Here is a 56,202-nt window from a genome sequence, read left to right as displayed (position 1 = left end):
GAAAGTCTCAACAATTCGTAAGGATTGGATTACAAAGAGGACTATTACCTTTCGGAACTGCAGTAAAAATGAGTTCCATGTGGACCTATTATATATCACCTAAGCAGTTTCATGAGTATGTAGGTGATGACGAACAAGCAACAACCAAAGAAGCGATGTAGAGGAGTCGGAATGGATGATAGGTGATGTGTACGATTACAACAGTCAAAGAGTTTATATTATGTCCGGAGAAAAGAGAATCATCATACCTTTTGTAGGCTCACAAGAGTACCAAGAAGCCTTAAAAAATGGTATGAGGATTGGTGCAACTGTAGTATTTGATAATCAAAAAAATAGAATAATAAGGTTTTTATAGGAGGTGGGGAAGATTGGAAAAAACATTAGAGCAAAGAATAGGGGAGCTAGAAAAAAAGGTAGCTGTTCTTGAAAGGCAAGTTCAAGAGCAGCCTGTGGAAAAAATTATTGATAAGTTATATGAAAGCCTAGCACTTGTAACAAAGGATTCTATTTAGATTTATTAATCTCTTTATGATATTTTTCAATCATAATTGTGCAAACTTCAGAAGCTATTCCAATATAAAGCTCAATTGTTTTTTGACTACTTGAACCATCGTTAACCTTGATTAATGACTTGTTACATTCTTCTATAGTATTTAGCTTTAACTTTTCAAAATTCAATCAAATCACCTCCTTCCTACTACAAAATTCTGCAGGAAGAGAGGGAAACCTTTATAAATAAATCGACAAAACACTACAAATGAAAGGGGAGCAAGCCATGAAAGATATAACAGTAATGAATCAAAATGGGAGATTATTAGTGGATAGTAGAGATGTATCAGCAATGGTAGAAAAAGAACATCGACATCTACTAAGAGACATAAGAAATTACATTGAAGTTTTAGCTGAGTCCAAAATTGGGCTGAGTGATTTCTTCTTAGGAGGAACCTATGAGGACAGCACTGGAAGAAAATTACCTCGTTATTTACTTACAAAACAAGGTTGTGAAATGGTAGGAAACAAAATGACCGGAGAAAAAGGCATCGTATTCACCGCGAAATATGTACAAGCCTTTAACAGGATGGAACTAGAACTAAAACCTACCTGTATAGAGGACCTAATCATAATGCAAGCTCAGGCCATGAAAGATGTGAAACTACAATTAGAGCAAGTAACAACCAAAGCAACTGAAGCAGAGAATAAAGCTGTAGAGGTCCAACAAGAAGTGCAGGCTATGAGAGATATTGTCGCTCTTAATCCTAACAGCTGGAGAAATGAAGTGAACTCTCTAATCAATAAGATTGCAAGAGTAAGAGGTGCCACAGCACAAGCCTATAGAGAAGTAAGGGAAGAGAGCTATAAGCTCCTGGACCAAAGAGCAGGAGCGAAGCTAAATATTAGACTTACAAACAGAAGACGAAAAGTACTAGAGGAAACAGGTAGCAAATCAAGGGTTGATAAGCTCACAAAAGTAGATGTAATTGCTGATGATAAGAGGCTCACAGAGGTTTACATAGCTATCGTAAAAGAGATGGCCATAAAATATAAGGTCGCATAAATAAATGAAAAGCATAGTACAACCCAGTTATTTAATAGGTCGTAGTGGAGGTGATTGATGTGAAAGAAATAGAAAAAGGTAATAAAGTTGCAGAATGGATGCAAGGCAATGTAAAAGTAGAGGTTTACGATGGTGCCTATGCAGGTAAAAGCAAAGAAGAAATAGACAAAGTACTTGAGAGGATATCAGAAACCATCTCCAAGATTGCACATGCTGCAGCTAATGAGGAGATAGACATAGGAGATTAATCAACGTCTTTGTCTTAACATAAAGTAGGACAAGCATATAAAAGAAAGCGGAGGTGTGAAAATTGAAATCAGAAACATGGGAAAGAATCGATAAGCTAACAGAGGCTCAGACAGCTAGGGTAGAAGAGATTGTCGTAGAGGACACCCGCCTAAGTATTGAATTCTTGGATACTAGAATCACCTGTGAAAGAAAAAAAGAAATAACAGCACAAATAGAGGCTCTGAGAACTGAAAGACTAGAGTTAATAGGAGAATAGCGGAGGGGGATTATTTGAAGCATGGTAAGAGGCTAACTAGAAAGCAAAAGGAATTTTTAACATCAAAGAGGCTGGACCATAAAAATTGGTTAAATGTAAAAAATACCTCAACAGAAATGATATTTGTACATAGGATCAGTGGTAAAACTAGTGCATTTTATAAGGAGGTGTAAATAACAATGACTGTTGAATTAGCGGACAAGCTGTACAGAGAACATGGATTAATAAGTATTTGTAATGATGGGAAATTTATAGACTTTGCAAATTATCTAGAAAAAGAAAAACCCTTACCGCCGGCAAGCAAATAAGGGATTTAGAAATATTATTACTTAGAGTATAACAATTTACAGGAGGGGAGTCAATTGGAAAAGCATTGGATCATTCGAGAAGCTGAAAAAGAAAAAACACAGTCAGGAGACTTAGATCTCATGTATATAGGAGCCATTGATACAATTTTGAATATGGGATTAAAGAAATCAGAACAGCTAGAAACGATTAGAAAAATAAGTAAAGCTTATAAAGAAGCCTTGGAGATAGTTAAGAATCATGTTGTTTAGAGGAAGAGAAAAAGGGGGAATAAGCTTGAAAATAAAAAAGAGAACAGCTGTTAACCTGGCATACATATTAGTTTTTATGATGGTAGTAGCGGGATTTAGAGGTACCATTAATGACAAAAACAGAGACATTGTCATACTGAACGAAAAAAATAGCATGCTATTGAATGACATTAAAGAGATGAAGAATAAGGAAGAAGTTTTAAAAGAAATAGCACTTAGAGATAAGAGAAAGATTCAACAACTCCTGGAAGAAAATGAAAAGCTTAGAATCATAAGGGCACGGGTTACAGCTTACGCTCCATCAGAAAACATTAGTGGTATCTGTGCGGATGATAATCCAGAAGTAACTGCCACAGGTACCAAGCCCAGAGTGGGGATAGCTGCAGCAGATCCTGAAAAACTTGAGTATGGGACAAAGCTATATATCCCAGGCTATGGAGATGCAATTATAGAGGACACTGGAGCTGCACTTAGAAGAAGCAGCGGTGCAAGGTTAGATGTAGTAATGAATACGCATGAAGAGGCTATGAAATGGGGAGTAAAAGAATTAGACATAGTTCTACAGATGTAATTATCCAGAGGAGGACAAAGTGAAAAGAGGTAGCAAAGATATGAATAAACTACCGAAAAAGATTAGAATCGTTAAAGCCTCATTTGAAACCTACTGGTATGCAGATTGTATAGGAATGGTACTTGGAGTAGTCGGAACATCTAGAGGAAGATATTCAACAGATTACAAAAATAAGAATGGCTTATACATGGTAGTACCAAAGGATTGTGAAGTGGTTGAAGAGTAAAGGTTTAAATGAAAAAACACATAAAAGAAAACACATTACTCTCACTTAGACATGCAGTGTAATGTGTTTTCCATCAAAAGTTTTCATTTAAATCTTTAATTTAATTCTAAAGCAAATCCATTGAAAAGTCAACAAAAAGGACATTCTACATAGGTGTTTTCGGACTCGTAATAGGTATTATTTTATCGACTATAGTAATAGTTAATCAATATTATCAAGTGAAAACACAATCTAATAATTTAATAGTAATCAAAAATATTATTTCTATTTTCTCCTATATCTATAAAAAAAGATTAAGGGGGCCAGGGAGGAAAAAAGAAATGCCATACAGAGAGAAAAAAATATATTCTGGAGGAATGCTCGAGGTAGAAATATATCCTATAAGCAAAAATCAAAAAAAACAGCCAAGAGCAAAAAAAGAAAAACTATCATTACCAAAGCAAAAAAAGCTGAATGACAAAAATGCAAAAAAACATTTAATCAGATTAATCAATACAAATTTTACAGATAAGGATCTAGCGGTCCATCTTACATATATAGATAAAGAATTACCCAAAAGTGAAGAAGAGGCAAGAAAAGATGTAACAAACTATATCAGGCGAGTAAAACATTATAGAAAGAAAAATGGACTAGAAACTCTAAAGTATATAGCGGTAATTGAGTACAAAGAAAAAGAGGAAGAAGGAAAAGAAGTAAGGCTTCATCATCACATAGTAATGAGTGGTATGGATAGAGATATAGTAGAGGAACTCTGGACAAAAGGTAGAGCAAATGCAGACAGACTAAAAGCGGATGAGTTTGGATATGAAGGACTGGCCAGATATATTACTAAGGATCCTAGAGGATCTAAGAGATGGACCCAATCAAAAAATCTAAAGCAGCCAAAGGTAAAGGTGAACGATAGCAAATACAGCCGGAAGAAAATAGAAAAAATAGTAACATCACAAGAGGATAAAGAATTTTTCACTAAGTTATATCCAGGATATTTCTTGAACTCCTGCAAGGTAGATATAAATGAAATTACAGCTGGTACTCACATCTATATAAAAATGAGGAAGCTGCAAATATAAAATAAGGGGAAGCGTGGATTAAATTTTATACCTGTAGAAAGAATGGTAGAGATTATGTCCAGGAATGGGATTATACTAAATTATTTAGCTGCATTGTATGAGATGTAGTATTTGAATTATGAGTAATAAAGGGGTGAAAAAATGATAGTAAGCTGGTTTAGTGCTGGGGTTAGTAGTTTTATATCTGCATATCTAGAAAAAGATAACTTAGATAAAATGCTATATATTCACATAAACGACCAGCACGAAGATAGTATAAGATTTTTAAAAGACTGTGAGAAAGCACTAGGTTTTGAAATAAAAATATTGCAATCAAGGTACAAGTCAGTAAGAGAGGTTATCCAGCAATTTAGATACATCAACGGAGCCTATGGTGCAAAGTGTACTGAAATATTAAAAAAGAGAGTTCGCAAGGAATGGGAGCATGATAAAAAGGATTTAACTTATATTTGGGGCTATGATGTAGGGGAAAGACATAGAGCAGAAAGGCTACTTGAAACAATGCCACAGTTTCAACATAAATTTCCACTCATAGAAAGGAATCTCACGAAAGAAGATTGTCATGGAATGCTTAGAGAGTTAGGTATTAAAAGACCTATCATGTATGATTTAGGCTACAGAAATAATAACTGTATAGGTTGTGTGAAGGGTGGCATGGGTTACTGGAATAACATTCGGAAAGATTTTTCGGAAGTATTTGAGGAAAGAGCAAAGCAGGAAAGAGTAATAGGACATAGTTGTATAAAAGGCATATTTTTAGACGAACTAGACCCATACCGAGGAAAATTAGAAGATGAAGTTATGGAGGAATGTAGCATTTTATGCCAGCTTAATATATGACGCACTTCAATATTTTGATGAAGCAAAGGGGGTGTTTAGGTTGGACCTTTTACAAGATAATTACAGTACACTACTAATTGCTATATTTTGCAACTGTAGTATAGAAACTGCTTTTAGAAAGTTGGATAATCCTAACTCAAAAAAACCAGCCCAATTAACCCAAAATGATGTAGAGGATATGTATAAATTGAAACTGCAAGGCCTGACATACAAAGAAATAGGAGAAATCTATTATATTGATCAACATGTAGTGTTTAAGAGAATAAAAAGGTATAAAGAAAAAAACAAAGGTGGGATGATATGAAAGATAGATTTAAACTAGTAGAGGTAAACTTTGCCTATGGGGAAAATATAGATCTTTTCTTCATAGACAGCAAAACAGGTACATGGTATTTAGCTTATGTTTCAAATGCCGGTATATTACATGACATAGTAGACTATACCAATGGATTAGCAGGAAAAGGTATAAATCCAGAAATTAAAACTACAATACGTCTTAAAATTAAAAGCATTAGTTTGGAGGATATTAAAAACAGGAAAATCGAAGGTGTATACTATAGGGATTGTTAGTTTATTAAAAGAAAGTGAGGATAAAATAATGGGTGATTTAGGCCACTGTAAATATTGCGGAGAAGTAATTATGTTAGATTATTCAGAAGAGGCTACAAAAGAAGAAAAAATAAAAATGGCAACTAAATTTTGCAAATGTCCTCAGGCAAGTATGGAAGCTGACAAGAACTTGAGATTGAAAGGGCAAAACAGAGAATAGCACAACTATTTGGAGAAGATGCAACAGACATGGGAATTGATCCTATTCCTAAAGAGGAAATTCATAATTTGATGAATATAATCGTTGAGTTAATATCAAAACAATTGATTAGAGGAACTATGATTGAGATTGATGGTGTAACAAAAGCAAAAATATCAACTTCTGCAAAGGGAAAATTAATATTGAGAGGGCTCAAGCTATAAAGTATAAGCTTGAAGCCTAAGTAATCAGAAGGGGGATATATATTTTGTGGAAATAAAAGAATTAAAACTAAGTGAAGCTTTAATAATTATAGAGGATAGACAACCATTAGGAAAATTTTATTCCTTTGATGGAGCAAAGGATATATATGTGGGAATAGACACCAGCAGAGGTGATATAAGAACCAAGAAATTTAGAAGTATTACAGAATGCATGCAATGGTTAAATGGAAAAGAGCAGCAATATAAAATAGGAGAAGAATATGAGTTGATAGAAGGAAAAAAGACAAAAGAGTGCATCATTGTCCAGGAATGCCAGGAGTACATAACAATGCGAGCAAAAGATAAGAGTTATCGCATAAGCATTGAAAAATACAAGCTTGCAAATGGCCATATAAAGTTAATTTTAAAGGGAGGTAGTAAGAAAATGGGAATAAAAAAGAATGATAGAGATTATGACAAAGCTAAAGAGCTAGCTACGTCTACAGAATATACAGCTGGAAAAATAAAGAAAAAAACTGGAATAACTTGGGGTACAGCTCAAAGCTATATTGAAAAATATAGAAAAAAACAAGAGGAAATCAAAAAGGAAGAGGTTCAAGAGGATAGAGAAAAAACAGGTCAAAATACTAAAGAATTAAACAAAGAAAGAACAACAGTTTTAGCTCTAAAGAAGGTGTTAGTGGGGAAGCTTACAGGGACACATTATGAGATTAAGAAAAATGGTGTCATCATAGAAGAAGGTTTTCAGAATGCGTTAATTTGTAGAGAGACATTAGGAGCTATTATTCAAGAATTGGAAGAATTGAAAATGATGATAAATTAGGTAGAGGAGGATCAAGATGAGTATACTAAAGTGCTCATGCTGTAAAAGATCTTCCAAAAGCATTACAGAATTAATCGTCATAGGGAATAGATCCTACTGCAGCAGGTGCATAAAAAATATAAGGGTTAGAAAAACGGGGTTAAAAGTTAATTTCTATACAAATTTAGGAGCAAGGTGTTTCGTAGAAACAAGAAATAGAGGCTATGCAGTAGAGGAATATAATATAAAAGAATTATGCATTGGTTAGGGAAGGCACAAAGGGGGAAAAATATATGACTAAGAAGGACTTACAAGAATATTATTGGCTACAGCGTAATATCCAAAAGCTAGAAGATAAATTGTTAGAATTAGAGACAAAGGCTACAAAAATAACAACTTACATCACTGATGAACCTAAAAGTACTAATAATAATTCTGATAAAATATCAAATGTTGTAATGAAGATAATAGAGGTACAACAAAGAATAAATAAGCAACTAGAAAAGTCTTATGAGATATTAAGGAAAATAGAAGAGGCTATAGAGATATTACCAGAGAGGGAGCGGTATCTAATTAGGTTAAGGTATATAGATTGCAAAAGCTGGGAGCAGATAGCCGTGGATATGAATTATAGCTGGCAGCATATACATAAAATACATTCAGATGCTTTAAAATTATTAGCTAGAAAAAGATGCGAGTAAATGCGATAGTATTTAGTGGTAATATGATATTAGTAGATAATTATAAAAAAGGCGGTTAGGATTCTGGCTGCCTTTTTCTTATACCCTTTTGGAGGTGGTCATCATAGAAAAGCATAAAACTAAAGTAAAATTTGATAACAGAAAGATAGTTTGTGCATCTGAGATTTTATGTACAGATTGCCCAGAGAGGGATAACTGTGAAGACATAGATATCTACATAGAGGAAAAGTTTGAAGGTGTAAAAGACTGTATGACACACAATTCTTATGAGAAAAAGAAAGGGAAAATCAAACAGAAAAGGCGGGAGAGATAAAAAAGTAGCTGAAATAATTCAACTACTTTTTTTATTTATTATTTAAAGTGGGGCTGGAGATTAGCCCTTAGTTTTCTAATTCAATTATTATTCGAATGACTAAAATAAGAATTAAAAATTCAAAATGAACTTTTCTCCAACGACACTTTTCTCTCATATGATGACCTCCAAAGTATGGGTTATAAATATTTTAAAGTATCTCTAAAAAGTATACATATTAATTATGATATATATGTCGAAATTTGCTATCAAAAGATAGAGGAAATCTTTTTTCTATGTAGAATGATGACTTAGATAGGAGGTATAAGCATGCAGAGAATAGGTCCATATTATGAGTACAATGATATAGAAATGTTTATTAAGAAATATAAAATTAATAAACTTCCTGAAGAATGTCCCATGTGCCATAATAGTATTCAACCAAAAATTGTGTCAGTTTATGAATATGGAGAGAATAAATATTACACCTATAATATATTGCAGGTAGCATTTATATGTACTAGCTTAAAATGCAGGGAATTATTTATAGCTTATTATAGAAAAGAATCGTATCCGATAGGAAGCATTATAGGATATGAGCTGTATAAATCTGCACCAAGTAAGCATCGAACAATTGATTTCAATGATATAATTGATAATATATCAAAAAAATTTTCTGAGATATATAATGAAGCTCATATAGCTGAGATGTTGAATCTAAATCAAATATGTGGGCCTGGATACAGGAAAGCTTTAGAGTACTTAGTTAAAGACTATGCAATTTATAAAAATCCTGATAGAGAAAGTGATATTAAAGATCCTAAAAAATTATTAAGTCATTGCATAAGAGAATATATTGAGGATGTTAGGATCAAGGAACTTGCTAATAGAGCTGCTTGGATTGGGAACGATGAGACGCATTATTCAAAATTATGGGTAGATAAAGATATTAATGATTTGAAGAATCTTATGAAAGTCACGCTTAATTGGATCGAAAATGATGTAATAACTAAAAAATACTTGGAAAGCATGCCTAAAAAATAATAGATATTGAATAACTTAGAGTCAACATACCCTTTATGTCGAAATTTGCTATCGAAAGATAGAGGATTAATAAACCTTTTGACGAATTTGTGGGTGAAAGGGGTGATTGCTTTGAGTAAAACAATAAACTTTTATAATGTTGCAATATTTAAGGATAATCAAAAAACTGATTTGGAATTTTTAAGATTTATCGATGAAGTAGCAATGTTTCCTTGGGACCATAGAGTAAGAAGGATTGGAGAAAATATTGCAGCAATGTTTCCTTTGCACTTTAATGATTCTCATAGAGAAAAAAGAATTATACCTTTTGGTAAATTTAGGAGAAACTATAAACCTTTTTTAGGCAGTGTGGGTACTTCTGATTTAAGAGCTATTCAGAATAACATTGATATTGTAGAGCTTGTTACGATGGTTTATGATCAACGATATAGAACTGCAGTATTAGACTATAATATGCAAGGATTAAAGTCAAAGAATATTGAAGAATACTTCACCTCTTTTATTCATAGAATAGAAGGATCGGAGTGGGAAATAAAACTTATACCTATTATATCGAGAAGAGGCCAAGAGGATATAGAGAGAACAATGCAAATCCGTTATCTAGAAATAAAATTGAAACTTGATAGGTATAATCAGAATATTATCGATCAAGGGGTGCGTATTAATAATCCAGGACATCAGTTAATATTAGATGTACTCGATAGATTTGGAACTGCTAATACTAGCATTGATGCAAAAAATTTAAAATTAGAATTTAATGTTGGACAAGGTAGAGAAGCAACTATGAATCTTGAAACAATTAAGCAATTAATAAATATACTAAATTTAGACAATGATTATATAGATAGTGTTAAAGTGAAATATAGGGATACAAATACAAGAAAATTAGATACAATAGATTTAAAAGATATAGGTAAACAATTTAAAGATAAAATATTAGAAAATGATGATAATAATAATCCAGCTTCAGAATACATAGGTAATACAGTTGTTGGATTATACCAAGGATATGAAGGAACATTATCCCAAAGCTATAGGGAATTTATAGCTGATATGGTAACTAGTGATTTTCCAAGGTTAGTTAGTGAGCCAAGGGAGGCAAATAGAATTCCGCCAGAAAGGGAATAGGTGATAAAATGGAAAATCAAAAGCCTAACTCAATTAGTAAAGTTCATAATTTGATAATTGAAAAAGGTTTGCGATTTATTCCTTTAGGTTTTATTTTAGTAGCAGTTATTATAAAGTTTTTTTCATTCCAGATCGGATCTGTCGAGCTGTTCTATATTGGTGTGCATAAGTTTTTATCAGAAATAATATTTACTCAAACAAGGCTAGAAATGTTAAGTACTATTTCAGTGGTGTTAATAGGTTTTAATGTTACAATTATGTCTGTATTTGGGTCTAGCTATTCCCAAGCTATCATTAGAATTTCTGAAGAAAATCTCAGTGCTAATTTTATCACTTATTCAAAGAACTCATTGGTAGCATCATTTGTTTTTTTCATTATAACAATGTTTTTTGATGCAATCCCATTGGAGTTTTTTATATTTATATATACAACTTCTTTTTTAACTATTATTGTAGAATTTATTAGATTTACAGCAGTTGTATTAAAAATGTATGAAGTAAATATAGATAGTGCATCAGATGCTGTTAAAATTCAAGAAGAAGAAAGAAAAGAATTGATAGGATTATTACGAGAAATAAAGGATATTTATAGCATACAAAATATACAATCAAATACTGATCACTATGACAAGATGAAAGAAGCAATGAAAAAGGAAAAAAAGACAGCAAAAAAAATCTAGTATTGATACTTAACAGAGCCAATAGGCTCTTTTTCTTTTGGAGTAAAACATATGAAAAAAGAATTGCTAAAAGCAATCATAGAGGGTAATGTAAGAAAATTTTACAAAAGTATAGAATGGATAAAGAAAAGAGCAGAAATACTCTTAAGGGATAACAATGAATGTCAGAAATGTAAAAAGAAAGGATTGTTTTCATTAGCTGAATGCGTTCATCATATTAAGCATCTAAAGTCGCATCCAGAGCTTGCATTAACAGATAGCAACTTAATAAGCTTATGCAATGCATGTCATAATGAAGAGCATCCTGAAAAATTAAAAAAGATTGAACCTAAAAAGAAATTTAGCAATGAAGAACGTTGGGAATAGGCATACCCCCGGGTCAATAAAATCGATTTACCTCAAAAAGCCCAGGACCGGATGCCATACATGGTTCTGGAAATTTTTTAAAATTTCTCGCATATAGGGGGGTGGTGGTGAGTTGACAGAATTAGAAAAATTAAGAAAAAAAATTGAACGAGCTATAAACAAACAAATGAAAGAGAAAAAAATAGATAAGCATGCTCACTACAAGGACCTAGTTAAGGATTACCTATCTCTGTGGGATATAAAAAACAAATTAATTCAAGATATAGAATTTAGAGGAGTATCTATTAAGTGGTCCAATGGCGACAGCCAAGGAGGGTATAAGAAAAACGAAAGCATATCAGAGCTGCTAAAAGTAAATAAGCAAATGCTGACTATCCTTCATGACTTAGGCATAAGAGCATCTGATTTGAAAGTAGTTGAGGAAGATGAGGAATTATAAATATCATGAATTTATAGATACTTGGATCGATGCAGTAGAGAAGAAAAAAGTTCATAGCTGTAAAGAACAAAAGTTATTAATGAAATTTGTTAAAAAAGTTTTAAAAGATAAAAATGTAGTAATAGATAAAGATAAAATTTATGAAGCAGTAGAGGTTGTAGAAAAGTATTTTCCTTTCAAACTAGAAGACTTTCAGAAATTCTTTTTTTCTTTTGTAGCTGGAGTATTTTACAAAGATACTGGCGACATAGTATTTGATGATTTCTTTGTGTATATGGGTAGAGGTGGTGGAAAAAATGGATTGATCTCTTGTACATCCTTTTACCTGCAAAGTGATAAACATAACATAAAAAATTATGATATTGATATAGTAGCAACATCTGAAAAACAAGCAAAAACAAGTTTTGAAGAAGTCTATCAGGTAATAGAGGATATTCCTAAACTACAAAAATTATTTTACAGAACTAAAGAAGAAATAACTTATAAGAAAACTAATTCAACACTAAGATATTGTACATCTAATGCGAAAACTAAAGATGGAGGTAGACCAGGAGCAGTAATATTTGATGAAGTTCACCAATATGAAAATTACGATAATATAAAGGTTCATATTGGAGGATTAGGGAAAGTTGAAAATCCAAGAAGGTTTTCGATAACTACTGATGGTGAAGTAAGGGAATCTGTGCTAGATGATTTAAAAGAGAAAGCTAAAAGAGTATTACTGGGGGAAGATCCACACAATGGATTTTTCCCTTTTATATTTAAAATGGATAATGAAAAAGAAGTAGAGGATCCAGAACTATGGGAGAAATCTATTCCTAGAATTAATCATAATAGGACATTAAAAAGAACTGTCATGAAAGAATACAATGATATGCATCAAAGTTCAGAGTTGAAAGTAGCTTTTTTAACCAAAAGGATGAATTTACCCACGCAAAATGAAGCTAAAGCTGTTGCAGAATGGGTAGAAATAAAAGCAACAAATCAACCTATACCAGATTTAATAGGACAAGAATGTATAGGAGCAGTAGATTACGCTGATTTAAAAGATTTCTGCTCTGTTGGATTACTCTTTAAAAAAGATGGTAAAAGGATATTTAAGCAGCACACATTTATACATGAGAAAAGCATTAAATTTACCAAGTTTAATATTGATATAAAAGAAGCTGTAGACTTAGGGTTGGCAACTATAGTACGTGGAGAGCCGATTATACCTCCTAAATTAATAGTTGATTGGTTTAAAGAACAAGCTATCTCCTATGTAATAAAAATGGTTGTTGCTGATAGATATAGATACGCAGGATTAAAAGAAGCCTTTGAAGCTGAGGGAATAGAATTTCATGGAATACCCAGTGGTTATATAACACATAACAAATTACATCCTCTAATAACTCAATTGTTTGCCGGTGGGTTATTAATATTTGGGGATGACAAATTAATGAGATGGTATGTAAACAACTGTTATGTTCAAACAGATAGCAAAGGAAATAAATCATACCACAAGATAGAGCCTATCAAAAGAAAAACTGATGGGTTTTTCTGTTTTCTACATGCTATGAGCAAAGATGAGGAACTTGTTGAAGTGGGAGAATTTACTTCCTATGACGTTATTACATTTTAAATACTAGGAGGTGAATTAATGGCAGTATGGGATTGGTTTTTAGGATTATTCAAAGATGATGGTACGTTAAAGTTAGATGCTTATTGCGGGGAACTTGCTGGAGAAATATTTTATAAAGAATTAGCTGTCCAAGCATGTGTAAATTTAATAGCTAATGCAGTTGCAAGAAGTGAATTTCTTACTTATGAAAAAGGAAAAGAGAAAAAGGGTGAGAACTACTACTTATTTAATGTGGAGCCTAATCAAAATAAATCCTCTAGTAAGTTCTGGAGAGATGTAATCCATAAACTTGTATATCACAATGAATGCTTAGTGATACAACAGGATGAAAAATTTTATGTAGCAGACAGCTTTGATCCTGTGAAATTTGCTTTTAAAGAAAACATCTATAAAAACATAGTCATAGAAGACTACAAACTAAAAGATACTTATAAAGAATCACAAGTATTTCATTTTGAGCTACACGATGAGAAAATTAGAACAGTAATAGATGGATTATATGCATCTTACTCAAAATTAATTATAGTTAGCAGTGCTAATTATAAAAAGAATAATGCTAGAAGAGGAACTTTAGAAATACCCACAAGTTATCCTCAAACCGATAAAGCACAAAAAGATCTAAATGAGCTGCTAACATCTAAATTCAAAAGATTTTTTGAAGCTGAGGGTGGAGCTGTTTTACCGTTAACCAACAACATGAAGTATGATGAATTAGAAAGCAATATAGGGAAAAAAAGTGGAGCTGATGGAAAGGATATAAGAGCTTTTATAGATGACATATTTGACTTTGTAGCCATAGCTTTACAGGTGCCCCCGCAGTTATTAAAAGGGAATGTGTCTGATACAGATAAGGCAGTAAACAATTTTTTAACCTTTTGTGTAAACCCTATAGCTGAATTATTGACTGATGAAATTAACAGGAAGCTATATGGCAAAAAGTTATATTTAGAGAGGACCTATGTCAAGCTAGACACTTCCAGGATTAAAGCAGTAGATATTAAGGATATAGCTAATGCATTAGATATACTAACCAGAATAGGTGCTTATTCTGTAGATGATAGTCTTAGAGCCTTAGGCATGGAACCACTTGAAACTGAATGGAGTAAAGCTAAGTGGATGACCAAGAATTATGAAAGAATTGAACAGAGGTATAAAGGAGCTGGTTAAGTTGGAAAAAGGTAAAAAGATGATTTGTGAATGTTTAGAATGGGGGAATGAAAAAATTAGATATAGTGCTGCACTAGATGGAAGTTTATGAAAGGGGGTGAGGAATTGGACAAAATAGAAATACCTAAAATTCAAACTAGATTAGAAGTTAAGAATGAAGTAGATAGTCAAGTAGCTGAATTATATCTATATGGCACTATCAGAAAAGCTTATTGGTGGGATGACGAAGATGATTGCATATCAGCTAAAGGTGTAAGAACAAAGCTTGAAGGGTTAAAAGGTAAAGGCATTAATGTTCATATAAACTCTGGTGGTGGTGATGTATTTGAGTCTATAGCAATATGTAATCTACTTAAGCAACATGATGGAGACATAAACGTTTATGTTGATGCTATGGCTGGTAGTGGAGCAAGTATAATTGCTACAGCAGGTAAGAATGTATATATGTTTTCTAACAGTATGCAGATGATTCATAAGGCCTGGACTATAGTTTTAGGTAATGCTGATGAGCTGAGAGAAGAAGCTAATAAGTTAGATAAAATTGATACTTCTGTTAAAGCCAGTTACATGAGTAAGTTTGCAGGGACTGAGGAAGAACTAGAAAAACTAATAGCAGATGAAACCTATTTAACTGCAGAGGAATGCCTAGCATTTGGATTATGCACTAAAATATTGGAAGAAGAAAAGGAAGAGGATCCACCAGAAAACAGTATCAAAGAAACATTGTTCAATAAGTACAACAAAAAAATATCAGTTGATAAAGAGAAAGTAGGTAATGAAAAACCTACTCTTTTTAATGCCTTTAAAAAACAAAATTCAGGAGGTAGTGAATAATGACGAAGAAAAATAAATTTTTTAAAAAAGGTATAGACTTACAATTATTTGCATCAAAAGGAATGGAAAATCTAGATTTAATAGTTAAAAGTGAATTAGAATTACAAGAAGAAATTAAAAATGCTATTGAAAGTGGAGATAGTGAAGCCTTTGCTAAGGTGCAAATTGAGCTTGCAAAAGGTATCGAGGCTAGAATATTGCAAGAAGCTAAGCAATCGATGAATGAAGATCTAAATGATCAAGCTGTAATGGTTAAAAGAGGATTAAATCCATTAACCACCGAGGAAAAAGCATACTACAATGAGGTTATTAGTGGGGCAGGATTTGCTGGAACTGAAAAATTGATGCCAGCCACAATATTTGATAGAGTATTTGAGGATCTAAGACAGAATCACCCATTACTTAGTGAGATTAACTTTGTAAATACCACAGCTACAACAGAATGGATTACTAGAAACAATGATGTAGAGGCTGCATGGTGGGGAATACTTACTGCTTCAATTACCAAAAAGCTAGAAATGGCATTCAAGAAAGAAAAAACAGAACTCTATAAGTTATCTGCATTTGTACCAGTGGCTAAGGCTATGTTAGATTTAGGGCCACAATGGTTAGATCGGTTTGTGAGAGAAATCTTATTTGAATCTCTAGCTATAGCTTTAGAACTTGCTATTGTTGCAGGTACGGGAAAAGATCAACCAATAGGCATGATAAAAAATTTAGTTGGTGCTGTTGTAGATGGAGTATATCCTGATAAAACAGCTGTAGTAATGACTGATTTAAAACCAGGCACCTTGGGAACAAAGATTATGGCACCATTAACAAAAGGTGGCAAAAGAGCAGTTTCAAGTGTGCTCTTGGTAGTAAATCCAATTACTTATTGGAAAAAAATATTCCCACAAACAACCTATTTAACAGCTGATAAAACTTATGTTTATGGAGTATTACCAATTCCAGCTAAAGTAGTTCAATCAGTAGCAGTTGTAGAAGATAAAATGATTGCTGGTATGGCTAAGGATTATTTCATGGGAGTTGGATCTACTCAAAAAGTAGAATACTCAGATCACTATAAGTTTTTGGAAGATGAAAGAACTTACATTGCTAAACAGTATGCAAATGGGAAGCCTTTAGACAATGAAGGTTTCTTAGTATTTGATATTTCTGATATGGAAGTTGAAATTCCAGAAGTATAGGAGGGTAAGTAATGAAAGCGAAGGTGTTAAAAACATTTAGAGATAAAACCACCAAAGTTCTATACACAAAAGGCAAGGAAATATCCATAAATGAAAAGCGGTATGAGGAAATAAACGCTACCGCTCTTGGTATTTTTCTTGAAAAAATGGTAGAGGAGCAAAAAAGATCAGAGGAGCCTAACAAAACAGAAAATGAAGTGGAAAAAGAAAAGCTAGAGGAGAAAGCGGGTACTAAGGATAAAAAGAAATCAGGAGGAGCAGAGGGAAAGAAAAAGAAGTCAGATGAGAAGTAGGTGAGTAGATGATACAAGAAATTAAAGACTATCTAAGAATTGATGATGATGCGGATATGGGTTTAGAGGGAATAATACAAAGAGGGAAAAAGTACCTGTCAAGACTGACAGGTACTACCCTTAATTTTGAAGAAGAAGATTTGCCTCAACAATTACTTTTTGATTATTGTAGATATACAATCAATAATTCCTTAGAATATTTCGAGACAAACTTTGCTACTGATATTTTAATGCTTCAATTACAGGAAGGTGTGAAGGCTTGTGAAAACGAAAGTGAAGCATAAACAACCTGTACTGGATAAGAGAATAGAAATATGGGGTAAAATCAAGGAAACAAATGAGCTTAATCAAACTGTATACAAAGATGATTCCATTAAAAAAGTATGGGCTAGCATAGTACCTCAAACTGGTAAGCTTATAAACACTCCTGGTGACACTAAATTTGCAAACGTAACACACAAAATTAAAATTAGGTATGCTGCTTTCCCAGAAATTTCTAGGGAAATGTGGCTTAAATATAAAGACAAGAGATTTGATATAAATTTTATTTTAAATCCATATGAAAGAAACGAATTTCATGAAATATTTGCAGAGCAGGTGTTGTGATGTTAACACTACAAGGAATAATGAAGGCTATAAATACAAAGTTAAAAAATAAATTCAATATAGAAATAAACGATAATGATGTAAAAAAAGGTTTTGATAGACCTTCTTTTTTTGTGAAGTTTGATAATCTGTCTAAGACTGATTATCAGTATATGTTTGAAAGAAGATTAACTGTTAGAATATATTTTTTTCCTACCAATCGCCATAAATATCAAATTGAAGTGCTAGAAGTTCAACAGGATATAGAAACTCTTTTCCATTTAGGGTTAAAAGTAGAAGAAAGATTTGTAAAAATAGTTGATGATATTCAATCAGAGGTAATAGATGGAGTTCTGATGATCACATTCGACTTATCATATTCAGATTCTTCATATGAAGAAGATGAGTACGAAAAAATGGAGGAGTTGAACTTAAATGCTGGATATTGAAGATGTAGGCATGGATGAATTTAGAGAAACTCTATCCTATTTTGAAAAAAACTTCCCTAGAGAATCAAAAAAAATGATGAATAGGGTGGGAACTAGAATAAGAGCAATAATAAAAAAGAAGGCAAATCAAGTTGTAGATAAGAAAACAGGTAATTATTACAAAAGCATAAAAAAAGGAAGGGTGTTCGAAAGCGGTTACAAGGAGTTAACTGTTCGTGTGTTTCCTTCTTATAAAATAGCTCCACATGCCCATCTAATTGAAAAAGGCCATAGAAACGTAGGAAAAGATGGAAGCGAAAATGGCTATACACCTGGAAAGTATATATTTGATAAAGCGGGAAGAGAAATAGATTCTCTGTACACCAAAATAGTAGAGAAGGAACTAGATAAGGCGTTTAAAAAATTATAAGGAGTTGATCCGAATGGGTTTACCTGAAATAGATATTAAATTTTCGACATTGGCGGTATCTGCTATCCAAAGAAGCCAGAGGGGCATTGTTGCCCTAATCTTAAGAGATAGCACACAGACAGAAAATTTATATGAGTATAGGACAGTAATAGACGTAGATCCTGCTGATTGGACAGAGGAAAATCTACAGTATATTAAGGATGTATTTTTAGGGGTACCTTCTAGGGTAATTGTTTTGAGGGGAGATACTACAGATCCCAATTACAATAATGAATTAAATATCCTCCAAAATAAGAGATGGAACTCGTTGGCTATTCCTAATATTGCTAGTAGCGATGCTTCAGATGTTGCTTCATGGCTTAAATCTATGAGGAGTATTAAGAAAACATTTAAGGCCGTCCTACCTAACCATACTGGGGACCATGAGGCTATAGTAAACTTCACTACAGAAGGTATCAAAGTAGGAGAAAACACCTATTCAGCGTCTCAGTATACTGCAAGAATTGCTGGTATATTAGCGGGGTTAGGTCTTGATAGATCTGCAACTTATTATGAGTTACCAGAGGTAGAGGACATTACAGAATCAGCTGATCCTAATCAAGATATTGATGATGGTAAGTTAATCCTCATCAAGCAAGATGATAAAGTAAAAATAGGACGTGCTGTAAACAGTCTAACTACCACTACAGTAGCTAAGTCTAAACTTTTCAAGAAAATTAAACTTGTAGAAGGAATGGATTTGATCCAGGAGGATATTTCTACAACCTTTAATAATGAGTATGTTGGAAAAGTAAATAACAGCTATGATAATCAAGTATTATTTATAACTGCTGTAAATGCGTATCTAAGAGGTCTGAGGGGTACAGTTTTAGATCCTTCACACGATAACCTTGTAGAAGTAGATATTGAAGTTCAAAGAGATGCATGGGAAGGTATAGGCACAGATACATCTGAATGGTCCGAACAAGATGTTAAAGAAAAATCCTTTGAATCCAATGTAATTCTAAGTGGAAACTTTAAATTCCTTGATGCCATGGAAGATTTAACTATGGCAATAAGATTAGTGTAAGGGGTGATATTGAATGTATGATGTTAAAAACACTATAAATGGTACCTTCGGAACCCTATGGGTTGACAATGAAATCTGGGCAGAAGTAGAAGCTTTTGAGGCTATCGTCAATATAGATTATGAAGATGTAAATATGGCAGGATCACTAGCAACACATAAAAAACAAATAGGCTGGAATGGTACTGGCAACTTAACGATTAAGAAAGTAAATAGTAGGGTGGCTAGAAAAATGGCAGAAGCTGTAAAGAGAGGTCAAGTGCCTAGAATGAAATTTGTAGGAAAACTAGCAGATCCTGATGCACTTGGATTTGAAAGAGTAGCTTTATATGACGTTACTTTTGATTCATTTACTTTACTGAAGTTTGAACAAAAAACAGTAATGACTCAAGAGACAGCATTTGCCTATAGCGATTATGATTTAATTGATGCAATTTAGGAGGATTAAATATGTCTAAGAAATTAACTATTAAAGAATTGTTAGCACAGAAAGAACAATTGAAGAACAAAAAAGCTAAAGTTGTTGATTTATATATTGAGTCACTAGATGCTGAAATAGCGGTAGTGACTCCTTCTACATCTATAATTTTAGAAGCACAAGCTGAAGGGGAAAGGGATGCTGTAAGAGCAGATACCTATTTAATATTCAATAGTGTAAAAGAGCCTAATCTGAAAGATGTAGAACTCCAGAAAGCATATGGTTGTGTAGAGCCTTTGGATATTGTAGAGAAAATATTTCTACCTGGAGAGATTTCATCCATTGCTTCGGAAATTATGAAATTAGCGGGATATGGTTCAGTTGTTTCAAGAGCAGGAAAAGAAGTAAAAAACTAATTAGTAGTGATGGAGAGTTATACTTTCTTCATCACTACATTCAAAGAGGCCACAGCTTAGAAAATTTACTGAAACTAGATTTGTTTGAAAAAGAGTTTATGAAACAAAGTATGATTCTATACCATGAGGAAGATGCAAAAAGGTGGGGTGGTAAATGAGTAAAGTAATTGAAAGACGTATGACACTAAGAGATCAAGTCACTCCAACAATGAGTAAAATTAATAAAAATACATTAACATATAAAAAACATACCCGAGATTTACGCAGAGATGGCCAGAGAACATGGTTTGGAATTAGAAGAGGTATGTTAGGGGTGGCTGCAGCTGGAGCGGCCCTTATTGGATCTGTTATGGCAATTAATAAAATGGAAGAAGCATACAAAGCGCAATCTCAAGCAGAAGTTAAGTTGCAGGCAGTATTTAAAGCAACAGGTAAGGCTACTAGCGAACAAGTAGAAGGTCTAAAAGATTATGCTAATACGATGCAGAAAGTAGGAGTTGTTGGTGATGAAGTTACTTTAGCAGGAATGCAACAATTATCTACATTTAACGTAACTTCCAACACTGTTGAAACCTTAACAGAAGGTATGTTAGATCTTGTTGCACAGCAAAAAGGACTAAATGCCACACAGCAAGATATGGTGAACATAGGTAATATGGTTGGTAAAGTAATGGATGGGCAGACAGGAGCTTTATCCAGGGTAGGGATTTCTTTTACAGATGCACAGGAACAGGTATTAAAATATGGTACAGAACAAGAAAAAGCTGCTACATTGGCACAAGTTCTTCAACAAAATGTTGGAGGGGTAAATGCTGCTCTAGCTGCAACAGATGAAGGTCAAATTGTACAGGTAAAGAATGCCATAGGTGATGTGCAAGAGGTTATGGGTGGTGTAGTAGTGAAAATTAAAGGGGAATTTGCAAGAGCTTTTAATGATCACTTACCTGCAATTGAAACAAAAATCAATGCTGTATCTTCTGCTATAAACAATTGGGTTGAAGGCGGTGGGATAACTAGGTTTATAGATACTTTGCAAACTGTACATCAAACAACTAAAGACCTATCACCTGTAATTGGAATTCTTGCAGCTGGGTTAGTTGCATACAAACTATATGCTTTAGCTGCTACAGTACAAACTTGGAGTTTGAATGCTGCAATGGCTGCTAATCCTGTAGGATTTGTTATTACTGCAATATTAGGTTTAATTACAGTCATAACTCTACTAAGAAAAAATAAAGACTTGTTACAACTTAAATTTATGGAAACCTGGAATGCTGCAGCTAGCTATACCGAAAGTGGTATGAATAAAATGATAGGTGGGGCAAATACAGTTATCAGTGCATTTGATTTCATGGGTAAAAGTATAAAATATTCTTTCCATTCAATGTGGAATGATGTTGTTGGAATGAGTGAAAATGCTGTATCAAAACTAGCTAAACCTCTTAATGCAGTACTTAGAGCTGTTGGTAAAGAAGAAATTAACGTTAATTTTTCAAGTGGAATGTCAAGTATGGAAAAACCTATGTGGGAAAAAACAGACTATATTGGAGAGATACAGGTTAAAAGATACTCTGATGATACTATAGCACAAATAGAGGAATCTAGAAGAAGAAAGCAACAACAACAGTCTAAGGACAATACTGAAGCTTTAGAAATGCTCGCCAATGCAATGGATGAAAACACAGGTGCAGTATCAGAAAACACAAGTGCACTAGGTAAATCTAGTAGTGATCTTACTGGTGAACAAATAGCTGACAAGTTGTTACCGAGATTGGAGCGTACTGTATATGGTTAAAGTATATTTGTCTATAAATAATAATGAGGAAGTTCTATTATTGCCAGTAACTCCGGCAGAATATGAAGTAAAAGAACCTTGGAATAATCAAGAAGTGGTTGGATTAAGGCAATCAATCAATTTAATACAAAACAAAGGATTAGCAACAATAGAAATAACTTCTTTTTTCCCTATAAGAGATTACCCTTTTATTCTTAATAGAGATATGTGGGGTATGGAATATGTAAATACAATTGAAAGATGGCGTAAAAGAAGAGTGCCAGTAAGGCTTGTTATAACAAAAGAAGATGAAACAGATATAAATATGCCGGTTACAATTGATGATTTTACTTATAAGACAGAGAAAGATGGGGATATATACTATACACTGCATTTGAAAGAGTTTACTTTTGTAAGGGTGGGATAGACATGTTTAGATTACAACTAGTTAAAAATGATGGATCTAAAACATATGACATAACCCCAATTGTAAATCAATTTTCATGGGACTCAACAATGTCATTAGTTTCTGTTATAGATTTTTCTATCATATGGAATGATGCCAGGTTTATCCCAACTAATCCAGTAGAGGTAGGAGATTTAATAATCATATACAAAGATGAGATTGAAGTTAATAGAGGGATAGTAGTTAAAAATAAACAAAGCGGTAGATCTCCAATTGAATATACAGCATATGATTATGCCTGGTACCTCGGCAAGTCTAAAAGCGTTTATCAGTTCAATAATTTAAGTGCAAGGCAAGCTATTTCAAAAATACTGAATGATTTTGGTCTACCAATAGGCAATATAACAGAAATGGCTACAATTATTAATAAAATCTATATTCAGAAATCACCTGCAGAGATAATACAAGATATTATTAAACAGCACGAAAGACAATCAGGAATTAAAATTTTTGCGGAAATGCGTTCAGGACAAATTTATATAGAAAAAATGAGAGATATGATTGTTCTAGGGAGATTTAGATTAGCTTCAAATGTAGCCCGCATCAATGTCCTGGATAATCCTATTGGTGCAGAAAGGACACAGTCAATTGAAGAAATGAGAAATAGAGTGAAAATTATTTTGTCAAAAAATGATAACTATCAAACAATTGCTCTAGAACAAGACACCCCTATGGTTTCTAAATATGGATTGTTAGAAGAAACTTTTAAAATAGATGAAGAAGATGCAGCAAAGGCCAGACAAGCTGCTAAAGTATTATTAAAAAGATTAAGTAGGATTCATGAGACTAACGCATTGAATTTGATGGGAGATGTATCTTTTAAAGCTGGAAGGCTATTTGATGTAGTAGAACCAATAACAGGTATGGAGGGGAGATTTATGATAACTAATTGCAAACATGAAGTTGCAAGTGGATTTCATACAATGAATTTAACTCTAACTCTGCCGGAGGATATAGCATGACAAGTATAGAAAAGTTAGGAAAAATGTTTAAGGAAAGAGATAATCAAGTTTATTTAGGGCCACAACTAGGGACTGTAATTGCATCACCGCCAAATATCAGGGTGAAGATTGGAGATAAAATCATACTGGAAAAAGACAGATTAGTTATAGCAGCACATGTACTATCAGGCTATAAAAGACAATTTCAAGGACAAAGCAGTGGATCAATAATAACTAAAACACCAAGTCCAGTAACATATAGTAGTTATACAGAACTTGAAAACTTAAGTAATACTGGAGAAATCACTTATACTGATACATTGAAAATTGGTGATGAAGTAATTTTAATGCCTAGTACTGACGAACAAAAATATTTTCTTATAGATAAGGCGGTGAGATTATAGTGCTGCCACAAATATCAAAACTAGAATTTAGAAATGAAAAAGTCATTGAATCCCCTGTAACTCATAAGACCTTTTTATGGGACTTTGAAACAGGGGATTTTAAACTTAAAGATGGTAAACTTGTAACTGTTGAGGGAGTAGAATATATAAAGATTTGGATCAGCAAGGTGCTGCGGACTGAATTTGGAACATTAATATATAAAAGCTATGGTTCTGAGCATCATGGTTTGATAGGAAAAGTGCTGGATAGAGATTTTATAAAATCTGAGTTACAGAGAACTATTAGGGAAGCTCTATTACAAAATAAGGCTATTATAAGTGTAACAAACTTTGAATTTCAACTAGAAGAAGCTCTATTAACTATCAAATTAAATGTTGCTACCATATATGGGAATACGGAGGTGGTGATAGTTGCCGAGTAGACAAGAAGTCTTACATGACATGTTCAATAATGTCTCTAATAATTATGATAAAAGAGAAGGTAGTTTTATTTATGATGCTTTAGCTCCTGCAGCAATTAAATTTGAAAAAGCTTATGAAGATTTAAATGATGTAGCTGATAAACTTGATATAGAAAATCTTAAAGGAGAAGAATTAGAAAGGTTTGTGTATCAGAGGACAGGTATTACTAGAAAACAAGCTACTTATTCTATTGGTAGAGTGTTAGTAAAAGGTAATGGTGTTTTTAGTCAAGCAGATCTATCTGAAACTGAAAGTGCTGTCCAATTTGAAGCAACCGAAACAGTAGAAATTAGTGGTGAAGGATATGTAAACATAAAATGTACTGTTGCTGGAAGCATAGGTAATGTACCAGCTAATCAAATTACGCTTATGCCTATAACCATTGAAGGAATAAATGAAGTTACAAACCCTGAGGCCACTACAGATGGTTTTGAAGCTGAAAGTGATACAGCATTATTACAAAGGTATTATGAGCGAAGAAGGACCCCAGCTACAAGCGGAAATAAAGCACATTATAAAAATTGGGCTAAAGAGGTACCAGGGGTTGGTGAAGCTAAAGTTTTACCGCTATGGAATGGCGACAATACAGTAAAGGTAATTATAATTAACGCTGAAAAGCAACCTGCAAGCATTGAGCTTGTTGAAACAGTACAAGAATATATAGACCCTAACGTTAGTGGGCTTGGTGAAGGAGAAGCTCCTATAGGTGCTTTTTGTACTGTTGAATCAGCTATAGGGAAAGAGATTAATATATCATTCACTGTTATCAAGGATCCTTCGGTATCAGATTCATATAGACAACAAAGTGTAGAAGAAAATATAACCAATCATCTTAAAGAAATAGCTTTTGCAGAAAATTATTTAAGTTATGCTATTGTTGGTAGTTTAATATTGCAGAGTGAAGGGATTGAAGACTATAGCAATCTAGTTATTAATGAAGGCACAGGTAATATATCCATAGCAGCTGATGAAGTAGCAATATTAGGGAGCGTGGTAATTAATGAATAATAAAATGATTACCTATCTCCCTATATTTATGCGGAAATCTAAGGTTTATAATGAAATATTTAATGCAGAAGAACATCAATTCCAGTACATTCAAACAGATATTGAAGATGTAAAAAAACAATTGGATATAGATACCGCAACATGGGGATTAGTCATATATGAGAAGGACCTTAAAATTGAAACAGATTTATCTAAGCCATTAGATGAGAGAAGATCGGTAATCAAGTCAAAGGAGAGAGGATCTGGAAAGATAGATGCTGCTTTAATACAGATAGTAGCGGAAGCTTATAGTAATGGCGAAGTTATAGTTAATTTTAATGGTACTATTATTGTTAAATTTATAGGCACTAGAGGAGTCCCCCCCAACTTAGATGATCTAGCTGCAGAGATTGAAAATATAAAGCCAGCTCATTTATCTTTTGAGTTTGAATTTACTTATCTAACCTGGAATGAATTCGATAATTACAATAAAACATGGAATCAATGGGATGAATTAAATCTTACCTGGGATGAATTAGAAACATATAGAGAGGTGATGTAGTATGCCAAGTGAAAATAAAACACCTAATATAGAATTAAATCAATGGCAGGGAAATGAACATCCCAAAAGAGAGGATTTTGTTGAGGATAATTCAAAAATTGATGCTGCAATCAAAGAAACAAATAATAAACGTGTGACTCATGAGGCTGAAACTATGCCTCATAGTTTCATTGGTAGTGATGGTAAAACATATAGATGGGGATTGGGACAACAAGGTGGACTTTATGGATTCTTATATGAAGAGGTGGTGGAATAATGGCAAATTTTTTACCTATTGCGGATAAATTGACTTTAGATGAGATTAAGACACATTTAACAAATAATCTAAATACAACTGTTTCTAGTAGAGCCGACCAAACAACAGTAAATGCTATTAAGACAAAAACTGATTTAGTTGGGGTTGCAAACCCTACTGCTAATACTACCACAGTTATGGGATATTTGAGAAGGAATTATGATGCAATTACTACTGGTGGTGGGATTAAGTTAGTTCAAAGAGGGACAACATCGGTTGCTGGTGTAAGTCAGGTAGATGTTACTTTATCGACAGTAGTTGTTTCAAAAACATTTTGTGTATTATTAACATGGCAAAATGCTGATTATAGTTCTAGTTCGGGGTTTTACATTCAATTATTAAACAGTAATACATTAAGGGTTTCAAAAACTGTTATGAACGCTGTTAATGTAACTTGGGAAGTTGTAGAATTTAGTTAAAAGGAGGATGAAAAAAATGAAAAATATCATACAATTAAATGACTATAATATTGTTACAACGGTTGCACAAGTTGGAGACGATGTTGTATTAAGTGATAGAGTTATAGAAATTGGTAATGAAGTTGAAGATGTTTTAGGAAAAATGTATAGAGGTGGAGATATTGGTTTTACTGAATTAGATTATATTGAAATAATACAAAAAGAAAATAATATTATTTCCTTTTCTATGTTTGATTATGAAGATAAAATTGTTGTATTTAATGATGAAATAATTATAAAAATAAATCAAGAAATATTTACCTATACAATGGAAAATGGAATACTTGAAATTGAAATAGAAAATACAACAGGCGAACCAATAATTATAGAAACTATGAATGAGAACGTTAGAAATGAGGTGCTTGTAATTGAGTAAAGCAATAGCAAAAAAAGAAGGAAAGAAAATTATTATAAGTAAGTCACCTCAACAAATAGAAAAAGAAATCAGAGAAGAAAGAATTAATGAGAACAAAACTAAACAAAGTGAAGTAATCATTGACGATGTTTTTCAATATCTGAATGATACTAATAGTAGATTAGAAGAAATGTATGACTTAATTAAGTCATACAAGGATATTAATGTAACTTAAAACATTTTAGTACCTGCGATTCATGAATTATTTTAATCTAAGTTATTATCTTTACAACCGTCAGGATTAGACCTAATGATACGTTTTTTATTTTTATTCATGACATGATAACCTGGATAATCATCAATATTATCTGCAACATATCCTCGATTCACTACTTCATTAGTTTCAGTATCTAAAAATTTTTGATTTAAGCCAGTTGGACTTTCTTTAATAACTTTTAATCGGGGTTCTTTTTTGCTAGGCAATTTACCACCTCAATTAGTATCGCAGGTACTAATTATGTTATTTCGTTAGTTGGCATACAAAACCTTTAACAAAATATCGCAATAATCGACAAACACCTTGGGGTGTTTTTTATTTTAAATGAAAGTAGGTGTCTATATGGTATGTGAAAGACATGTAGAAGTAACAGATTCGTTAAAAAATCATGAAACTAGGATAGCTGCATTAGAAAGATGCACTGACGTGGAAAAAGAACGCACTGATATGATATTTAAGATACTCAATGAAATCAAAGATAGTATAGGGAAGATAGCAACTAAAATAGAAGAGATCGAGTCAAGGCCCAACAAGCTTTTATGGGGTGCTATGGGAGCTGTACTAGGTGCCATTATCATGTCAGGTATTAAATATTTATAAGTTAGGGGGCTAAAGTATGAGAAGGCAAAGGAAAAGAAGTATTTGGACAGACCCAGAAGGGTTTTCTATTATTGATATGCTAGCTCTATCCTTTTCTATTACTTACCTCTGCTTAGTAGTGTTAGCCGTATGGAAAAGCTCTGAAGTAGCTATACAGATTCAAGGGCAAATGAATATTCCAATGGGTACCATCATAGGTGGGTACTTTGGGGATCAAATCATACAACATTTTTCTAATAGTAGAGTAAATCAAAATAAATCTACTAGAAACACTTACGATGATAACATGTACCCTTAGGAGGTGAGATATAACATGTATGAAATAGAGCAAAGACTAATACCACCAGGACAGGGAATAAGAGCTCCTAAAAAGTATATGGACCTTACACCTATGGGGGCTTGTTGGCATTGGACAGCTAATATTAGAGCTACTGCAGGAGTGGAAAATCATTTAAGCTATTGGTTACGTGCACAATATGGAACGCAATATATAGTAGACAGTACAAAAATAGCCCAAGCCGTACCTGATACAGAAGTACAATGGCACGCTGGACCAGGAAGTGCTTACACTAATTATATTAAAAATAAATATCCTAGAGGAGCTAATCTAAGTCTTATAGGTATAGAGCTATGTGTTAATTCTGATGGAGATTGGAATGAAACTTACAAGAGAGCTGTATGGCTAGGTGTGCAGCTGTGCAAGAAGTACAACTGGGATCCTTACAAAAACTTTGAAAGGCACTTTGATTGCACAGGTAAAGACTGCCCAAGGATGATGACTCGGTTTGTAGCTGGCGGAGAAACTGCTTGGAAAAAGTTCTTAGATGATGTATATGAAGGGCTAGTAGAGGAGGCAGAGGAAATGGCTAAGTTTGTATTACAGAGTTGGATGCGTAATGGAGGACAAAAGGCTGTAGATGAGTTAGCTAAACAAGGCATGTTAAATACCCCTGAAATGTGGAGAACAGATGAAGCGTTATCTGATGTAAATAGACAGTATCTGTTTTGGATGATGATTGAGAAGCTATCTACAAGAGTCAAAGAATTAGAAAGGAAGGTTAAATAGATGGATAGAGAATTAATAATGCTATTTTTAGATTTTGGAGTGAAAGCTGTAGTCATGCTAGTAATTGCCTTAGCTGGTTATTTTCTAAGAAAGTACAATATGGAACGCTGGGCAGTTAAAGCAGTAATGGCAGCTGAACAAATATGGCAACATATCCCTGGATCAGGTGAAGAAAAAAAAGCTTATGTGAAAGACTTTCTAAGTGAAAAATTCAAGTACTTTGGACTCACTAAAAAAGAGGTTGAAACATTAATTGAATCTGTTGTTAAAGAGATAAAAGATAATAAACTACCTCTGCAAGGCATAAGGCTGGATTAATTTCCAGCCTTTTTTATTTTTTTAAAAATAATCATAGTTGATAAAAAAATATAAATACGAAAAACACTTGACAAAAATGGAACAAATATGTAAAATAATTAAGAAGACATTCCACAAGAGAGGTGTAAATAATGATAATGTATAAAACCCCAAAGGATTTAATAAAAAAAGAGTTAAGTTTATCAGCAAGAAATCAATTATATCCAATAATCCAAATGGGAGATTTGGTTTATCGAGATATAATAAGTGGTCAAGAACAACTATTTTCATCAAAGGTTTTTGCACCATTGTTATCTAGGATTAGAACTAGTGCTATACATTGTCAACTTGATTTAAACATGGTGCCAACAAATTTCCCATTTAAATGCCAAATGAAAAAAGTTAACCAATTTAAACTCTATATCCCGGAATTAACTATTGGTAATCTAATTTTACATATTGCACCAGCTTACGATAGGGATAGTCTTCCTTCATTTGCTAAGTATAAACAAAATTATTCGAATTACAATACATTTGATGAAAAACAAATTGTTTTTGACTATCAAGAGGACCCTTTTGGTATCCAAAGTATTAAAGACGATATATATTATGGGATTGTTACATTTGGAGGTAAATATAATTTGGAATTTGTAAACTTAATAATTCCAGCTCCTGGTTTTAGAAGTATACTATACCAAGTTAGCCTGAAATCAGAATTAAAATTAATTAAGATTGATACAGAAAGTACAGAGGTAAAAAGACGACGATTAGAGATAAGAGAACATGTACAAGAAGAAATAGACAGAAAAGAAAAAGTAGGTGAAAAGGATGGCACTGAATAGTCATAATATAATCCCAGCGAGAATTAAAGAAGCAAGAGAATCAAGAGGGTTGTCAATGGCTGAATTATCAGATCTGATTGAAGTCACAAGTCAAGCAATCTCTCAATATGAAAAAGGAATAATTAAGCCTTCAGTATTTACTCTAAAACAACTAAGCAATACTTTAAGATTTCCTTTTAGTTTTTTTTATAAGCCTAAAAGAGAAAAATCTTGTGATAACAGTCCTGTTTTCTTTAGAGCTGTGAAAAGCACACCAAAAAAGTTTAGAAATGCATATAGTTATTATATTGAATGGGCAGATGAAATATATAACTATTTAAATCAATATATTAAGTTTCCAGAGGTAAGTTTACCAGATGTAAGCAGTTATATTAATGGTGAATCGCTTGATTTCGAGACTATTGAAGAGATAGCTCTAAAAGTAAGAAAATATTGGGAACTCGGGGATGAGCCTATAAATAATTTAGTGGAATTGCTAGAAGACAAAGGTATCATCTTATGTAGAATAAAGTTTAAGAATAAGAAAATTGATGCATTCTCGCAATGGTTTAATGGTAAACCATATATATTTCTTGGGAGTGAAAAAGGTTCAGCTGTAAGGTCTAGATTTGATGCTGCACATGAATTAGGACATCTTCTATTACACCCACATCTCAAAATAGATGATGTATATAGAAAAGATGTTTCAGATAGAATCGAAGCCGAAGCTCACTATTTTGCAGGAGCATTGCTAATGCCCATTACTTCCTTTCCGAAAGAAGTAATTCATAATTCAATTGATTATTTACTAATGCTCAAAGAAAAATGGAAAACATCAGTAAGTGCTATGATTATGAGATCTAAACAACTAAATTTATTTAGTGAAAATCAAATAAATTATTTAAATAGACAGATGACTACAAGGCAAATGTGGAGACGTGAACCATTAGATGATATAATTGAACCAGAAGAGCCTAAATTGTTGAATGAAGCTGTCGATTTAGTATTAAAAAATAAAGTAATAACTTCAGATCAATTTTTAAACGACATATCTTTATTTCAAAATGAAATAATAAATATTTGTTGTTTATCAGATGACATATTTGATCCGCCTAAAAAAGAGCATAAAATTGAATTAAAAGTTATAAAGTAAACTATATTTTAACATTTAAAGATAGAGTAGTTATTGCTCTATCTTTTTTTATTTGGTATGCTCTTAATATATAACATCATGGCACAGAAGAGTAAGGACTACAGTCAAGCATCTCAATAAAAGCTTATACAAATGGAATTATAACTATCTCACAACTAACAAAAAAGCCATGAATACCTTAAAAACAATACTAAAAATTCTCAAAGAGATAATAATATTATTATTAGAAAAGACTGTCCCTATACAAATGGACAGTCTTTTATTTATACTCAATAATTGAAAATGCAACATAATCTATAAAACTACTTTTTTCCCGGGAAATATTAGAGGCATTATGCAAAAAGCTGTCGAATTGCATAGATTACTAGGTGTCAATTTTATTTTTTAATGTTTGAATGTTTTTTGAAATAGATGATATGGCATTATTTAATTGTTGAAGCTCATTAGATAGCCCTGTATCCTTCAAACGACCGTTGTTATCATCCACCATTAACATTTCAAGGGCAGACAGATATTCCTTGGATTTATCAACATTTCTTTCAAGCTCATTCAACTGACTTGTAATATTACTCTTATCCTGTATATTATCCATATGACTCCTCCTTTACATAATCTTAAGTTATAGTTCATATATATTTTTACCTTACAAAAAAATATCATGCAAAATAAAAACAAAAAATAGAAAATTATAATTGTATATAGCTATTATTAGTCATATACATAGATAATATAAAGAATACAAATGGTAAACATTCTGTTTTGTAATTAGTAATAGAATAAGGAAATAAAAGTAGGAGGAGTTATGAGTGAAGTTAATCATCATCAAGAAGAAGTGGATACTTATGGCTCTATTGATTCTGATAGCTATAGGTGTTTTTGCATCATGCTTCCATCATTATAGGTATAGAAGCATAACCACCTTAATGCCTAGCCTGACAAAAGTAATCGTAATAGACCCAGGACATGGAGGCATTGACCCTGGTGCAGTAAGCAAAAATGGAGTGATGGAAAAAAATATCAATCTAGCAATCGCTCATCATCTAAGAGAATATCTCCAGCAAAGTGGAGCAGTTGTAATAATGACAAGAACAGAGGACGTTGGTTTATATAGTGATGGAGGTACCATAAGACAAAAGAAAAATGAAGATCTTAGAAAAAGAAAGGAAATTGTAAAAAATAGCAAAGCAGATATTTTTATCACTATACATCTCAACAGCTTTCAACAAACACAATATTATGGAGCTCAAACCTTCTATCCAAAAGATAATCCAGCGGGTAAGCCATTAGCAATAAAAATACAAGAAGCATTCATTGATGCCCTAGATAAAAACAACAAAAGAGTTGCTTTAGCAAAGAATGATGTATATTTAATAAAAGGATTAGATATTCCCACTGTATTAGTAGAATGTGGGTTTTTATCTAATCCTCAAGAAGAAAAATTATTACAAAAATCAGATTATCAAAAAAAAGTTGCGTGGGCTATTTATATAGGAATACAAAATTATTTTTCCTATAGCCCCTAGATAGCAAAAACTAAATGGTCTTACCTGGAATAATCATATCAATAATCCCTATAACAAGTGCACCTATGATTGCTCCAAATAATGTAACCGTCATAGCAGGAACAACAAACTGACTTATGTAAATAACCACTGCTGCTATAATAAACCCTACAATACCTCTGCCAAAAGGAGAAGCATCAATTTTGAAGACCCTTTCTACTAAATAATTAACAATAGAAATCACTAAAGCTGCAAAAACAACACCCCATAAACCTTCGATTCTAAAACCAGGGGTTACAAAAGCGGCCACTGCGATTACAATAGCAGAGATGACAAATCTTATAATTAGTTTGCCCCAACTGGGTGAATCCTGGGTACGATTAGGGTTTCTTTCTTCTGACATAATAAAACCTCCATTTCTTATAATAGATTCTAAACATTGAGGAAAAACCTCAAGCGAATAGCAAATAGTCATATCTATAAGAAAGACCATGTACTAATAGTAGCATTTGTAATAAATTAAGGTTTTATTCATTGAAAGGTAGAGATAAACACAAAAAACAACTTAAAAGGAAGGAGATAAAATGAAAAAAAGGAATAAATCCTTTGTTATTTTTATTCCCAAAAAAATTATATTATATTTTGTACTAACCATAAGCACAATCATCTTAATAGCTATAGGCTTTAATTCTACTAAAGAAAGCTCTGTTAATCCAAATAAAACAACCACAGTGATAAACAGACTATTAGAAAAGGAGACTGTAGAGCCTATAGGGAAAGTAGCCATTATTATCGACGATTTTGGCAATTTTGGAAATGGAACAAAGGAAATGATAGCCATAGATAAACCATTAACCTGTGCTGTTATTCCCTTTCTGCCTTACTCAAAGCACGATGCAGAGCTAGCACACCAAGGAGGGCATGAAGTCATTATACATATCCCTATGGAGCCTCATGTAGGCAATCCAAAATGGCTTGGAGAAAAAGGTATTACTACCAATCTATCCTCAGAAAGCATTATGCTTATTATCAAGGAAGCTATTGAGGAAGTTCCTTATGCCGTTGGGGCAAACAACCATATGGGATCCAAAGCAACAGAGGATAAAAGAATCATGGAGGCAATTATTACTATATTAAAAGAAAATAACATGTATATAGTAGACAGCAAAACAAGTATGAACTCAGTGGTAAAGGAGCTTGCAGAAATGTATGAAGTGGACGTCTTTGAAAGAGCCATATTTTTAGATAATGAAAAAAATATTCCGGCAATAAAAAAACAACTAAAACACTTAGGAGAGATAGCAATAAAGAATGGCACTGCCATAGCCATAGGCCATGTAGGACCAGAGGGAGGAGAAATAACAGCCATAGCTATAAAGGAAATGATTCCTGTATTAGAGAAGATGGGTATTGAAATTGTTCCGGTTAGTCACTTAAGATAGGGACAGGGGACGGTTCTTTGTCCCGCATATAATCATTTTAGCAAGGTAGAGCTTACTGAGAGATAAAAAACTATCTTTTCAGCAGCTCTTTTTTATGAATTTATAACATGATAATCATCACAAAATAACGTGATATAGGTCACAGTAGATGAAGACCGTCTAGTATATAATAATACTTGTAAAAAACAACTTGAAGGGAGAATTATCATGTTTGGACTATTTAAAAATAATAATGAAGAAGTAACCAAGGCAGGAAAAGAAAACAATCCAATGTTTTGCTATCAATGTGAGCAAACACCAGAGGGTGGATGCACAAAATTTGGTGTGTGTGGAAAAAATCCAGATATAGCAAGCTTACAAGATATTATTATATTTGGCTTAAAGGGAGTTGCTGCCTATGCAACCCATGCTAGAGAGCTAGGGTTGGTAGACCCTGAAGTGGATGCTATTGCTCATGAAGCTTTATATACTACATTAACGAATTCTAATTTTAATCTAAATGAACATATAGGTATGGCCATGAAGGTAGGGGAAGCCACAGTCAAAGTGATGGATTTATTAGATAGAGCGCATACCTCTAGATTAGGAATACCACAGCCTGTAACGGTTTCTCAAGATAAAGTAGAAGGTCATGCAATATTAGTAACAGGACATAATTTATATGCACTAGAGGAATTGTTAAAACAAACAGAGGGTAAAGGCATCAATGTGTATACCCATTCAGAAATGCTGCCAGCCCATGGTTATCCAGAACTTAAAAAATATTCTCATTTAAAAGGCAATGTTGGAAAAGCATGGTATGATCAAAGAAAACTATTTGAAGAATTCCCTGGTGCTATCTTAGGAACAACCAATTGTTTAATGCCGATTAAAGGAAGCTACTCAGATAGATTCTGGAGCTATGGTACCTGTGGTTTAGAAGGAACAGAGAAAATCCTAAATAATGACTTTACTCCATTGATTGAGAAGGCTTTAGCCTTACCAAAGGCAAATCTGCAATCAGATAAGGTTTTAACAACAGGTTTCCATCACAACACAGTATTATCGATTGCACCAGAAATCATTGATGCAGTAAAAACAGGAAAGATTAAACGATTCTTTGTAATCGCTGGCTGCGACGCTCCTACTAAAGGTAGAGATTACTATAGAGAATTAGCCGATACATTACCAAAAGAATGTGTTATTCTAACAACCTCTTGTGGTAAGTTCAGATTTAATGATATAGATTTCGGTACTGTGCCAGGTACAGACATACCAAGATATATTGATCTAGGACAGTGTAACAACTCTGGTTCAGCGGCAAAAATAGCTATAGCACTAGCAGAAGCTTTTGACTGCACAGTAAATGATCTACCATTGACAATTGTATTATCATGGTTTGAGCAAAAAGCTGTAGCGATATTATTAGGCTTATTCAGCTTAGGTGTAAAAAATATCTATATAGGGCCAAGTGCACCTGCCTTTGTAACACCAGGAGTACTAAAGGTACTACAAGATACCTTTAACCTGCAGCTAATAAGTGGAGATGCAAAAACTGATTTACAGCAAATGATGTAATTCAAAATAGCAAAGTTACAAGGTTGAAAAACGTCTATTTTCCTTACCATTAGGATAATAGGCGTTTTTTCCTTAATAAATATTGTCCTATCAAATCTTCATAAGAAAAGTCATATGAATAGACACTAATCTTAGCAAGCAAACTATACAGTATAATAGTGATGAACAACAGAAATCAGTATAAGGATTGAGAGGAGAATACAGATGAAGGTAGCAATTATGGGAGCTGGGCTATCTGGACTTGCATGCGGCATCATACTAGAACAAAACGGCATTCATCCTACTATTGTTGAAAATCGTAGAGATGTAGATGACAGATTTGTCAATGGTGAGATATTTTTAAATGCATTAAGTGCACCTATCAATGACTCTATTGCGTACTTTGCAGAAAACTATAATATCTACCTTCAACCAGTGGGCAATATCAAAGAATTGATTATTTATTCAGAGAATGAAAAAGCAAGTATTAAAGGAGACCTAGGATTTAATGTAATCCGTGGCAGGAGAAATGATTCCTTATGCCATCAGATGAAAAAACAATTAAAAAGTAAGATTATTTATAATGCTGAGCATACCTATGAAGAGCTGTTAAAAGAATATACTCACATTGTTCTAGCAACTGGAGATGGAGCCTATAGCGAGAGGCTGGGAAACTATAAGAGAGATCTAACAGTCTCCTTGAAAGGAGCAATTGTGGAGGGCAGATTTGATCCATATACCACTATAGCATGGCTGGACAACACATTTGCCCCTATGGGCTATAGCTATCTGATTCCAATGTCAAATACAGAAGCTAACATTGTCATAGCATATCCTGATTATCCACAAAATAACCAACTAGATATCAATCTTTTGTTCGAGAGGTTTTTTCAGAGGGTACAAGATAATCTACAGCAAACTCTGAAAATTGTTGATGATTTTCAGATTACTAATTATATCATAGGGAGCTGTGATAAACCGAGAATTGGAAACACCTTCTTTGTAGGTAATTGCTTTGGATCTATCATGCCGTTTTTAGGCTTTGGACAGCATACTGCCATTCTATCTGGTGTTTATGCTGCATATGATTTATGTGGGAAGGGTACCTATGAAGAACTCATCAAAACACTGGATCATAGCTATAAAAATTCATTAGCCCTAAGAAGAAGTATGGAAAAGTTAAACAATCAAAAATTTGATGTACTTGTAAAAAGCTTAAATGGTTCTGTTGGGAAAATACTATTAGATTACAATAAGATTGATTATCTAAAAATCATCGGTAATCTACTAAAGCCAATTATAAGTGTTACAGGCAATGATCAAACCCATAATAATTTGCCATAAAGAGCTTCCTCCCCAAAACATAAAAAAATAGCTAATAAAACTTATATTACATCCATAAAATGATAATGTAAGTTTTTTCCTATTTTTCTTAATTTCTATAAAGAATTCTGATATAATGAGATAGGAAAGAAAGCACTGGCTTCAGTAAGCGGGGACAAAGGGAATCTGCTGAAGAGAGTTCTCTACTTGCTTGGTAAAGTCGTACTTAGCTTAAAGTTTGCAGGTAGAGGATTTATTCTCTAAGGGTATCGTCAAGATAATAAGCTATAATAATTTCATGAGCGTTAACTTAAGCCATAATTTGGCATACTGAGCAGAGGAAAGCGGAGTCGAAGGATCCTAGAATTAAGAAAATCTTCATTGTTCCAAGATCCTTAGCTATGCTCAGGATGACAATTGACAAGGGGAATTTAGAAATAGTTGGGTTAGGTTAATGCCTATGATAATGATTTAAAAAGGGAGGAATCAAGTTGGATAGTGTGAAATCGCAGGGAATAAAACCTGTATCCTCGAAAGAAAGAATGATAGAACTAGATATAATAAGAGGATTTGCTTTATTTGGAGTACTTTTAGTAAATATAGTGATGTTCAATACTACGCTTTTTTCTAAGGTGGCTACAACTGCACCATTGTCTGATCCATTACAATTACAAACTTTTTCTGATAAAATATCCGCCTTATTTATACAAATCTTTGCTGAAGGAAAGTTTTATACGATTTTTTCTTTTCTATTTGGGTTGGGTTTCTATGTATTTATGGAAAGAGTGGAAATGAAAGAACTTCCCCCAAACAAATTGTTTAGACGCCGGCTATTATTTTTATTTTTATTTGGAATTTTACACTTTAGTCTTGTATGGTATGGGGATATATTACATGTCTATGGTTTTGTTGGTTTATTTCTAATGCTTTTTAGAAAACGCAGCCTAAAAACAATAAAAATCTGGATTGTTATTTTACTGGTTTTATCAACACTGATTTTCTCTGGCTTCACATTTTTAAATGAATGGTTTACTGCATCCCTTGATGGAGAAAGTCTCATTGCTCAGGAAAAGGCCCTCAATGATTTAATGGAAAAATCAATAGAAGTTTACAAGAACGGTAATTTCTTGCAAGTAGTAAATTATAGACTAACACAAGAGTTGCCTTTTGTAGCCATGAATCTAGTTTTCCTAATACCTAAAATATTGGGGATGTTTTTAATCGGTCTCTATGCAGGAAAAAAAGGAGTATTCAAAGATGTAACAGGCAACCTAGATTTAATCAAAAAAACATGGAGGGCTGGAGGAATAATTGGGGGAGGAGCAACGATTCTTTATGTACTACTACAATTAAATCAGACAACGATAAATCCATTCATGTATGCTTCTGCTGTAACAGCGCTAAAGGAAATGGCGACAGTCTTGCTCTCTCTATTTTATATTACTAGCCTATTACTACTTTTGAGGAAAGAAAAATATAACAGTATTCTGCACCCTCTCAGATATATGGGTCAATTAGCTTTAACCAATTATCTAGTACAATGCATTCTATGCTCTTTGATTTTCTATGGCTATGGACTAGGGCTGTTAAATGAAGCAGGAGTAGCTACTGGGGTATTAATTACCTTCGTGATATATGGAGGACAGCTAGTATTTAGTAAAAAATGGTTGGAGAAATTTAGATATGGTCCATTTGAATGGATTTGGAGAAGGCTTACCTATGGTAGCTCTTTATAAAGAAAACTAGTAATAAACCTACAACTATTTTTGCTTCAGAATATGATACAATGCTTATAGTAATTAGACAGAAGGGATTGATAGATTTGAAGAAAAAAGCAGCCTTATTTATAAAGGATTATGTGGTGCCTATTCTTATAGCATTAGTAATTGTTAACATCGTAGGAATAAGCTTTGTAGTAGGAGAATCGATGCAGCCAACCCTTGAGAATAGAGATGTATTAGTGATTGATAAAATAACGCCTAAATTCGCCAGTATAGATTATGGAGATATAGTGATTTTTAAATCCAGCTTAGAGAGAAATACTTTTTCTAATAAAATTTTAGTAAAAAGAGTAATAGGTATTCCAGGCGATATAGTAGAAATAAGAAATGGCAATGTTTTTGTAAACAATACCTTTTTAGAAGAAGAATACATTGATAACAGTTTTACAGCAGGTGAGTTGATTATATATATCCCAGAGAATAAAGTCTTTGTTCTAGGAGATAATCGTAATCATAGTGAAGATAGTCGTAGTAGTGTAATTGGCTTAGTTGATAAAAAGGATATTATTGGTAAAGCTATACTAAGGGTATTTCCTACAACAGATTTTGAGTTATTAAATACTACCCTATGATGCAGTAAACACCACCATAGACAATTGAAAATCTTCAAACCTCCAAAAATCAGCACCTCAGTGTATGCATTGCATAGACCAAAGTGCTGTTTTTTGTTTCTGAAGCAATTCCTAGATAATAAATCTCATGGCGCCTCTGAAACGACTTTCCCATCGACCAGTTAAGGGGGTTTTTGAAAACCCTACAATAGGACGTGTATGGAGAAACTCTTTAGCATTCATCATGATACCAGTGTGGGTGATAACCTTGCGATTAATAGCAAAATACACTAGATCCAATGGTTGCAATTCATGGATACCAACCTCCATACCTCCTAAACCCTGAATCCCTTTTACCAATCTATCGGGGTCCTTTCTATACCAATTCCTTTCTATCCTCATGCCGTCATCGTCAGGAAGATGAATTCCAAACTCTTTATAAAAGAGGATAACGAAGCCTAAACAATCTACTCCACCTGCAAGGGAACGTCCATTATGAACAAATGGTACATTTGTATACTTATCAATTAAACCCTCTATCTCTTTTTCTAATAAAGCTGCATTCATGTTATAGCACCTCCCTAAAATAGGAAACTAACCAATTACAGTCTATTGGTGATACTAGTTTATGAGGAGTGAATAAAACAGTGATAATTATTTATAATTATCTATAATACAAAAACATTCATAAAGAAAGAATGTTTTTTAATGAATAAGTCATGGAAGGTACGAATATTTATAAAACCCCTGCATATATAAAAATAGGAAACTGAAGATTAGTTTAGGGGGGTGCCTTGTGGAAAAAGAAGAAATAGAAAGAAAAAATGATAATAATCAAGAGGATGATGCCAAAGAAGAAAATAAATCTGAAATAAATAATGCTAAAGAAGAGAAGGTACCTAAAAAAGAAAACAAGGGAACAAAAGAAACCCATACAAATGAAAAAACTAAAATCTCCAAACACACGAAGTTCCTCTTAAAAGCCTTCATTGCTATACTTCTTTTTATTTGCTTTTTAGTTACTTGCACAATTGCAGCGACGATAGGCTTTGTTGTGGAAGTAATCAGAGAAGTCCCATCTATTGAGTTTAGTGAAATAAACACATTGCTAAATCAGCATTCTGTTATCTATGATGCTAAAGGGGAAGCCCTTGAGACAATTCAAACCATCGAGTTTCGTGACATAATTGAGTTTGACAGAATCCCTCCTCAAGTACAAAATGCTTTTATTGCTATTGAGGATGAACGTTTCGAAACTCATAGGGGGATAGATTTCAAAAGAATTGTAGGGGCTTTCCTGATCAATATCAAGGAGAGGTCTCCAGCACAGGGAGCTAGCACCATCACGCAGCAATTAATTAAAAACCTTTATTTAAGTGAAGAAGTGGATAGAGAAAATCTAATGAATGATATTAGAAGGAAAATAAAGGAAGCTTACTTAGCGATACAAGTAGAAAAATATATGACAAAGGATGAAATTCTTCATACGTATTTAAATACTATTAATCTAGGGCAAGGAGCCTATGGGGTTCAAGAAGCAGCCAAAACCTATTTTGACAAGGAGGTTGAGGAGCTTACAATAGGTGAAAGTGCCATCCTTGCAGGCATTACCAAAAATCCCTCTAGAAATGCCCCTTATTTTCTTAGACTAGAAGAAAACATAGAAGAAGAGGAAGAAAACCTAATCGGCTACCTTCATTTAATAGGAAATAGATATGGTGTATTATACAACCCTAACGCTGTAGTAAGACAAAAAATTGTATTACAGAAGATGCAAGAACTAGGTTATATAACAAAGGATGAATATAATTTAGCATTACAGGAGGATATAAAAGCCAAGCTGAAGCCTAGGGAAAAGGAAAATATGGAAATCACCTCTTTTTTATCAGATTTAGCCAAGGACGAAGTAATAGCAATACTAATGAAAGAAGGGTTCAGCAAAAAAGAGGCGGAACGCAAATTATATACAGGGGGTCTAAGGATCTATACCACCATTGATACAGCAATGCAAAAAAGAATAGAGGATGTGTATGAGAACTTTGGAGAAATTTTGGCTGGCAATATAGAAAAGAGGACCACACCTATTTTAACGGAATGGCGATCCTATAATGGAAGTAACGGCAATTTAGATAGAAACAATAATCTAGTCGACAATCGTGGTAAGATCCTATATTATAAACAAGACAATCTATTAACAGAGGAAAATGCCTTAATTATGGATAAATCTGAATATGTGATAAACAATGATGGACTAGAGTTAAAAAGTAATAAATTTAATATTTATAGCAGCTACATTGGGATTAAGAATTATTATAAAATAGATGACAAAAAAAACCTGGTTTTTCATCAGGTAGGAAACTTAAGTATTTCTAAGAATGATTATAGGCTCAATGAAGATAAGACCATTATTATCTCAAATAATTTCTTAGAAGAAAACAGTAATTTTTATGAAATAAACGCTAAAGAAGATTTACTTATATCACCTAAATATTTCACTTTTGATGACAAGGGTGTAGTACAGCCACAGTCTGCTATGGTGATTTTAGAGCACTCTACGGGAAAAATAAAGGCTATGGTAGGAGGCAGAGATGTAACAGGGAGAAGAATTCTAAACCGTGCAACGGTAGGGTATCGACAACCAGGTTCCTCTATGAAACCTTTAGCAGTATACCTTCCTGCCCTAGATAATGGCTACACAGCAGCCTCAGTTATTGACGATATCCCTCATTATGATATAGGAGGAAGGCTGTGGCCACGAAATTGGTACAATGGATATAGAGGCTTAACCTCCTTAAGAAAAATCGCTGTTGATTCTATAAATGTGGCAACAGTAAAATTATTAAAGGAAATAGGAATCGAGACATCTATGGAATATCTGGGAAGAATGGGAATCATCAATGAAAAAGATCCTTCGCTAGATAGTTTTATCAGTAAAGAAGAAAATCCTAATGTAAACGATGAAAACCTAGCAGCCTTAGGGTTAGGGGGCCTTACCAGGGGAGTATCACCCTTGGCCATGACAGCCGCCTATGGGGCTATTGCCAATGATGGTGTATATATAAAGCCAACCACTATTGAGAAGATTTTAGATCCACAGGGAAGTGTCATCTATCAGTATCACCCTGAAAAAAGCTTTGTGGTGGAAGCAGAAATCGCCCACATCATGACGGATATATTACAAGATGCTGTCACCTATGGCACAGGAAATAGAGCAAGCTTATATACAGGAAACCAAAAAATTCCTGTAGCTGGTAAAACAGGAACAACCAATGCCAGAGCTGATGCATGGTTTGCAGGATATACCCCTTATTATAGTGCTGCTCTCTGGATAGGAAACGATATTCCTCAATTAAATTTAACAGAGGGTAGTAGGATAGCATCTATCTTTTGGAGAGAAGTTATGCTGCAAATACATGAAGACCTAGAGGCTAAAGCGTTTGAAATGTCAGAGAATCTCGTTAAAAGAGCTATTGATATAGATACTGGCAAATTGCCCACAAGCTTAACCAAGACAGACCCAAGAGGAAATAGAGCAAGAATAGAAATCTTTGCCCCAGGTACAGTACCAACAGAACATGGTAATACCCGTGTAGAATTAAGGATTGATAAAACCACCAACAAATTGGCAGGGCCCTACTGTCCAGAAGAGTACGTAGTTTCAAAAACCTTTATAAAAACTAACCCTCCCTATGACCCTTCTAAAAACGCAGGGATCCTACCCCATGATTTTTCTTATAGAGCGCCGTTAACAAAATGCTCTACGCATCAGGAAAACACAGGACTACCTTCTATACAGGAGGAAAAAATAGAAGAATTCATAGATGCTGATATAGGTAGATGATAAAAAAGATTGCTAAAAGGGCAATCTTTTTTACATTAAACATAATGCATTTCTATTGCTTTCCTATTAGTATGATTATAAACTAAAATTGATAAAGACAAGAAACTCATGAAGATATTTACATGTTTGAAGATAGTAAGCTTGGGATATTGGTGTTTTACAATAGACCTTTGTGGGAATATGTAGGATAGGCAAGAAATATGAATATTTAATGTAAGCACTGAAAATACCAAGTTTCATATAATGTAAATAGCACACTAACTCCATACTCTCAAGCAAAATATCTAAATTTATGTTAAAATTAGAAAAAGAATCAAATAGGGGGACATACAATGCTAACTGGTGGAGCATCAAGAACAAATAATTATAAGGATATAGGATTATTTACCATAGGGACATTATTTAAGCTTTTTATATTGCACTATTATATTGGTCTTAGTGACGGACTGATCACCATAACCCTTAGAAACTTTTTAATCATTATTGGAATCTATTCCTTAGCAAGCCTTGTAAAGGAACATAGAAGACTTACTGTTTTTTTGACAATTAATATTGTTTTATCAGCGTTATTTTTTATTGATGTCATGTATTACAGCCATTTTTTTACATTAGTACCTGCCCAAAGCATCTATCAAGTAGGTCAATTAGGCCCTGTTTCTGAAAGTATTTTTTTCTTGATAAGGCCATATTATTTTCTATTATTTACAGATACATTATTACTATGGAGGTATTCTAGGAAAAATAATAAAGGTAGATCCAGAGAAATCTTTGTTGCCAGTAGGAAACAAAAGCTGGTCTACTTAACAGTATTTGGACTAGTGCTTTTATTCACAGTAGGTATTACCTACAGAACAGTAAGAAATACTAACGGTAACTATACACCTTATAACTTGGGGGCTATTCATTTCCATTTATTTGATTTAGTAAACCTTTTTGTTAGAAGTCCGTTAGATATAGATAAAGTAGAAGGAATCGTAGAGACGATTAATCAGGATACTGGAGAAAGAAACGGATTTGCAGTGGCCCAAAACAGAAATGTAATTGTAATACAAGCAGAATCAATACAGAGCTTTGTGATAAATAAAGAAATCGAAGGACAGATGATTACACCTGTATTGAATCAATTGATTCATAACGATAGTATCTATTTCAGTCAATTCTATGAACAAGCAGGTTGGGGAAATACCTCAGATGCTGAATTTGTATCCCACAATGGCTTTTATCCTTCTATCAGAACTTTTAGCTATAAAGCCTATGAAGACAACGAATTTGTTACCTTGCCAATGCAGCTAAAAGAAAAAGGCTATAGCACTATAGTTTTTCATGGTAACGAAGCTAGTTTTTGGAATAGAGAAAATATCTACCCTTCTCAAGGGTTGGACACATATATCAGTCAAGAAGATCTACAGGAGGATGAAATTATTGGAATGGGTATAAGCGATGGCTCTCTCTTTAGACAATCTATGGATTTTTTAAAAGAACAGCCTCATCCATTCTATGCCTTTTATATCACCTTGACCTCCCATCATCCATTTATTATGGAGGAGCAATACAAAGATTTAAATATTGAAGGGGAATACAAAGATACATTACTAGAGAATTATCTGCAAACGGTACATTATTTAGATAAAGAAATAGGAAACTTCATTGAGAAGCTGAAGCAAGAAGGACTTTATGATGAGTCGATTATTATTATCTATGGAGACCATCAAGGGCTAGACATGCGGAACGAAGAAGCAAATCAGCTTCTATCCTCTTTTTTAGAAAAACCATACAGAGAAGATGAGATGTTTCGTGTTCCTTTGATTGTACACATTCCCAATAGTGATTTCCATGAAGAAATTACTACAACTGGAGGACAAATTGATTTCTTTCCTACTATTGGAAATTTATTAGGAATAAGACCTCAACCCAATAAAACTCTAGGAAAAGACTTATTAAATATAGAGGAAGGCTTTGTAGCGAAGCAAGTCCATGTAGCTAGAGGTTCTTTTATAGATAATGACAAAATATTTATCATGGCAAATGATGGTGTTTTTGAAAACAGCACCGCATGGAGTATCAAAACAGGAGAACCTATTGATGTGGAAGAATGTAGAGAGGGCTATGAGAGAGCATTAGCAGAGGTCCACTTATCTGAATACATTTTACAAAATAATTTAATCCCTTTAGTGCGAGAAAAAGGACTAGAATATGTCATTCAGCATCAACCACAATAAGACAATCTCTTTTTTCACCTTCCTTAGCATAAAAATCCTTCCCTAAACAAATAATAGATAAGATAAATTCATACAATTTATTTTCATCAAAGGGAAGGGAGGGTGAAAGATGAAGGCTAATAAAAACATTGGATGTACAGTGAATGAATGTAAATATCATGCAAAAAAAGAATCCTACTGCAGCCTAGATCATATCAATGTTGTGAAGCATGAAAGCAGAGCTACAAACCAAGAAGCTACTGATTGTGGAAGCTTTGAAGTTGAATAATACAAAAATAGAGATGGAACCCCTACAAATTCATCAGGAATGTAGGGGTTCTTATTTATAGGGGAGGAAGATTAATATTTAAAACAAATACCTAATGCCTTTGGACCAAGATGAGCACCTATTACAGGACCCAACTCTTCAATGGTAATCCTTGCCGATGGAAAGGTCTGCTGAAGGATAGTTTTTACTTCCAAAGCTTCCTCTATAGCAAAAATATGACAAATACTAATAAGGGTAGCTTCCTTTGGAATAGCCTCTATCATCTTCTCTAAAGCCTTTTTCTTTCCTCTGACCTTGGCGATGCCTTCTAGTTTGCCATCCTTTAATGCGATAATAGGTCGGATATTTAGTAGAGACCCGAAAAATGCAGCAGCACCAGTGAGCCTACCACCTTTTTTTAAATAGTCTAAGGTTCCCACTGTCAAGTAAATACCCATTCGTTTTTTCTGTGCTTCTACTCGGTCTACAATCTCTTGACGGGTAAGTCCTTGATTAATTAATTCCAAGGTGATTTCTACCAAAGCTCTAAGGTTAGCAGCTGAACTCTCAGAATCTATAACAGATACTTTTGTTGCATCCACAAGGGTAGCAGCAGTAGTAGCACTGCTGTAGGTACCACTAAGCTTAGAGGAGATAGTAAGCACAATGATTTCACAGCCCTCCTCTAGTGCTTTGTTATATACAGCTGAAAAGGCGCCTGCTGAAGGCTGAGAGGTGGTGGGAAAATCCTTCGATGTAGCAAGACGATGAAAAAACTCCTCAAATTCTCCAGGAAAGCCTTCTTCTTCAATGGTCCCTCCAAAATTAACAGACAAAGGAACAATCTCTATATTGTTTTTCTTAGCGAAATCTCTGTCTATGTACGCGGTACTATCGGTAATAACTTTTATTTTTGACATGGAACACTCTCCTTTCAATAAATAACCCTAATTATATAATACCAGGTACTAATATCTGATGTAAAGAAGTAATTCATATTTGCCCATTATATATTTTAATCAAATACTGTGAAGGCTATGTATTATACCTAGAAAAACAATTTACAGAAAAATTCAAAGACTAAATTATAAAGCGTTATATGGATATCAATGCCTGTCTAGAGATCTAAACTTTTAATCAACACCAAGTCTGTTCTCACTAGACAATAAAGAAAATGTATTTATACTTGAAAAGCTACTGGTTTTATGATAATATTAAAAAAATTTCTAAGAATGCATTCTTTGGAGGAAACAGAAATGAAGTTAAAAAATAGCATAAAAATCAATCTTCATCATCATCACAGACAGCGCCTGTAGCTAAGGATTTTTCCATAGATGCAAGCGCTAAAAGTGTTTGTGTCTATGATGGTAGAAGGATAAGTAAAGCCATGTAGACAATTGGGTCTAGGTGGCTTTTTTTAATGATTAAAAATAAGGAGGAAAAACCAATGGAATTTCAATTAAAAAATGTAAAAGGCACAAAGGATTTTTTGCCAGAGGAGCAAAAAGGAAGAAACGAAATTATTCAAGTATTACAGGAAAATTTCCAAATTTATGGCTATCAGCCTTTAGAAACTCCTATACTTTGCTATCAAGAGATTCTGGCATCAAAATATGCTGGAGGAGCAGAAATACTAAAGGAAATGTATAAGCTAAAGGATCAAGGAGACAGGGATTTGGCATTACGATATGATCTAACAGTGCCCTTCTCAAAGGTAATAGGCATGAATCCTAATCGAAGAATGCCCTTTAAGCGGTATGAGATTGGCAAGGTCTTCCGAGATGGGCCCGTAAAAACAGGACGAATGAGAGAGTTTATCCAATGCGATGTAGACATGGTAGGAGTAAAGTCAGTGATGGCAGAGGCGGAATTAATGCTTATGGCAACGGAGGTCTTTGATAAATTGGGTCTAGACATTTATATCACCTATAGCAATCGCAAGCTACTATCGGGCATTCTAGAATATCTCCAAATAAGCAAGGATAATACCAATGAAGTGATATTATCCTTAGATAAGCTTGAAAAAATTGGGGCAGCAGGCGTTAAAGCAGAGCTGACAGAGAGGGGAATGCCACAACAAATAATAGAGAACATTATGGTTCTATTAGATAATCCAGAAGCTAAGCTTATAGATTATTATAAAAAAATCACCTCTAACTCACAGATGGAAGAAGGTGTAGAGCAGATAGAAGCATTAAATGACTATCTGGATGCCATGAATATAAGGGATAAAGTAAGATTTAATCCTTTTTTAGCAAGGGGTCTAGAAATCTACACAGGAACTGTCTACGAAATATTTCTAACGGATGGCAGTATTACCTCTAGCTTAGGAGCTGGTGGAAGATATGATGATATCATTGGAGGCTTTCTTCAAGATGGCCTAGAATATCCAGCAGTAGGTATCACCTTTGGTCTTGAAGGAATCTATGCAGCCTTAACCATGAAAGAAGAGTATAAAGAAAAACCTAATATAGACATATATATCATTCCCCTAGGAGTAGAGAAGGAGGCCTTAAAGATGGTCACTACCCTGAGAAGGGAAGGTATAAAAGCAGATATCGATATGACTAAGAGGAAGCTTAAAAAGAGCCTAGATTATGCAAATAAAGAAAAAATTCCCTATGTTATCATTTTAGGAGCAGAAGAGGTACAAAGTCAGATAGTAAAAATAAAAAATATGGAAACTGGACAAGAGGAGACAACGAAAATCACCGAAGTTTTCCAGAAGTTTAAATAGTTTTTATAAATGATTCACAAATATCTCCACATACTGTATACGAAAGTTCACCAAAATTTCACAGCAGCTTTACTAAGGATACCTATAGCATTACTTAGTGCTTTCATAAGGATTTCTTTTAGTTTTTATAGGAAAAAGGAATTATAGCCCTAGAGATTTTTATTATCTATATGCAAATGGTGTTTATAGCTATGAAAATAGAAATATAATGAAGAAAAAGCGTGAAAAGCTGGATGACAGCAAAAGAGATGCAATGAAATGGGGCATCTCTTTTTTGTATTGATTATATGCGAATATAAGAGTAAACTTATAATATACTAAGTTTTTTTAAAATTATAGACTAAGCTTAAATAGAGATGTAGATTCTGTATAAGCGAGGAGCATATATTTTATACATCATCTGCAGGATAGGAACTGTCTACTAAAATACAAAATAACAGAATCTATCTTTGAATAACACTACAAATTATACGTAGCAATAATAAAGCATTTAAGTACCTGAATAAAAAGGGGGATGTACAAATGAAAAAAGCTTCTAAGCTTTGTATGGCTTTTTATGCCCTAATGATATTCCTAAACCTATTACCGTTGATACCAACCTCTCTTAAGGGAATAATGGGATTGTTTTTTATAACAATAAGCGCTGTAAGGATTGGCTACAGAGATGGTTTAATTACTGCCACATTGTGGATTGTTTTAGGATACATTAACGTAGTCTTTAATATAAATGTAGATTACAGGTATACTATGACAAATATGTTTTTAGGTACTGGATTATATTTCTTTATTGCACATTACCTAGGCAAAACTACAGAAGAATTAAAGAAAAAAAATGTGCAGTTAAAAAATGAGATAAAAACAGGAGAAAAAATTCAAACTGATTTAAAAAATAAGGTGACGGTGATACAAAGCTTAATGGACACCATACCAAGCCCCATTTTTTTTAAAGATTTAGACTGCCTATACATAGGATGCAATCAGGCATATGAGGAGGCTATAGGGGTAAAGGAGAAAGACATCATAGGGAAAAGCCCTTATGATATATATGATGTGGAACTGGCAGATATATACAACAAAATAGATCATGAGTTATTGGCGAATGCAGATGTACAAAAGCTAGTCTATGAAACAGTAGTCACCTATGCTGACGGCAGTGTGCGAAACATTATTTTAAACAAAGGAATATTTACAGACGAAAGAGGAAAGCCCATGGGGATAGTGGGTGTTTTTACAGATATTACTGATAAAAAAGAAATAGAGATACTAAAACAGGATGTAGTGGAAAAGAAGCGAATCATTGATGAAATATTAGAGCAGGAAAAGATAAAAACTGAGTTTTTTTCAAACATTTCCCATGAGTTAAGAACACCCTTAAATGTGCTTTTAGGCTCTATACAACTGCTTGAAAGATATTCTGAAGATGATATTTATGGAAGTAGTCAAGGAAAAGTAATGAGGAATGTATCTATAATGAAACAAAATGGATACAGGATGCTTAGACTTGTAAACAATCTTATTGATATTACCAAAATGGATGCCTCCGCCTTTGAAATACACTTAAGAAATTATGATGTAGTAAGTATAGTAGAGGAAATAGCACTATCTGTTTCTAGTTACATGGAAAGCAAAGGATTACAGCTTGTGTTTGATACAGAGGTGGAAGAAAAAATTATTGCTTGTGATGAGGAAAAAATAGAAAGAATCATGCTAAATCTTCTATCAAATGCTGTAAAGTTTACACCAACAGGGGGGACTGTATTTGTGGGGATTTACCAACAGGAGGACAGTCTATTGATTAAGGTGGAGGATGATGGCATAGGAATACCTTCAGAAAAGCAGGAAGAGATATTTAAAAGATTTTGTCAGATTAAAGACCTATTCTCAAGACAGCATGAGGGAAGCGGTATAGGATTAAATATCGTAAAGGCCCTGGTTGAAATGCATGAGGGTACCATCAGTGTAGAAAGTCAGATAAATAAAGGGACCACCTTTACCATTCAATTACCTATAAAAACAGTGGAAGAAGAAGCTGCTGCATGTAAATCTTTATCCAAACAAGATCTTGTAGAAAAAATTAGTGTTGAATTTTCGGATATTTATACCACTAGTTCATTATCTATAGAAAATAAAGCCTTGGAGAAATACATTGATTAAAGACATGAACTAGTTGCAAGGGACAATACAATTTATTGTCTGCAAGATGGTTATAACTACATATTAAGGATGATTTAAAGAAACTTCCACAATGCCTAGAAAAAACTCGTACATAATAGCGGAGTTTTTTTATTGAGACAATAAATAGCTGCCTTTAAATTACTGAATATTTTGAAAAAAATTGGGTAATTAATTAATACTAGCATGTCCAACATATTCCATGATAAAAGGGAGGGATAGGATGGATGATGAAAAAAGGAAGATGATGAAGAAAATACAAGAATTAAAGAAAAAAATGGATAAAATAATACAAGAAAGACCATCATTAATTGATAATGAAGTAGTTAAAATTAGTCAAGAGGTTGATGTTCTATTAAATAAATATCATGAAATGAAGCAATAAATAGCCCTCCTAAAATTACCTTGTATGTCATAAGACCTTCAGGAAGAAAATATATATGAGGTGATTTTATTGAAAAAGAAACCATTAAAAAAAGATATAAATGAAAACTTTTTTAGAGAAATGAACTATGAACTTGCTGGTGATATAGGAGCTATTGATAACGAAGAGATGATTAATAATAAAAAGCTTATGCCGGGAAAAAAGCATAAGGAAAAAAGTGGAGTAAAAAACCAAAACAAAAAATCATAATTAAATTCACTTTGAAAAAATAAGGAACCATAAATGAAGGTTCCTTATTCTATTGGATATTTTTCCTAGTAGTGTCTTCTGTAGCATAGGATAAACATATAAAGAAATAAGGGCAAAAATAATTTCAACCTAAGCTATAGATAAGCAGTTCAAAATTGCTTGCCTATAGCTTGTTCAGTACAAATGTTTTGTAACTGCACCTGCTGTTTATCCCTAAAGTTTCTATAAATATCTCTAAATTCATTATGCACTTGTAGAAAACAGTCAACTATTTCCTCATCAAATTGTGTCCCTCGTCCTGCTTTTATGATTTCCACACATTTTTCATGGGGGATAGGTTTTTTATAAGGACGCTCTGAAGCCAGGGCATCATAAACATCACATACAGCGGTAACCTTAGCTGAAAAAGGAATCTCCTCTCCCCTTAATCCATAAGGATATCCTGTGCCATCAGGTCTTTCATGATGAAAATATACAATTTCCTTTACGATTAGTATCATTTCTTGGATTTCTTTCTCGTCGAGGGGAGTTAATCTTTCAATGTCCTCTATTATTTTTCCCCCTATAATTGTATGTTGTTTAGTGATTTGAAACTCCTCAGCAGTAAGCTTGGCAGGCTTTAAAAGAATAGAGTCTGGGATAGCTACTTTTCCAATGTCATGAAACGGAATATAGGTTATAATATTTTCCTTCAATTTATCGGGAACATTCATTTCTCTTAGCAAAATCTCTGCATAATAGCTTAATCGTTCAAGGTGCTGTGCTGTTGTTTCTAAGTCTCTAGACTCAGCTAAATTCAACATGCCAATAAAGGTTGCCTGCTGCATAGCCATCAGATTTTGAGACTTTTTCATGATGGTTAAGTTTTTTTCGCGAATATTGTCCGTATTCATTTTAATTGCTATGCCTGTAAAGATATACATAGCACCTCTAAATAACCATCCAAAATAGCCTTGCTGTATAGCTAAAGGGATAGACAAAGGCATCACCCAATAGGACATTAAGATAGATGAAAAAACAGAAGTGAATAGTACGATCTTCCAGGTGCCAAATTGAGCGGCGATTATGATAGGAAAATAGAACAGGTGGGGAAAAGCAGATGAAGTTCCCCCTGCTAAATAAACAATAATATAACAAAACAAGCACATACTGCAGGTAATAATAAAAACTTTTCTCTGATTGGGCAACTCTTTTATTAACACTAGGACACCTACTTTAACAATTATTATTATATATAGTACCGATTATCTAAGTATCTAATCTCCTGCCTAAAAAAGTGTTATAAATAACTAATTTATACTTATTTTCCTTCACATAAAATCATTATACAATTTTTTCTTCACATCTTCCTCTAAATATAGACGAATTGCAAAAATAGTCGACAAAACTTCAAAACAGAGTTTGCTATAGGAAGGGTGCAAAGGTAAATTCTAGTAACATGGAATTTACTTTTGCAAATGGAATTTAAAATTTCATTTTAGCACTAAAAACCCGAAAAACATTTTCAATCTTTACACAGAACATATGTTCGAGTATAATAAAGATATGTGAGGTGAAATTTTATGAAAAAAAGGATTATTTTTCATATTGATGTAAATTCAGCATATTTATCCTGGGAGGCTGTACATAGATTACAAAAGGGAGATGATGTTGATCTAAGGGAGATTCCCTCTGTTGTAGGTGGCAATGAAGAAACTAGACATGGAATTGTCCTTGCTAAATCTGTACCAGCTAAAAAATATGATATTAAAACAGGAGAAACATTATTTTCAGCAAGAAATAAGTGTCCTAATTTGGTTGTGGTACCACCTAACTATACTTTATATATGCAATGCAGTTCTGCTATGATGGAGATCCTTAAAGAATATTCACCTGCAATCCAAAGGTATTCTATAGATGAAGTATTTCTAGACTATACCCATATTACAGATCATTTAGGAGCCCCTGTTGAAGTGGCCTATAAGATTAGAAATAGGATAAAAAACCATCTGGGATTTACTGTGAATATTGGGATCGGTTCCAACAAGCTTTTGGCTAAAATGGCATCTGAGTTTGAAAAACCAAATAGAGTACATACCTTATTTGAAGATGAAATACAGGAAAAAATGTGGCCATTACCCGTTGAGGAACTATTTTTTGTAGGCAGAGCAACAGCAAGCAAATTGAAAAGCAGGGGGATTATCACCATCGGAGAATTAGCAAAAACTGATGTTAATTACCTACAGCAGTTTCTTAAAAGCCATGGATTGTTGATATGGAACTATGCCAATGGCAGAGACAATTCCTCCGTCAGGAATGAAAAACCGCCTATGAAGGGTTTAGGGAACTCCAATACCATTGCCTTTGATGTGACAGAAGAAGAAACAGTCTATCAAATTTTATTAGCCTTAAGTGAAACCCTAGGAATGCGTATAAGAAATGTAGAAAAATGTGCTTATGTAGTAGCTATCTCTATTAAAAACCATCATCTTTTTTCTTATAGTCATCAAAAAAAATTAGATGTGCCAATTGATTCAACAAATATGATTTATAAGCATGCCAAGGATTTATTTAATCAAGCATGGAAAGGAGAACCCATCAGGCATCTAGGGATTTATTTATCATCCTTATGTTCCAATGATTTTTGTCAACTTTCACTTTTTACAGCAGATGAGAGTCAAAACAGAAAACTAGATGGTGCTATAGACAAAATTCGGTTGAAATATGGTTCCAATTCTATAATTCGATCCTGTTTCTTAAATGCTGGGATAAATCCCTTGATGGGTGGTGTTATTTCCGAAGAAGAATATCCAATGATGTCCAGTTTATTATAGGAGGGATGCTTTATGAAGCTATTGATGAAGCCGATAGAGATGATTGCCTGGTTTACTAAAGAAGGAGTGCCAACTCCGATAAAATATAGGCTGATGGAGGATGCTGCTAATATCACTATAAAGGTGGATAGGGTTATCATTAGAGATGAAGAAAAGCTAGCTGGAAATAAAATGTTCATTTACCGATGTCAAAGTATCCTAGACAATACAGAAAAAATTTACGAGTTAAAATATGAAATCAATACATGTAAATGGTTTCTTTACAAGTGGTAAAAAAAGGATAATACTAATGAGGAAACATAAAGCAGGAGAAAAACAAGCAAATAAGCCATTCTACATAATGTTACTTCATACAAGAAAAATTGACAAACAGCTATTAAAAAGGTAAAATAAGGTTAAGGAAAGTAATTTAACCAAGGGATATAAAAAGGAAATAAAAAAGGAGTTCTCCAATAAAGCCTAAAACTAAATATTGTATCGATAATAGCACAGCTATCGAAAGATAGCGTCGCAAAGCTATGGGTCTAAGGAAGAAATATTCTATGATTGCCAGGTTACCGAAATACAAAGTAGAGATAATGAAGTTATCATTATTCCATTTACTATGTATTGAAACATCTGTTCTCTAGAGGACATAGGTGTTTTTTTATTTTAATATAGCATTATAGAACTAGACTTTAAAAATGTAGGAGGGACAAAAATGAAAAGTATAAAAACAAAGCTTATTGTATATTTTTCTATTGTAATCTTAGGAATATCTGCCACACTTGGCATTATTACCTTGCAAACTGTCAGCAGGACCATTGTTTCCGAGGCAGAGGAAACATTAGAATTGTTAGTGGAAGATGGAAGAAAGTTGGTTGGAAGTCGTGTGGAAATTCAGATAAGAATGGCAGAAATGGTGGCGGCACTAGAAGATATTGCTAGTATGGATTGGGAAATTCAACAACCAATATTGACTAGAGCAATAGAAAGGTCAGATTTTCTCTCTATGGCAATTGTTTATCCCGATGGCACTACATATGATTATGCTGGAGTAGTTATAAATTTAGGAGATAGAGACTATGTGCAAAAAGCATTTAGCGGTGAAGTAGGCATATCGAATATTATTATTGCTAGAGGAACGGGAGAACTTTCTATGATGTATGGGATCCCTATAGAAAAAGATGGAGAAATCGTAGGGGTATTAGTGGCTAGAGCCAGTGCTGACTTTTTAAGCACTGTTACTGATGATATGGGTTTTGGTAGCAGTGGCTATGCTTACTTGATAAATGGTGAGGGTACAATCATAGCCTATCCCGATAGAGAAAGGGTATTAGACCAATTTAATCCAATAGAAGCGGCGGTGGTTGAAGAAGACTACAGGCCTGTTGCACAACAATTTGAAAGAATGCTGGAGGAGCAGAGGGGAATAAGCACATACTCTTTTGAAGGAAATGATCTTTATTGTGCTTATGCACCTATAGAAAATACTGATTGGATTCTAGTAATTACTGCCAATGAAGGAGACATATTAGACTCTTTACCGATTCTACAGAGAAACATTATGTTGGCAACATTGATTATTTTGATAATAAGTATAATTCTTTGTTACATAATATCTAAGGGAATTGCAGAGCCAATCATTAATTTAACTTTAATTATAGAAAGGATATCCAAATATGATTTAAGCTTTGACCAGAATAGTAAAGCAATGAAATATTTAGAAAAAAAGGATGAGATAGGAAGTATCACCAGAGCACTAGGCACCATGCAGAAAAACTTTATTGCTCTAATTCAAGATATTTCAAGCACCTCTCAACAGGTAGCATCCTCCTCAGAGGAATTAACCGCCACCAGTCAGCAATCCTCCATGGCAGCTGAGGAAGTAGCAAGGACCATAGAGGAAATAGCCAAAAGTGCTAATGAGCAAGCTAAGGATACAGAAGGTGGCGTACTTAAAACAGATGAATTAAGTAAGATTATAGAAGAAGATTTAGAGGATATGGAGCAAATCAGTAAGGCCACCAAGCAATTAGCATTATTAAAAAATGAAGGGATAGAGACTATAAAATCATTGACTGAGAAGACAAAAAATAGTAATAAAGCAATAGAAACCATCTATCAAAGCACTGTAAATACGAATGAGAGTGCAGAAAGAATTGGGGAAGCCAGCAAGCTTATTGAAGGGATTGCAGAACAAACCAATCTATTAGCCCTCAACGCAGCTATTGAAGCTGCAAGGGCAGGGGAAGCCGGTAAAGGATTTGCTGTAGTAGCGGAAGAAATCCGCAAGCTAGCAGAACAATCA

Annotated in this window: 77 protein-coding genes and 1 riboswitch (1 of these 78 only partly in view); of the genes, 70 read left to right on the top strand and 7 right to left on the bottom strand. The window is 33.5% G+C overall.

All coding sequences use genetic code 11. The features are described from left to right. The 3 genes in view from BMX10_RS13515 to BMX10_RS18075 are tightly spaced (at most 14 nt apart) and all read left to right on the top strand, a layout consistent with a single transcriptional unit that may run on beyond the window. Nucleotides 1–161, top strand: partial view of a hypothetical protein gene (locus tag BMX10_RS13515; protein ID WP_090445291.1) — the 3' portion only. Its footprint begins 55 nt before the window's first position; 161 of the gene's 216 nt are visible here — the last part of the coding sequence; its start codon lies beyond the left edge, outside the window; its stop codon occupies nt 159–161. Nucleotides 162–175: 14 nt separating this feature from the next. Beyond that, complete coding sequence (locus BMX10_RS13510; RefSeq protein ID WP_090445288.1) at nt 176–355, top strand: hypothetical protein; 180 nt, start codon at nt 176–178, stop codon at nt 353–355. Between the two features lie 13 nt (nt 356–368). After that, nucleotides 369–512, top strand: a complete 144-nt coding sequence (locus BMX10_RS18075) for a hypothetical protein (protein ID WP_170834827.1) — start codon at nt 369–371, stop codon at nt 510–512. Here the strand turns inward: BMX10_RS18075 and BMX10_RS18070 are convergent. Further along, nucleotides 505–678 (bottom strand): hypothetical protein, encoded by a 174-nt coding sequence (locus BMX10_RS18070; protein WP_170834826.1) that lies wholly within the window; start codon nt 676–678, stop codon nt 505–507. The two genes, BMX10_RS18075 and BMX10_RS18070, sit on opposite strands and share 8 nt — an antisense overlap. 97 nt (nt 679–775) lie before the next feature. Between BMX10_RS18070 and BMX10_RS13505 the strand changes: the two genes are divergently transcribed. The 45 genes from BMX10_RS13505 (at nt 776) to BMX10_RS13295 (ending at nt 27,135) form a co-directional block, all read left to right on the top strand. Continuing rightward, nucleotides 776–1,555 carry a Rha family transcriptional regulator gene (locus BMX10_RS13505; protein WP_090445284.1) on the top strand — a complete coding sequence of 260 codons (780 nt, stop codon included), beginning with the start codon at nt 776–778 and terminating at the stop codon, nt 1,553–1,555. Between the two features lie 59 nt (nt 1,556–1,614). Then, nucleotides 1,615–1,803 carry a hypothetical protein gene (locus BMX10_RS13500; RefSeq protein WP_090445281.1) on the top strand — a complete coding sequence of 63 codons (189 nt, stop codon included), beginning with the start codon at nt 1,615–1,617 and terminating at the stop codon, nt 1,801–1,803. A 62-nt stretch (nt 1,804–1,865) separates the two neighbouring features. Further along, nucleotides 1,866–2,060: a hypothetical protein gene (locus BMX10_RS13495; protein WP_090445277.1), complete on the top strand. Its 195-nt coding sequence runs from the start codon at nt 1,866–1,868 to the stop codon at nt 2,058–2,060. Between the two features lie 14 nt (nt 2,061–2,074). Beyond that, complete coding sequence (locus BMX10_RS18610; RefSeq protein ID WP_408633604.1) at nt 2,075–2,233, top strand: DUF6906 family protein; 159 nt, start codon at nt 2,075–2,077, stop codon at nt 2,231–2,233. Nucleotides 2,234–2,239: 6 nt separating this feature from the next. Beyond that, on the top strand, nt 2,240–2,368 hold the full coding sequence (locus tag BMX10_RS18490; RefSeq protein WP_280140776.1) for a hypothetical protein: 129 nt from the start codon (nt 2,240–2,242) through the stop codon (nt 2,366–2,368). 54 nt (nt 2,369–2,422) lie between these two features. Beyond that, complete coding sequence (locus tag BMX10_RS13490) at nt 2,423–2,617, top strand: hypothetical protein (RefSeq protein WP_090445274.1); 195 nt, start codon at nt 2,423–2,425, stop codon at nt 2,615–2,617. Nucleotides 2,618–2,642: 25 nt separating this feature from the next. After that, complete coding sequence (locus BMX10_RS13485) at nt 2,643–3,188, top strand: 3D domain-containing protein (RefSeq protein WP_170834825.1); 546 nt, start codon at nt 2,643–2,645, stop codon at nt 3,186–3,188. 19 nt (nt 3,189–3,207) lie between these two features. Further along, nucleotides 3,208–3,414 carry a hypothetical protein gene (locus BMX10_RS13480; protein ID WP_090445268.1) on the top strand — a complete coding sequence of 69 codons (207 nt, stop codon included), beginning with the start codon at nt 3,208–3,210 and terminating at the stop codon, nt 3,412–3,414. Nucleotides 3,415–3,734: 320 nt separating this feature from the next. Next, the gene (locus tag BMX10_RS13475; RefSeq protein WP_090445264.1) at nt 3,735–4,484 is read left to right on the top strand and encodes a rolling circle replication-associated protein; all 750 of its coding nucleotides are present in this window, start codon (nt 3,735–3,737) and stop codon (nt 4,482–4,484) included. A 141-nt stretch (nt 4,485–4,625) separates the two neighbouring features. Beyond that, on the top strand, nt 4,626–5,324 hold the full coding sequence (locus BMX10_RS13470) for a phosphoadenosine phosphosulfate reductase domain-containing protein (protein WP_090445261.1): 699 nt from the start codon (nt 4,626–4,628) through the stop codon (nt 5,322–5,324). Between the two features lie 40 nt (nt 5,325–5,364). Then, nucleotides 5,365–5,628 carry a hypothetical protein gene (locus tag BMX10_RS13465; RefSeq protein WP_090445258.1) on the top strand — a complete coding sequence of 88 codons (264 nt, stop codon included), beginning with the start codon at nt 5,365–5,367 and terminating at the stop codon, nt 5,626–5,628. Continuing rightward, nucleotides 5,625–5,894 (top strand): hypothetical protein, encoded by a 270-nt coding sequence (locus BMX10_RS13460; RefSeq protein WP_090445255.1) that lies wholly within the window; start codon nt 5,625–5,627, stop codon nt 5,892–5,894. Before BMX10_RS13465 ends, BMX10_RS13460 begins: the two co-directional genes overlap by 4 nt. Beyond that, nucleotides 5,872–6,093: a hypothetical protein gene (locus BMX10_RS13455; protein WP_090445252.1), complete on the top strand. Its 222-nt coding sequence runs from the start codon at nt 5,872–5,874 to the stop codon at nt 6,091–6,093. The genes BMX10_RS13460 and BMX10_RS13455 overlap by 23 nt, the downstream gene beginning before the upstream one ends. A gap of 29 nt (nt 6,094–6,122) precedes the next feature. After that, nucleotides 6,123–6,296, top strand: a complete 174-nt coding sequence (locus tag BMX10_RS18065) for a hypothetical protein (protein WP_170834824.1) — start codon at nt 6,123–6,125, stop codon at nt 6,294–6,296. Between the two features lie 46 nt (nt 6,297–6,342). Continuing rightward, nucleotides 6,343–7,119, top strand: a complete 777-nt coding sequence (locus BMX10_RS13450) for a hypothetical protein (protein WP_090445249.1) — start codon at nt 6,343–6,345, stop codon at nt 7,117–7,119. Nucleotides 7,120–7,135: 16 nt separating this feature from the next. Then, nucleotides 7,136–7,366, top strand: coding sequence for a hypothetical protein (locus BMX10_RS13445; RefSeq protein ID WP_090445247.1), 231 nt, complete (start codon nt 7,136–7,138; stop codon nt 7,364–7,366). A 25-nt stretch (nt 7,367–7,391) separates the two neighbouring features. Then, the gene (locus tag BMX10_RS13440; RefSeq protein ID WP_090445244.1) at nt 7,392–7,799 is read left to right on the top strand and encodes a sigma factor-like helix-turn-helix DNA-binding protein; all 408 of its coding nucleotides are present in this window, start codon (nt 7,392–7,394) and stop codon (nt 7,797–7,799) included. Nucleotides 7,800–8,421: 622 nt separating this feature from the next. After that, nucleotides 8,422–9,135 carry a DUF4145 domain-containing protein gene (locus BMX10_RS13430; protein WP_090445239.1) on the top strand — a complete coding sequence of 238 codons (714 nt, stop codon included), beginning with the start codon at nt 8,422–8,424 and terminating at the stop codon, nt 9,133–9,135. Between the two features lie 111 nt (nt 9,136–9,246). Then, complete coding sequence (locus BMX10_RS13425; protein WP_090445236.1) at nt 9,247–10,263, top strand: DUF6731 family protein; 1,017 nt, start codon at nt 9,247–9,249, stop codon at nt 10,261–10,263. Nucleotides 10,264–10,271: 8 nt separating this feature from the next. Beyond that, entirely contained in the window at nt 10,272–10,943 is a 672-nt protein-coding gene (locus tag BMX10_RS13420) for a hypothetical protein (protein ID WP_090445233.1), read from the top strand. 51 nt (nt 10,944–10,994) lie between these two features. Beyond that, a complete protein-coding gene (locus BMX10_RS13415; protein WP_090445231.1) occupies nt 10,995–11,309 on the top strand; it encodes an HNH endonuclease in 315 nt (104 codons plus the stop codon). A gap of 112 nt (nt 11,310–11,421) precedes the next feature. Further along, the gene (locus BMX10_RS13410) at nt 11,422–11,748 is read left to right on the top strand and encodes an RNA polymerase subunit sigma-70 (RefSeq protein ID WP_244272724.1); all 327 of its coding nucleotides are present in this window, start codon (nt 11,422–11,424) and stop codon (nt 11,746–11,748) included. Then, complete coding sequence (locus BMX10_RS13405) at nt 11,735–13,369, top strand: terminase large subunit domain-containing protein (RefSeq protein ID WP_090445229.1); 1,635 nt, start codon at nt 11,735–11,737, stop codon at nt 13,367–13,369. Before BMX10_RS13410 ends, BMX10_RS13405 begins: the two co-directional genes overlap by 14 nt. 18 nt (nt 13,370–13,387) lie before the next feature. After that, complete coding sequence (locus tag BMX10_RS13400; protein ID WP_090445226.1) at nt 13,388–14,536, top strand: phage portal protein; 1,149 nt, start codon at nt 13,388–13,390, stop codon at nt 14,534–14,536. Nucleotides 14,537–14,641: 105 nt separating this feature from the next. Beyond that, nucleotides 14,642–15,370 carry a head maturation protease, ClpP-related gene (locus tag BMX10_RS13395; RefSeq protein WP_090445428.1) on the top strand — a complete coding sequence of 243 codons (729 nt, stop codon included), beginning with the start codon at nt 14,642–14,644 and terminating at the stop codon, nt 15,368–15,370. Then, on the top strand, nt 15,370–16,560 hold the full coding sequence (locus BMX10_RS13390) for a phage major capsid protein (RefSeq protein ID WP_244272723.1): 1,191 nt from the start codon (nt 15,370–15,372) through the stop codon (nt 16,558–16,560). Before BMX10_RS13395 ends, BMX10_RS13390 begins: the two co-directional genes overlap by 1 nt. Nucleotides 16,561–16,571: 11 nt before the next feature. Further along, nucleotides 16,572–16,853: a hypothetical protein gene (locus BMX10_RS13385; RefSeq protein WP_090445223.1), complete on the top strand. Its 282-nt coding sequence runs from the start codon at nt 16,572–16,574 to the stop codon at nt 16,851–16,853. Between the two features lie 8 nt (nt 16,854–16,861). Beyond that, entirely contained in the window at nt 16,862–17,137 is a 276-nt protein-coding gene (locus BMX10_RS13380; protein WP_090445221.1) for a head-tail connector protein, read from the top strand. Then, a complete protein-coding gene (locus BMX10_RS13375; protein WP_090445218.1) occupies nt 17,115–17,459 on the top strand; it encodes a phage head closure protein in 345 nt (114 codons plus the stop codon). The genes BMX10_RS13380 and BMX10_RS13375 overlap by 23 nt, the downstream gene beginning before the upstream one ends. Further along, a complete protein-coding gene (locus BMX10_RS13370; RefSeq protein ID WP_090445214.1) occupies nt 17,459–17,887 on the top strand; it encodes a phage tail terminator family protein in 429 nt (142 codons plus the stop codon). Before BMX10_RS13375 ends, BMX10_RS13370 begins: the two co-directional genes overlap by 1 nt. Beyond that, a complete protein-coding gene (locus tag BMX10_RS13365) occupies nt 17,874–18,296 on the top strand; it encodes an HK97 gp10 family phage protein (RefSeq protein ID WP_090445212.1) in 423 nt (140 codons plus the stop codon). Before BMX10_RS13370 ends, BMX10_RS13365 begins: the two co-directional genes overlap by 14 nt. A gap of 13 nt (nt 18,297–18,309) precedes the next feature. Next, on the top strand, nt 18,310–19,365 hold the full coding sequence (locus BMX10_RS13360; RefSeq protein ID WP_090445210.1) for a phage tail sheath C-terminal domain-containing protein: 1,056 nt from the start codon (nt 18,310–18,312) through the stop codon (nt 19,363–19,365). Between the two features lie 13 nt (nt 19,366–19,378). Further along, on the top strand, nt 19,379–19,801 hold the full coding sequence (locus BMX10_RS13355) for a phage tail tube protein (RefSeq protein ID WP_090445206.1): 423 nt from the start codon (nt 19,379–19,381) through the stop codon (nt 19,799–19,801). Between the two features lie 11 nt (nt 19,802–19,812). Further along, entirely contained in the window at nt 19,813–20,196 is a 384-nt protein-coding gene (locus BMX10_RS13350) for a phage tail assembly chaperone (protein WP_090445203.1), read from the top strand. Nucleotides 20,197–20,350: 154 nt separating this feature from the next. Beyond that, a complete protein-coding gene (locus BMX10_RS13345) occupies nt 20,351–21,991 on the top strand; it encodes a phage tail tape measure protein (RefSeq protein WP_090445200.1) in 1,641 nt (546 codons plus the stop codon). Continuing rightward, on the top strand, nt 21,984–22,397 hold the full coding sequence (locus BMX10_RS13340) for a hypothetical protein (RefSeq protein WP_090445197.1): 414 nt from the start codon (nt 21,984–21,986) through the stop codon (nt 22,395–22,397). Before BMX10_RS13345 ends, BMX10_RS13340 begins: the two co-directional genes overlap by 8 nt. Nucleotides 22,398–22,399: 2 nt before the next feature. Beyond that, nucleotides 22,400–23,398, top strand: a complete 999-nt coding sequence (locus tag BMX10_RS13335; RefSeq protein ID WP_090445194.1) for an XkdQ/YqbQ family protein — start codon at nt 22,400–22,402, stop codon at nt 23,396–23,398. Then, nucleotides 23,395–23,781 (top strand): DUF2577 domain-containing protein, encoded by a 387-nt coding sequence (locus BMX10_RS13330; RefSeq protein ID WP_090445190.1) that lies wholly within the window; start codon nt 23,395–23,397, stop codon nt 23,779–23,781. Before BMX10_RS13335 ends, BMX10_RS13330 begins: the two co-directional genes overlap by 4 nt. After that, nucleotides 23,781–24,203 (top strand): DUF2634 domain-containing protein, encoded by a 423-nt coding sequence (locus BMX10_RS13325; protein ID WP_170834823.1) that lies wholly within the window; start codon nt 23,781–23,783, stop codon nt 24,201–24,203. Before BMX10_RS13330 ends, BMX10_RS13325 begins: the two co-directional genes overlap by 1 nt. After that, nucleotides 24,193–25,251: a baseplate J/gp47 family protein gene (locus BMX10_RS13320; RefSeq protein ID WP_244272722.1), complete on the top strand. Its 1,059-nt coding sequence runs from the start codon at nt 24,193–24,195 to the stop codon at nt 25,249–25,251. The genes BMX10_RS13325 and BMX10_RS13320 overlap by 11 nt, the downstream gene beginning before the upstream one ends. After that, nucleotides 25,244–25,792 (top strand): YmfQ family protein, encoded by a 549-nt coding sequence (locus BMX10_RS13315; protein WP_090445184.1) that lies wholly within the window; start codon nt 25,244–25,246, stop codon nt 25,790–25,792. Before BMX10_RS13320 ends, BMX10_RS13315 begins: the two co-directional genes overlap by 8 nt. A 1-nt stretch (nt 25,793) precedes the next feature. After that, nucleotides 25,794–26,048, top strand: a complete 255-nt coding sequence (locus tag BMX10_RS13310) for a hypothetical protein (RefSeq protein ID WP_090445181.1) — start codon at nt 25,794–25,796, stop codon at nt 26,046–26,048. Further along, complete coding sequence (locus BMX10_RS13305) at nt 26,048–26,506, top strand: hypothetical protein (protein ID WP_090445179.1); 459 nt, start codon at nt 26,048–26,050, stop codon at nt 26,504–26,506. Before BMX10_RS13310 ends, BMX10_RS13305 begins: the two co-directional genes overlap by 1 nt. 16 nt (nt 26,507–26,522) lie before the next feature. Beyond that, nucleotides 26,523–26,921, top strand: coding sequence for a hypothetical protein (locus BMX10_RS13300; protein ID WP_090445176.1), 399 nt, complete (start codon nt 26,523–26,525; stop codon nt 26,919–26,921). Further along, nucleotides 26,914–27,135: a hypothetical protein gene (locus tag BMX10_RS13295; RefSeq protein WP_090445173.1), complete on the top strand. Its 222-nt coding sequence runs from the start codon at nt 26,914–26,916 to the stop codon at nt 27,133–27,135. The genes BMX10_RS13300 and BMX10_RS13295 overlap by 8 nt, the downstream gene beginning before the upstream one ends. A 32-nt stretch (nt 27,136–27,167) precedes the next feature. Here the strand turns inward: BMX10_RS13295 and BMX10_RS13290 are convergent, their stop codons facing one another. Further along, nucleotides 27,168–27,383, bottom strand: a complete 216-nt coding sequence (locus BMX10_RS13290; protein WP_090445170.1) for a hypothetical protein — start codon at nt 27,381–27,383, stop codon at nt 27,168–27,170. A 136-nt stretch (nt 27,384–27,519) separates the two neighbouring features. Between BMX10_RS13290 and BMX10_RS13285 the strand changes: the two genes are divergently transcribed. The 6 genes from BMX10_RS13285 to BMX10_RS13260 all read left to right on the top strand — a co-directional run bounded on the left by BMX10_RS13285 (nt 27,520) and on the right by BMX10_RS13260 (nt 31,114). Then, nucleotides 27,520–27,777 carry a hypothetical protein gene (locus BMX10_RS13285; RefSeq protein ID WP_170834822.1) on the top strand — a complete coding sequence of 86 codons (258 nt, stop codon included), beginning with the start codon at nt 27,520–27,522 and terminating at the stop codon, nt 27,775–27,777. 16 nt (nt 27,778–27,793) lie between these two features. Further along, nucleotides 27,794–28,075, top strand: a complete 282-nt coding sequence (locus tag BMX10_RS13280; RefSeq protein ID WP_090445164.1) for a hypothetical protein — start codon at nt 27,794–27,796, stop codon at nt 28,073–28,075. 15 nt (nt 28,076–28,090) lie between these two features. Beyond that, nucleotides 28,091–28,843: a peptidoglycan recognition protein family protein gene (locus BMX10_RS13275; protein ID WP_090445161.1), complete on the top strand. Its 753-nt coding sequence runs from the start codon at nt 28,091–28,093 to the stop codon at nt 28,841–28,843. Further along, nucleotides 28,844–29,161: a phage holin, LLH family gene (locus BMX10_RS13270; RefSeq protein ID WP_090445158.1), complete on the top strand. Its 318-nt coding sequence runs from the start codon at nt 28,844–28,846 to the stop codon at nt 29,159–29,161. It begins immediately after the preceding gene. Between the two features lie 131 nt (nt 29,162–29,292). Beyond that, nucleotides 29,293–29,982, top strand: coding sequence for a hypothetical protein (locus BMX10_RS13265; protein ID WP_090445155.1), 690 nt, complete (start codon nt 29,293–29,295; stop codon nt 29,980–29,982). Further along, nucleotides 29,969–31,114 (top strand): helix-turn-helix domain-containing protein, encoded by a 1,146-nt coding sequence (locus tag BMX10_RS13260; RefSeq protein ID WP_090445152.1) that lies wholly within the window; start codon nt 29,969–29,971, stop codon nt 31,112–31,114. Before BMX10_RS13265 ends, BMX10_RS13260 begins: the two co-directional genes overlap by 14 nt. Nucleotides 31,115–31,478: 364 nt before the next feature. On the opposite strand, the gene BMX10_RS13255 is transcribed toward BMX10_RS13260, so the two are convergent. Then, nucleotides 31,479–31,706, bottom strand: coding sequence for a hypothetical protein (locus tag BMX10_RS13255; protein WP_090445149.1), 228 nt, complete (start codon nt 31,704–31,706; stop codon nt 31,479–31,481). A 214-nt stretch (nt 31,707–31,920) separates the two neighbouring features. Here BMX10_RS13255 and cwlD point away from each other — a divergent pair, with 214 nt between their 5' ends. Beyond that, the gene (gene cwlD, locus BMX10_RS13250) at nt 31,921–32,637 is read left to right on the top strand and encodes an N-acetylmuramoyl-L-alanine amidase CwlD (protein WP_090445146.1); all 717 of its coding nucleotides are present in this window, start codon (nt 31,921–31,923) and stop codon (nt 32,635–32,637) included. Nucleotides 32,638–32,647: 10 nt separating this feature from the next. Here the strand turns inward: cwlD and BMX10_RS13245 are convergent, their stop codons facing one another. Beyond that, nucleotides 32,648–33,019 carry a phage holin family protein gene (locus BMX10_RS13245; protein ID WP_090445143.1) on the bottom strand — a complete coding sequence of 124 codons (372 nt, stop codon included), beginning with the start codon at nt 33,017–33,019 and terminating at the stop codon, nt 32,648–32,650. Nucleotides 33,020–33,200: 181 nt separating this feature from the next. Between BMX10_RS13245 and BMX10_RS13240 the strand changes: the two genes are divergently transcribed. From BMX10_RS13240 to lepB, 5 genes are all read left to right on the top strand, one after another. Next, nucleotides 33,201–34,058 (top strand): divergent polysaccharide deacetylase family protein, encoded by an 858-nt coding sequence (locus BMX10_RS13240; RefSeq protein ID WP_090445140.1) that lies wholly within the window; start codon nt 33,201–33,203, stop codon nt 34,056–34,058. Between the two features lie 207 nt (nt 34,059–34,265). Further along, nucleotides 34,266–35,615: a hydroxylamine reductase gene (hcp, locus tag BMX10_RS13235; protein WP_090445137.1), complete on the top strand. Its 1,350-nt coding sequence runs from the start codon at nt 34,266–34,268 to the stop codon at nt 35,613–35,615. A gap of 204 nt (nt 35,616–35,819) precedes the next feature. After that, nucleotides 35,820–36,938 (top strand): NAD(P)/FAD-dependent oxidoreductase, encoded by a 1,119-nt coding sequence (locus BMX10_RS13230; protein ID WP_090445134.1) that lies wholly within the window; start codon nt 35,820–35,822, stop codon nt 36,936–36,938. Nucleotides 36,939–37,417: 479 nt separating this feature from the next. Continuing rightward, entirely contained in the window at nt 37,418–38,653 is a 1,236-nt protein-coding gene (locus BMX10_RS13225; protein WP_244272725.1) for a DUF418 domain-containing protein, read from the top strand. 86 nt (nt 38,654–38,739) lie between these two features. Continuing rightward, complete coding sequence (gene lepB / locus BMX10_RS13220; RefSeq protein WP_170834821.1) at nt 38,740–39,270, top strand: signal peptidase I; 531 nt, start codon at nt 38,740–38,742, stop codon at nt 39,268–39,270. 111 nt (nt 39,271–39,381) lie between these two features. Here lepB and BMX10_RS13215 read toward each other — a convergent pair whose 3' ends face one another. Then, nucleotides 39,382–39,816, bottom strand: coding sequence for a C40 family peptidase (locus BMX10_RS13215; RefSeq protein ID WP_090445125.1), 435 nt, complete (start codon nt 39,814–39,816; stop codon nt 39,382–39,384). Nucleotides 39,817–40,045: 229 nt separating this feature from the next. On the opposite strand from BMX10_RS13215, the gene BMX10_RS13210 reads away from it, so the two are divergent. The 3 genes from BMX10_RS13210 (at nt 40,046) to BMX10_RS13200 (ending at nt 45,577) form a co-directional block, all read left to right on the top strand. Further along, nucleotides 40,046–43,090, top strand: coding sequence for a PBP1A family penicillin-binding protein (locus BMX10_RS13210; RefSeq protein WP_170834820.1), 3,045 nt, complete (start codon nt 40,046–40,048; stop codon nt 43,088–43,090). 332 nt (nt 43,091–43,422) lie between these two features. Then, a complete protein-coding gene (locus tag BMX10_RS13205) occupies nt 43,423–45,309 on the top strand; it encodes an LTA synthase family protein (RefSeq protein ID WP_090445119.1) in 1,887 nt (628 codons plus the stop codon). 109 nt (nt 45,310–45,418) lie between these two features. Further along, nucleotides 45,419–45,577 (top strand): DUF1540 domain-containing protein, encoded by a 159-nt coding sequence (locus tag BMX10_RS13200; RefSeq protein ID WP_090445117.1) that lies wholly within the window; start codon nt 45,419–45,421, stop codon nt 45,575–45,577. 71 nt (nt 45,578–45,648) lie between these two features. On the opposite strand, the gene BMX10_RS13195 is transcribed toward BMX10_RS13200, so the two are convergent. Continuing rightward, on the bottom strand, nt 45,649–46,476 hold the full coding sequence (locus tag BMX10_RS13195) for a DegV family protein (RefSeq protein ID WP_090445115.1): 828 nt from the start codon (nt 46,474–46,476) through the stop codon (nt 45,649–45,651). A gap of 500 nt (nt 46,477–46,976) precedes the next feature. Here BMX10_RS13195 and BMX10_RS13190 point away from each other — a divergent pair, with 500 nt between their 5' ends. From BMX10_RS13190 to BMX10_RS13175, 4 genes are all read left to right on the top strand, one after another. Continuing rightward, the gene (locus BMX10_RS13190) at nt 46,977–48,293 is read left to right on the top strand and encodes a histidine--tRNA ligase (RefSeq protein ID WP_244272721.1); all 1,317 of its coding nucleotides are present in this window, start codon (nt 46,977–46,979) and stop codon (nt 48,291–48,293) included. Nucleotides 48,294–48,815: 522 nt separating this feature from the next. After that, nucleotides 48,816–50,447, top strand: a complete 1,632-nt coding sequence (locus tag BMX10_RS13185) for an ATP-binding protein (RefSeq protein WP_090445112.1) — start codon at nt 48,816–48,818, stop codon at nt 50,445–50,447. 241 nt (nt 50,448–50,688) lie between these two features. Then, complete coding sequence (locus BMX10_RS13180) at nt 50,689–50,850, top strand: aspartyl-phosphate phosphatase Spo0E family protein (protein ID WP_139176458.1); 162 nt, start codon at nt 50,689–50,691, stop codon at nt 50,848–50,850. A 69-nt stretch (nt 50,851–50,919) separates the two neighbouring features. Continuing rightward, on the top strand, nt 50,920–51,099 hold the full coding sequence (locus BMX10_RS13175) for a hypothetical protein (RefSeq protein WP_090445105.1): 180 nt from the start codon (nt 50,920–50,922) through the stop codon (nt 51,097–51,099). 149 nt (nt 51,100–51,248) lie between these two features. Here the strand turns inward: BMX10_RS13175 and BMX10_RS13170 are convergent, their stop codons facing one another. Continuing rightward, nucleotides 51,249–52,301, bottom strand: coding sequence for an HD-GYP domain-containing protein (locus BMX10_RS13170; RefSeq protein WP_090445102.1), 1,053 nt, complete (start codon nt 52,299–52,301; stop codon nt 51,249–51,251). A 360-nt stretch (nt 52,302–52,661) separates the two neighbouring features. Between BMX10_RS13170 and BMX10_RS13165 the strand changes: the two genes are divergently transcribed. The 3 genes from BMX10_RS13165 to BMX10_RS13155 form a co-directional block, all read left to right on the top strand. Beyond that, nucleotides 52,662–53,912 (top strand): DNA polymerase Y family protein, encoded by a 1,251-nt coding sequence (locus BMX10_RS13165; protein WP_090445099.1) that lies wholly within the window; start codon nt 52,662–52,664, stop codon nt 53,910–53,912. A 12-nt stretch (nt 53,913–53,924) separates the two neighbouring features. Beyond that, a complete protein-coding gene (locus BMX10_RS13160; RefSeq protein ID WP_090445096.1) occupies nt 53,925–54,185 on the top strand; it encodes a hypothetical protein in 261 nt (86 codons plus the stop codon). Nucleotides 54,186–54,387: 202 nt separating this feature from the next. Then, nucleotides 54,388–54,474: riboswitch (cyclic di-GMP riboswitch) on the top strand. Nucleotides 54,475–54,612: 138 nt separating this feature from the next. Next, the coding region (locus BMX10_RS13155; RefSeq protein ID WP_090445093.1) for a methyl-accepting chemotaxis protein at nt 54,613–56,202 on the top strand (1,590 nt) is incomplete at its 3' end.

Source organism: Natronincola peptidivorans, assembly GCF_900111615.1.
Taxonomy (GTDB): Bacteria; Bacillota; Clostridia; order Peptostreptococcales; family Natronincolaceae; genus Natronincola_A; species Natronincola_A peptidivorans.
The sequence above is the reverse complement of the archived record's forward strand: the minus strand, read 5'-3'. Positions and strand labels throughout refer to the sequence as shown.

Coding starts and splice junctions, on each gene's coding strand:
- BMX10_RS13510 (WP_090445288.1), top strand. CDS start 176: ATGATAGGTGATGTGTACGATTACAACAGTCAAAGAGTTTATATTATG.
- BMX10_RS13505 (WP_090445284.1), top strand. CDS start 776: ATGAAAGATATAACAGTAATGAATCAAAATGGGAGATTATTAGTGGAT.
- BMX10_RS18490 (WP_280140776.1), top strand. CDS start 2,240: ATGACTGTTGAATTAGCGGACAAGCTGTACAGAGAACATGGATTAATA.
- BMX10_RS13475 (WP_090445264.1), top strand. CDS start 3,735: ATGCCATACAGAGAGAAAAAAATATATTCTGGAGGAATGCTCGAGGTA.
- BMX10_RS13470 (WP_090445261.1), top strand. CDS start 4,626: ATGATAGTAAGCTGGTTTAGTGCTGGGGTTAGTAGTTTTATATCTGCA.
- BMX10_RS13460 (WP_090445255.1), top strand. CDS start 5,625: ATGAAAGATAGATTTAAACTAGTAGAGGTAAACTTTGCCTATGGGGAA.
- BMX10_RS18065 (WP_170834824.1), top strand. CDS start 6,123: ATGGGAATTGATCCTATTCCTAAAGAGGAAATTCATAATTTGATGAAT.
- BMX10_RS13445 (WP_090445247.1), top strand. CDS start 7,136: ATGAGTATACTAAAGTGCTCATGCTGTAAAAGATCTTCCAAAAGCATT.
- BMX10_RS13440 (WP_090445244.1), top strand. CDS start 7,392: ATGACTAAGAAGGACTTACAAGAATATTATTGGCTACAGCGTAATATC.
- BMX10_RS13430 (WP_090445239.1), top strand. CDS start 8,422: ATGCAGAGAATAGGTCCATATTATGAGTACAATGATATAGAAATGTTT.
- BMX10_RS13420 (WP_090445233.1), top strand. CDS start 10,272: ATGGAAAATCAAAAGCCTAACTCAATTAGTAAAGTTCATAATTTGATA.
- BMX10_RS13415 (WP_090445231.1), top strand. CDS start 10,995: ATGAAAAAAGAATTGCTAAAAGCAATCATAGAGGGTAATGTAAGAAAA.
- BMX10_RS13405 (WP_090445229.1), top strand. CDS start 11,735: ATGAGGAATTATAAATATCATGAATTTATAGATACTTGGATCGATGCA.
- BMX10_RS13400 (WP_090445226.1), top strand. CDS start 13,388: ATGGCAGTATGGGATTGGTTTTTAGGATTATTCAAAGATGATGGTACG.
- BMX10_RS13390 (WP_244272723.1), top strand. CDS start 15,370: ATGACGAAGAAAAATAAATTTTTTAAAAAAGGTATAGACTTACAATTA.
- BMX10_RS13385 (WP_090445223.1), top strand. CDS start 16,572: ATGAAAGCGAAGGTGTTAAAAACATTTAGAGATAAAACCACCAAAGTT.
- BMX10_RS13380 (WP_090445221.1), top strand. CDS start 16,862: ATGATACAAGAAATTAAAGACTATCTAAGAATTGATGATGATGCGGAT.
- BMX10_RS13370 (WP_090445214.1), top strand. CDS start 17,459: ATGTTAACACTACAAGGAATAATGAAGGCTATAAATACAAAGTTAAAA.
- BMX10_RS13365 (WP_090445212.1), top strand. CDS start 17,874: ATGCTGGATATTGAAGATGTAGGCATGGATGAATTTAGAGAAACTCTA.
- BMX10_RS13360 (WP_090445210.1), top strand. CDS start 18,310: ATGGGTTTACCTGAAATAGATATTAAATTTTCGACATTGGCGGTATCT.
- BMX10_RS13355 (WP_090445206.1), top strand. CDS start 19,379: ATGTATGATGTTAAAAACACTATAAATGGTACCTTCGGAACCCTATGG.
- BMX10_RS13350 (WP_090445203.1), top strand. CDS start 19,813: ATGTCTAAGAAATTAACTATTAAAGAATTGTTAGCACAGAAAGAACAA.
- BMX10_RS13345 (WP_090445200.1), top strand. CDS start 20,351: ATGAGTAAAGTAATTGAAAGACGTATGACACTAAGAGATCAAGTCACT.
- BMX10_RS13340 (WP_090445197.1), top strand. CDS start 21,984: ATGGTTAAAGTATATTTGTCTATAAATAATAATGAGGAAGTTCTATTA.
- BMX10_RS13335 (WP_090445194.1), top strand. CDS start 22,400: ATGTTTAGATTACAACTAGTTAAAAATGATGGATCTAAAACATATGAC.
- BMX10_RS13330 (WP_090445190.1), top strand. CDS start 23,395: ATGACAAGTATAGAAAAGTTAGGAAAAATGTTTAAGGAAAGAGATAAT.
- BMX10_RS13315 (WP_090445184.1), top strand. CDS start 25,244: ATGAATAATAAAATGATTACCTATCTCCCTATATTTATGCGGAAATCT.
- BMX10_RS13310 (WP_090445181.1), top strand. CDS start 25,794: ATGCCAAGTGAAAATAAAACACCTAATATAGAATTAAATCAATGGCAG.
- BMX10_RS13305 (WP_090445179.1), top strand. CDS start 26,048: ATGGCAAATTTTTTACCTATTGCGGATAAATTGACTTTAGATGAGATT.
- BMX10_RS13300 (WP_090445176.1), top strand. CDS start 26,523: ATGAAAAATATCATACAATTAAATGACTATAATATTGTTACAACGGTT.
- BMX10_RS13285 (WP_170834822.1), top strand. CDS start 27,520: ATGGTATGTGAAAGACATGTAGAAGTAACAGATTCGTTAAAAAATCAT.
- BMX10_RS13280 (WP_090445164.1), top strand. CDS start 27,794: ATGAGAAGGCAAAGGAAAAGAAGTATTTGGACAGACCCAGAAGGGTTT.
- BMX10_RS13275 (WP_090445161.1), top strand. CDS start 28,091: ATGTATGAAATAGAGCAAAGACTAATACCACCAGGACAGGGAATAAGA.
- BMX10_RS13270 (WP_090445158.1), top strand. CDS start 28,844: ATGGATAGAGAATTAATAATGCTATTTTTAGATTTTGGAGTGAAAGCT.
- BMX10_RS13265 (WP_090445155.1), top strand. CDS start 29,293: ATGATAATGTATAAAACCCCAAAGGATTTAATAAAAAAAGAGTTAAGT.
- BMX10_RS13260 (WP_090445152.1), top strand. CDS start 29,969: ATGGCACTGAATAGTCATAATATAATCCCAGCGAGAATTAAAGAAGCA.
- BMX10_RS13255 (WP_090445149.1), bottom strand. CDS start 31,706: ATGGATAATATACAGGATAAGAGTAATATTACAAGTCAGTTGAATGAG.
- BMX10_RS13245 (WP_090445143.1), bottom strand. CDS start 33,019: ATGTCAGAAGAAAGAAACCCTAATCGTACCCAGGATTCACCCAGTTGG.
- BMX10_RS13240 (WP_090445140.1), top strand. CDS start 33,201: ATGAAAAAAAGGAATAAATCCTTTGTTATTTTTATTCCCAAAAAAATT.
- hcp (WP_090445137.1), top strand. CDS start 34,266: ATGTTTGGACTATTTAAAAATAATAATGAAGAAGTAACCAAGGCAGGA.
- BMX10_RS13230 (WP_090445134.1), top strand. CDS start 35,820: ATGAAGGTAGCAATTATGGGAGCTGGGCTATCTGGACTTGCATGCGGC.
- BMX10_RS13215 (WP_090445125.1), bottom strand. CDS start 39,816: ATGAATGCAGCTTTATTAGAAAAAGAGATAGAGGGTTTAATTGATAAG.
- BMX10_RS13205 (WP_090445119.1), top strand. CDS start 43,423: ATGCTAACTGGTGGAGCATCAAGAACAAATAATTATAAGGATATAGGA.
- BMX10_RS13200 (WP_090445117.1), top strand. CDS start 45,419: ATGAAGGCTAATAAAAACATTGGATGTACAGTGAATGAATGTAAATAT.
- BMX10_RS13195 (WP_090445115.1), bottom strand. CDS start 46,476: ATGTCAAAAATAAAAGTTATTACCGATAGTACCGCGTACATAGACAGA.
- BMX10_RS13190 (WP_244272721.1), top strand. CDS start 46,977: ATGATTAAAAATAAGGAGGAAAAACCAATGGAATTTCAATTAAAAAAT.
- BMX10_RS13185 (WP_090445112.1), top strand. CDS start 48,816: ATGAAAAAAGCTTCTAAGCTTTGTATGGCTTTTTATGCCCTAATGATA.
- BMX10_RS13180 (WP_139176458.1), top strand. CDS start 50,689: ATGGATGATGAAAAAAGGAAGATGATGAAGAAAATACAAGAATTAAAG.
- BMX10_RS13165 (WP_090445099.1), top strand. CDS start 52,662: ATGAAAAAAAGGATTATTTTTCATATTGATGTAAATTCAGCATATTTA.
- BMX10_RS13160 (WP_090445096.1), top strand. CDS start 53,925: ATGAAGCTATTGATGAAGCCGATAGAGATGATTGCCTGGTTTACTAAA.